The sequence below is a fragment of the Rathayibacter sp. PhB186 genome (assembly GCF_003751825.1).
GTDB lineage: Bacteria > Actinomycetota > Actinomycetes > Actinomycetales > Microbacteriaceae > Rathayibacter > Rathayibacter festucae.
Window position 1 is genome coordinate 336,578 of the sequence record NZ_RJKO01000003.1, and the last position, 55,967, is coordinate 392,544.

The following is a 55,967-nucleotide window of genomic DNA, read 5'->3' on the forward strand; positions in this document are numbered from 1 at the left end:
CGGTGCTGTCGACCCGGCGAGACTGACCACGGTCGCCGGCAGTGCGGGGACCGTGCTGCTCGAACGATCGACTGCTGCGAAGTGGACGGCGATGGTCGCGGCGTGCAGGGCTGCGACGGGAGTCACGATGGTCGTCACCTCTCCGGACGGCGGCTACCGGGACCTCGTCCAGCAGCAGTACCGCTACGAGCACCCCGAGGGCCCGGTGTCCATCGCCCGCCCGGGCTCGTCGACGCACGGCTTCGGGACAGCGGTCGACATCTGGAACAGGCAGCACGACTGGCTCGTCCGTCATGCCCGCGAATTCGACTTCACGCAGACCTTCTCGAGCGAACCCTGGCACTGGCAGTACACAGGCTCGACATCGACCATCGGCCCCGACACAGAGGATGACGAAATGAACATGATCGTGATTTACCAGGACGCCGGAAGCGGTCGCGGCCCGAGCTACGGGAGCACGGCGGTCATCACTCCCCGACGGGGCTTCGTGCAGACCAGCACAGGTCTCGAGAACCGCGACGAGCTCACCGCATGGACCTCCATCGCAGGCGCCCTCGGCATCACGATCATCGAGAAGCACGTCGACGCCAACGGCTTCACCATGGCCGGGCGGTTCTGACCGGGATTCCGACTCGCGCGACGAAGGGCTGCCACCTGCTCCAGAGGTGGCAGCCCTTCTTCGCGCCCGGGAGCATGCGCGGCGAACCGCCCGCTCTCCGCACCGGTGGCTCGTGCTCACTCCGACGCTGTCAGCCCCCGCCCCGGAGCACGTCGCATGATGGCGGGATGTTCATCCCGACCCGAGCCGCCGGTCTCGAGGCGCTCGACGACTTCGTCGCGCGCGCCGGCTCCGCCTACACGCGCGAGCGCAATCACGACCGCGGACCGTCCCGGAGCAACGTCTCCGGGCTCTCCCCGTACCTCCGCCACCGGCTCGTCACCGAGCGGGAGGTCGTCGCCGCGGTCCTCTCCCGCCACACGCTGACCGCCGCGGAGAAGTTCGTCCAGGAGGTGTTCTGGCGCACCTACTGGAAGGGCTGGCTCGAGCAGAACCCGGAGGTGTGGCGCCGCTACCGCCGCGAGGTGAGCGACTTCGAGGGGCACCTCCCGACCGGCTACCGCGACGCGATCGAGGGCCGGAGCGGCATCGACGCGATGGACGCCTGGGTGCAGGAGCTCGTCGAGACCGGCTACCTGCACAATCACACGCGCATGTGGTTCGCGAGCATCTGGATCTTCACGCTCGGCCTGCCCTGGCAGCTCGGCGCCGACTTCTTCTACCGGCACCTGCTCGACGGCGACGCCGCCTCCAACACCCTCTCCTGGCGCTGGGTCGCCGGCCTGCAGACCCCGGGCAAGACCTACCTCGCGACCGCGTCCAACATCGCGAAGTACACCGAAGGCCGCTTCTCGCCGCAGGGGCTCGCCACGTCGGCGCCCGCGCTCAGCGAGGAGCACTTCCCGCCCCGCACGCCGATTGAGCCGGACGACGTCGTCGGCACCCTCGGCACCCGCCCCGGCCTCCTGCTGCACGAGGAGGACCTCGACGCGGCGAGCCTCCTCGCCGAGCAGCCCGGACTGCCGGAGCGGCTGATCGCGACCGCGGTCGTCGCCGACCCGGGGGAGCGCTCGCCGTTCGCGATCTCCGAGGCGGTGCAGGACTTCACCGCCGCGGCGATCGCCGACGCCGCCGAGCACACGGCGGACAAGGGCGGCCGGCCGGCGCGCGTGCTGGCCGATGCGCTGCCCTCGACGGTCGTCGACTGGGCGTCGTCCGAGCGGCTCGACACCGTGGTGGTCCCGTACGCGCCGGTCGGTCCCGTGCAGGAGCGGCTGGACGCGCTCCGCTCCGCCCTCGCTCAGGAGGGCATCGCGCTCGTCACGGTGCGCCGCCGCTGGGACGGCACCGCGTGGCCGTCGGCCGCGCGCGGGTTCTTCGCCTTCAAGAAGCGGATCCCGACGCTGGTCCGCGGGCTGGACGAACCGGAGGACGCGGTCCGGCTGTTCTGAGCGGCGGGGACCTCGGAACGGCTGCTGCTGGACGTCGAGAGCGCAACCGACGAGCAGGTCGCGGACGCAGAGCGACTCCGACGGCCCTGAGAGGGGGGCGCGCCCAGCGCGTACCCTCGTGCCATGTCCGTTCCTCCTGCTCCGGCGACGATCATCGACGTGGCGCGGGTCGCAGGCGTGTCGCGGCAGACGGTTAGCCGTGCTCTCAACGACATGGCGGATGTCCGGGCGACGACGAAGGCGCGTGTGATCGCGGCGGCGCGGGAGCTGAACTACCGTCCGAACCGGGCGGCGCAGAGCATGGTCCGCGGGCGCCGCACGATCATCGGGCTCGTGCTCGAGGACCTGAGCAACCCGTACTTCGCGGAACTCGCCGCGGCGGTGAACCGGGTCGCGGCCGATCGGGACTGGGGCGTGCTGCTCTGCGACGTCGGCACGGACCGGGGGAAGGCGCGCGGGCAGCTCGCGACGATCGTCTCGGGCGTCGACGCGCTGGTGCTCACAGGCTGCCGCACGGACACCCTGTCGCTGCTGCCCGAGGACGTGCTGCGGGGCGGGCAGCGGCGACTGCCGCTGGTGATGATCGACGGGCCCGCCGACGAGCGCTTGAACGGGCGGGTCGTGCTCGAGGTCGAGCAGGGGGTCCGGGCGGCCGTCGATCGTCTCGTCGCGCAGGGCCGGCGCCGGATCGCGTTCCTCGGTTCAGAGGTGGGGACCGACGTCCGCCGCGACGTCTTCCGCGCAGGTCTCGAGGAGCACGACCTGTCCTGGCGGGACCTGCCGGCACTCGTCGCGGAGGAGAGCATGGAGGGCGGGATGCGCGGGGCCGGCGAGCTGCTGGAGCAGTGCCCGGAGCTCGACGCGGTCCTCGTCTACAACGACATCATGGCGCTGGGCGTGCTCAAGACGCTGGCGAGGGCCGGGCGCCGCGTGCCCGAAGAGGTGGCGGTGATCGGCGTGGACGGCCTCGACATCGGCCGACTCGTCACGCCCGAGCTGACGACCCTGGCGATCGACAAGGCTCGGCTCGCGGAGGCGGCCGTCACGCTGCTCGAGCGGGCCTTCTCCGACGGCGGAACGGGGCCGGTGGGGGAGTCCGTCGTCGGGCTCACACTCCTCCTGCGCGACTCCGCCTGACCGCGACTGCACGGGTCGGCGCACCGATGCGCTCGCCCGGGCTCTCTTTCTCTGCAGAAATCGGAACGTTCACGGTTCTGCGCCGACCTCTGCTAGCGTCTGGCCTGTGAACGTTCACGGCACCGCCCTCGCCCCCTCTCGCCACTCGACCGCCGCGTGGCGGAACGCCGTCATGGTGATGTTCGCCCTCGGGGGCGTCACGGTCTCCACCTGGGGTCCGCGACTCCCGAGCATCCGCGATTCCCTGGGGATCGGGGACGCCGTGATCGGCCTCGCCCTGGCAGGCGTGACCGTCGGCTCGATCGCCGGCCTGGGCGTCGCGGCGCTGCTGCTGGCGAGGCTCGGTGCTCGGCGCGCGATCCTCGGTGCTCTCCTGACGACGGCCGCGGGCGTGGCCGTCGTCGGTCTCGGAGCCGGCGTCGCAGGCTCCCTCGGCGTCACGATCGTCGGCTTCGTCGCGGTCGGCCTGGGGGTCGGCTCGCTCGACGTGATGATCAACGTCGAGGGTGCGGCGGTCGAGGCCGCCGTGCAGAAGACGCTGATGCCGCTGCTGCACGCGGCCTGGTCGGCGGGCGCGATCCTCGGCTCCGTGATCGGCGCCGGCGCATCGGCGGCCGGGATCCGCTTCGAGTGGCAGTTCTGCGCCGAGGCGGTGCTGATCGCGATCGCCGGCCTGATCGCGGTCCGCTACCTTCCGGCGGCGGAGGCCGTCGAGGCGAGCGCCGCGGGAGCCCCGGCCTCGAGTGGCTGGCGTCAGCGGCTGCGGGTCCTGGCCGACTGGCGGCTTCTGCTCATCGGCGTGGTCATGTTCGGCGCCGAGCTGGGGGAGGGGACCGCGAACAGCTGGCTGTCGCTCTCGGCCCGGGACGGCCACGGACAGACGGAGACGGTCGCCGCGCTCTTCTTCACGGTCTTCGCCCTGGGTGAGACGATCGCCCGCGTCGTCGGCGGCCCGGTCGTCGACCGCATCGGCCGCGTCGCCACCATCCGGATCACGGCCGCCGTCGGGGTGCTGGGGCTCGTGCTGTTCATCCTCGGCGGGCCCACCTGGCTGATCCTCCTCGGGACGGTGCTCTGGGCGGTCGGCGTCTCGATGGGCTTCCCCCTGGGCATGTCCGCCGCCGCTGACAGCGGTCCGAACCCGGCCGCCCGCGTCAGCATCGTCGCCTCCGTCGGCTACCTCGCGAACCTCGCCGGCCCGCCCGTCATCGGCGGCCTCTCGGAGTCGTTCGGGCTCCTCAACGCCTTCTGGCTCGTCGCCGCACTGCTGGCCGCCGCGTTCCTCGCCGCCGGCGCCTACGGCCGGCGCGGCACCCCGATCCCGTCCGACTGAGCACCGAAGGGCCGATCGCCGATGCCTCGACCTCTCCACCCCACCACCGACTCCGCACGCCGGCTCGGAGCGCACCTGCGCCGAGCCCGGCTGGAGCGGGGGCTCCGCCAGGAGGACCTCGCGCGCGACGCAGGCGTCGGAACCGCGACTCTGCGCCGCATCGAGCGCGGCGACCAGGACAACCCCAGCGTCTTCGTCGTCCTCCGCCTGCTGAACCGGCTCGATCTTCCCGCCGCGACCCTGGACAGGATCATCGGCTAGCGGACGTCGATGTCCGATGCCGCGTGGCGCCTCGTCCCTCAGGACGCCCTCGACTCGCGGGGCCGGGAACCGACGTGTGGATGCATCCGAGCTCGCCGGTCGGCACGGTGTCAGTGCGGGAGCAGATCCTCGATCGCCACGAGTTCGGTCGCCGAGAGGGGCGGCGCGTCGAGGGCCGCCACGTTCTGCTCCAGCTGCTGCACGCTCGAGGCGCCGATGATCGCCGAGGTGACAGCGGAGGAGCGCAGCACCCAGTTCAGGGCGAGCTGGGCGATGCTCTGGCCGCGCCCGTCCGCGACCTCCTTCAGGCCCTGGATCAGCCGCCGGTAGTCGCCCTCGAGGGCCCCGGGCTTGAGGAAGTGCCCGACCGCGGCGCGCGAGTCCGGCGGGATCTCGCCGGAGAGGTAGCGGTCGGTGAGCAGCCCCTGCTCCAGCGGGGAGAAGACGATGGCGCCGATGCCCTCCCGCTCCACGAGATCGAGCAGCCCCGACTCCTCGGGCCGGCGGTCGAGCATCGAGTAGCGGGGCTGGTGGATCGGCAGTGGCACCCCGTGCGCGGCGAGCGCGTCGCGGGCGGCGATCGTCTGCTCCGGCGAGTAGTTCGAGACGCCCGCGTAGAGGGCCTTGCCCTGCTGGATCGCAGTCGCGAGCGCGCCCATGGTCTCCTCGATCGGGGTCTCGGGGTCGGGGCGGTGCGAGTAGAAGACGTCGACGTACTCGACGCCGAGGCGGCCGAGGCTCTGGTCGAGTGAGGAGAGCAGGTACTTGCGGGAGCCGTGATCGCCGTAGGGGCCGGGCCACATGTCGTAGCCGGCCTTCGTGGAGAGAACCAGCTCGTCGCGGTACGGGCGCAGGTCCTCCGCGAGGATCCGGCCGAACGCCGTCTCGGCGGAGCCGTAGGGCGGGCCGTAGTTGTTGGCGAGGTCGAAGTGGGTGATCCCGAGGTCGAAGGCGCGGCGGACGATCGCGCGCTGGGTCTCGATCGGCTTCGTCTCGCCGAAGTTGTGCCACAGGCCCAGCGAGAGGGCGGGCAGCTTCAGGCCGCTGCGGCCCGAGCGGTGGTAGGTCATGCGGTCGTAGCGGGTGTCGGCGGGGTGGTGGGTCATGGCGTGTCTCCAGAGAGCGGTGATGTGGTCGGCGTCGTGTCGTCAGGCCGGAACTGCCGGGGACGGTGGGTCTCGATACGCCCCTGCGGGGCTACTCGACCAGCAAGTGGGGCCTGCGGGGCTGCTCGACCGGCAGGGGAAGCCTGCGGGGCTGCTCGGTCGGCAGGAAGGGCCGGCGGGCGGCGTGGGCGGAGGCGGCGAGTGCGTGCGGTCCGCCCGCGACCTTGGTGACGACACGCGCTCCGGGATCCACCCCGAGGAAGCGCTGCAGGGTGTCGGGATCGAGCAGGCTCGGGACGGTGTCGTCGGTGCGGACGGGGGCGTGACTGTCGCTGAACGCGGGGCCGAGTGGCGTGGCCGTGTCGCTGACTCCCGAGACGCCGAGCATCGCCAGGGTGCCGGCGTCGCACGCGGCCCGCGCGTGCTCGAGCGGACCGTCGAGGCGGCGGGTCTCGAGGTAGGAGCGGCCCCAGTTGATCGCGGTGCCGAAGCCGTGGCGGGCGGCGAGGTCGAGCTCGGTCGGCAGGTCGAGGAAGCCCTTCGCCGGGTCCGGTCCCTCGAAGGAGTCGCAGTGCTCGATCACGAACCGCACGCCGTGTGCGTCCCAGCAGGCGATCTCGGCGAGACTCCGCGAGAACGCCGCCCGGGCCGCCCCTGCGGAGCCGCGGGTCGTCCGCGGCGCCGAGTGGAGCAGCACGGCGTCGACGACCGACCGCTGCTCGCGGTCGTTCGCCGCCGCGGCCGCCCTCATGGCCCGCCGCACCAGGGCGACCGCCGCGCCCCGGCGCTCCTCGACCGGATCCGCCAGCCCGACCCCGCGCTCGAGCACCGCCGGCAGCAGGGTGAGCACGTGCGTCCCCCCGCGGCGCAGCAGCCGCAGCAGCTCCGCCTCGTCGGGCACGAAGGCGCTGCCGAACGGGATCTCGAACCCCGAGCACCCGGTGACGAGCGCGATCCGCTCGTGGAAGGCGTCGAAGGCCGTCGCGTCGCGACGCGCGTGCTCCGGCAGCGATGGGTACGCCCCGACGAGCATCTAGCGGGCGCCGTCGACCCGCGCCGCCCCGGGGAGGCGCAGGTCGCGGATGTAGGCGGCGAGCTCCAGCAGCGGTGCGCCCTCGTGCGCGCCGATGCCCTCGGGCTTCCAGCGGCTGATCGGCTCGATCGCCAGACGCGAGCTGTGCCGGAGGTAGTACTTCGCCGAGGTCGGGTAGCGGGAGTTGATCGTGTGCTCGGCGACCGTCAGCAGGCGCTGCACGGCGACGGCCGTCTCGGCAGGCTCGTCGTCGTAGTGCTCGCAGAGCCAGGCCACGTGCTCCGGGTAGATGTTCGCGGCGTAGCCGCTGAGGCCCGCGGCGCCCGCACGGAGCGAGTCGGTGAGGGAGGAGATCTGCGCGTTGTAGAGCTTCAGGCGGGTGCCCGCGATCGCGGCGAGTCGCTCCTGCATGGTCTCGAGCGAGTGCGAGGTGTCCTTGTAGAACACGAAGCGGCCGGTCCCGGCCATCCAGGCGACGTTCTCGGTCGAGGGCAGGCGCTTGAACGGCACCGGGCACTCGTAGATCCCGAAGTCGACCCCCGGCACGGTGTCGAGGATGTGCTGCACCGTCGCGCGCCACTCCTCCTCGGTGGTGGTGAGCCCGCCGACCAGCGAGGAGATCAGCACGACCGCGTCGACCCCGGTCGCGGCCATCGCTGCGGCGGACGCGGCCTGCTCCTCCGGGGTGCCCGAGGAGACGGAGGAGGCGACCACCGGAACGCGGCCGGCGGAGCGGGCGACGACCCGCGTCGCGAGGGCGAGGCGCTCCTCCTCGGTGAGGTCGTACATCTCGCTGGAGAGCGCGACGGTGAAGATGCCGGCGGCGCCGTTGTCGATCAGCCAGTCCGTGAGGGCGTCGACCTGCTCGAAGTCGAGCGAGCGGTCCTCGCGGAAAGGGGTGAGCATGACGGGCCAGCCGCCGTCGGGGAGGATGCTGCCGGTCGCCGTCGGGGCGGTGGCGGTCTCGGTGGTGGTCATGTCGATCCTTCGGTGTGAGAGAGGTGGTCGGCGCGGAGAAGCGGTCGGACAGGGCGGTCGGCGGGGCGGGGCGGTCAGCCCTTGAGGGATCCGCTGACGAGGTCGAGGCGCCAGTAGCGCTGCAGGAAGAGGAAGAGCGCGATCAGCGGGATGGTCGAGACGAGGCAGCCCATGATCACGACGTTGTAGGTGTTGGGCTGGTCGTTGCCCTGGTTCATCAGCGAGTAGAAGCCGACCGTCAGCGGGAACATGTCGGTGCGCGAGAGCATAATGAAGGGGAGCAGGAAGTTGTTCCAGATGCCGACGAAGTGCAGCAGGAACACGGTGATCAGCCCCGGCACCATCGGGTACACGGCGATCCGCGAGAAGATCCGCCATTCGCTCGCCCCGTCGATCCGCCCGGCCTCGAGCATCTCGGTGGGCACGACCGCGGTGGCGTAGATGCGGCAGAGGTAGATGCTGAACGGGCTGATCATGCACGGCAGCAGCACCGACCAGTAGGTGCCGGCGATCCCGACGGAGGAGAGCAGCAGGTACTGCGGGATCGCGAGGATCACCCCGGGGATGAGCACCCCGATCAGCAGGAAGTTGAAGACCAGCTTCTTCCCGCGGAAGGAGTACTTCGCGAGGCCGTAGCCGGCGAGAGCGGAGACCGCGGTGCCGAGCAGCCCGCCGCCGCCGGCGAAGATCAGGCTGTTCAGGCACCAGGACCAGAACGCGCCGTTGCCGACCCCGAGCAGCAGGCCGAAGTTCTCCTGGAACCCGCCGGTGAAGCTCGGCCAGAGCGAGAACGTGGTGAACAGCTCGCCCGAGCGCTTGGTGGCTGCCGTGAAGAGCCAGAAGACGGGCAGGAGGCAGTAGACGGCTCCGACGAGCAGGGCCGCGGTCGGCCAGAACGCGGCCCGCGGCCGCGTGACCGTGGGTCCCCGCCGACGGGAGCGGACCGACTGCGCGGCCCGGCGCGGATCCTCGAGGACGGGCGGGAGCTTCGTGAGGGTGTCGGTCATGATCAGTCTTCTCCGAAGGCGCGCGACTGCAGGAACCGCAGCAGGCCGAGCGAGGCGATGAGGGTGAGGAGGGTGACCACGACCGAGGTCGCGGACGCCGAGAACAGGTCGTTGGTCACGAAGGCGTCGCGGTAGATCAGCATCATCGGCACCCAGTCCGAGCCGATCACCGTGGTGAGCGTCACGAGCGTGTTCGGCTCTGAGAAGACCTGCAGCGCCCCGATGACGGAGAAGAGCCCGGTCATGATCACTCCCGGCACGATCAGCGGCAGCTTGATGCGCAGCGCGAGCTGGCGCTCGGAGCAGCCGTCGATGCGGGCGGCGTCGTAGATCTCGGACGGCAGACCGCGCAGCGAGGTGTAGAGGATCACCATGTTGAAGCCGACCGAGCCCCAGATCGCGATGTTCGCGACCGAGAGGAACACCGAGTCCGGTCCGAGGAAGACCGGAGCGGGCAGCCCCAGAGCGGTCGCCGCGTCGACGAAGGGGCTGACGCCCGGGAGGTAGAGGAACCCCCACATCAGCGCGGCGATCACGCCCGGCACCGCGTAGGGCACGAAGATCGCGATCCGCGAGAACCGGCCGAAGCGGGTGGAGAGGTTGTCGAGCAGGAGCGCGAACACCAGCGCGAGGATCATCGTGACCGGGACCGAGAGCAGCGCGTAGGTCAGCATCCGGCCGAAGCCGGCCCAGAGCGCGGGGTCGGACAGGGTCCGCGCGTAGTTGTCGAAGCCGACGAACGTCTCCTTCTTCACGCCCAGCCCGCTGCCGCTGACGGTGTTGCCGCGGAAGCTGAGCCAGACCGTGTAGAGCAGCGGGAGGGCGAGGAGCGCGACGGCGAGCAGGACCGCGGGGGCGACGAAGAACCAGGGTGCCGCGCGCGGGGCGAGGGTCGAGGGGCGCCCGGTCCGGGGCGCGGCGGTGGCCGTCACGGGAGCCTCACTGCCCGGCGACGTCGTAGCCGGACTTCTCGAGGTCCGCGACGGTCGCCTCCTGCACGCTCGCGAGGGCCTCCGCGAAGCTGCCCTTCTCGTTGACGGCGGCGCTGAAGGCGTTGTTGAAGGCGTCGTAGGCGACCGAGACGTTCGGCCCCCAGGTCACCGAGGCCGTGATCTGATCGATCTCGTCGGCGGTGGCGTAGAAGTCGGTCTGCTCGGGCAGCAGCGCCGGGGCCTGCTGCAGCTCGGGCAGCTCGCGGCCGGAGAGCGCGGCGGGCCAGATGCTGGCGTACTCGATGTACGCCTCGAGGGCCTCGGTCGAGGTGTTCAGCCAGAGCGCGAACTCGCGCGCCTGCTCCGGGTGGTCGGAGCCGGTGGTCACGATAGTGCCGCTGCCGCCGAGGACTCCGGAGCTCGGGTCGGACGGGGTCCACTGCGGGATCGGCACCGCGGCCCACTTGCCGATCGTGTCGGGAGCGTTGTTCTGCAGCAGCGGGGGAGTCCAGACCGCGCCGAGCCAGCTGGCCAGCGTGCCGTCGGCCAGCGCGGCCTGCCACTCCGGAGTGAAGGTCTTGAAGGTCGCGAGGCTGCCGTCGTCGACCAGGCCCTGCCAGTAGTCGGCGACCTTCTGCGAGGCGGGGTCGTCGATCGCGACCGTCCAGGTGCCGTCCTCCTGGCTCCACCACTCGGCGCCGGCCTGCTGGCTGAGCCCGGCGAACAGCTGCGCGTCGTTCGCGGGGAAGGTGGCGAGGTACTTCGTCGGGTCCGCGGCGTGCAGGGCGCGGGCGGCGTCGGCGTACTCGTCCCAGGTGGTCGGGACGGCCAGGCCGTTGGCCTCGAAGATGTCGGTGCGGTAGTAGAGGAACATCGGCGCGGTGCCCTGCGGGACGGCGTAGTTCACGTCGTCGAACGTCGTCAGCTCCCAGGCGGGGCCGGCCGTCTCGGCCTCCCGGTCGCCCATGATCGAGGTGACGTCGGAGGCGATCTCGCTCGTGATCAGGTTCGGCAGGTTCTCGTAGGTGGTGTTCGAGAGGTCCGGCAGAGTGCCGGCCTGCTTCGCCGCGCTGAGCTTCGCGACGATCTCCGCGCCGCCGGTCGAGGTGTTGACCTCCACCTGGATGTCGGGGTTCGCCTGGTTCCAGACGTCGACGATCTTCTCGATGTTGGGCGCCCACGACCAGTACTCGAGGGTGACGGGGCCGTCGGCGTCGCCTGTCGCGGCGTCGCCGGTCGCGCCGGTGCAGCCCGCCAGGAGGGCGGCGGCGGCGAGGGCGGTCACGGCCGCGAGCGGCCTGCGGAACTTCGTCGTTCTCATCGGTGTCTTCATCCCTGCGTGAATCCTCTGCTGCTCTGCAGAAGGCGCGTCGCGTCGTGGATCCGGATTTCGTTACCGGTAACGAACTGTGCGACAGGATCACCGTAGAGCGCCGTCCGCGACTCCGCAAGGGTGAATCGTTACCGGTCACGATTCGGGGATCGAAGAGTCCGCGGTCGTGGTTCCGTAGGCTCGCGGATCCCTCAGGCGGGAGGGGCGGTCGACGCGCGCACGACGAGCTCCGGCGCCGGGTAGTCGACGGCGCCCGCCCGGTCGGACTCCTCGACCAGGGCGATCAGCGCCAGCGCGGAGGCGCGGCCCATCGCCGTGAAGTCCTGGCGCACAGTCGTCAGCGGCGGGTGGAAGAACTCCGCCTCGGCGATGTCGTCGAAGCCGACGACGCTGACGTCCTCGGGGATCCGCCGGCCGTTGTCGTGCAGCCAGAGCAGCAGCCCGAGCGCCATCCGGTCGTTCGCCGCGACGACCGCCGTGACGCCGGCCTCCGCGAAGAGCTGCGGAGCCGCCGCGTAGCCGGAGCGGGAGGACCAGTCGCCGTGCACGAGCGGACGGGTGGCCAGCGCCGCCTCGGCCATGCACTGCTGGTAGGTGCGCGCGCGGTCCTGCGCGGAGATCCAGCGCTCGGGGCCGGCGAGGTGCGCGATGCGCTGGTGGCCGAGCTCCAGCAGGTGCGAGACGGCGAGCCGCGTGCCGACCACCGACGAGCCGTCCGTCCGCTCGCCGCCGCGGTCGATGTGGATCGGGATCGGCAGATCGAGCGTGCGCAGCGCCGCATCGACCTCGTCGGTGGGCGCCGTGGCGAGGATGCCCTCCAGGTCCCGGCTGCCGAGCGCGTCCAAAGCGTCGGCGAGCTCGACGTCGTCCGAGGTGTCGAGGCTGATGATGTCGAGCGAGTAGCCGGCCCGGCGGGCGGCGTCGCTCGCCCCCTGCATCGTCTTGCCCGGACCGGTCCCGGACAGCTCGTGCACCAGTGCCCCGAGGCGGTGCGTGCGCCGGGTGGCGAGCGAGCGGGCGGTGGCATTGGTCCGGTAGTTCAGCGTCCGCAGCGCCTCCTCGACCCGGACCCGGTTCGCCGGGCGGATGCCGCCGGTCCCCGTCAGGAACCGCGACACCGTCTGATGCGAGACCCCCGCCGCCCGGGCGACGTCGTAGATGGTCGCCGCGCGCTGCTGCCTGTCGGCCATGCTCGTCCCCCGCCGCCTGATCCCGTGTTAGCGGTAACGATAGGGCAGTGGCCGCCCGGAGGCGGGGAGGAGCAGGGGCGGGGCCGAGCCGAGAGCCACTGAAGCAGGGCTCCTCGTGCGTCCGTCGCGGTCCCTGTCGAAAGCGAGTGTGCAGACCAGCCCCACAGACGACGGTGGGACTCCTCTGCTTGAGACGCCCGCAGACGTGCTGGTCGAGCAGCCCCGCAGGGGCGCATCGAGACCCGCCCGCCCCAGCGACTTCGGTCGCGCTCAGGACCCGCTGAGCGCCTCCTCCTCCGCCGCCACGTCCTTCTGCACCGCGAACTGCGTCCGGTGCAGCTCCTCGTAGCGGCCGGCCGCGGCGAGGAGCTCCTCGTGCGTGCCGCGCTCGACGATCGTGCCGTCCTCGATCACCAGGATCAGGTCGGCGCTGCGGATGGTGGAGAGGCGGTGGGCGATCACCATCGCGGTCCGGCCCTCGAGCGCCTCGCTGAGCGCCGCCTGCACCGCGGCCTCCGAGGTGGAGTCGAGCGCCGCCGTCGCCTCGTCGAGGATGACGACGCGCGGCTGGGCGAGCAGGAGCCGCGCGATGGTCAGCCGCTGGCGCTCGCCGCCGGAGAGCCGGTAGCCGCGCTCGCCGACGAGGGTGTCCAGCTGGTCGGGCAGCGAGCGGATGAGCGGCTCGAGCCGCGCGCGGCGGAGGGCGTCCCACACCTCGTCGTCGGTCGACTCCGGCCGGGCGAGGCGCAGGTTGGACAGGATCGTCTCGTGGAAGAGGTGGCCGTCCTGCGTCACCATGCCCAGCGTGTGCCGCATCGAGGCGAAGGTGACGTCGCGGACGTCGGTGCCGGCCAGGCGCACGGCGCCGCTGTCGACGTCGTAGAGGCGCGAGAGCAGCTGCGCGATCGTGGACTTGCCGGCCCCGGACGTGCCGACGAGGGCGACGGTCTGCCCCGGCTCGATCCGGAAGGAGAGGCCGTGCAGCACCTCCTCGCCGCCGCGGGTGTCGAGGACGGCGACCTCCTCCAGGGAGGCGAGCGACACCTTGTCCGCGGACGGGTAGGCGAAGCGGACGTCGTCGAACTCGACGGACACCGGGCCCTCGGGGACGGTGCCCGCGTCGGGCTTCTCCTGGATGAGCGGCTGCAGGTCGAGCACCTCGAAGACGCGCTCGAAGCTGACGACCGCGCTCATGATCTCGACGCGCGCGTTCGCGAGGCTGGTCAGCGGTGCGTAGAGACGGGTGAGCAGGAGCGCCAGGGTGACCACCGCGCCGGTGTCGAGCTGCCCGCCGAGCGCGAGGACGCCGCCGAGCCCGTAGACGAGCGCGAGGGCGAGCGCGGAGACGAGGGTCAGCGCGGTGACGAAGACGAGCTGCAGCATCGCCGTGCGGACCCCGATGTCGCGGACGCGGGCGGCCCGGACGCGGAACTCCTCGGCCTCCTCGTCCGGCCGGCCGAACAGCTTGACGAGGGTGGCGCCGGGCGCCGAGAAGCGCTCGGTCATCTGCGTGCTCATCGCGGAGTTGTGGTCGGCGGCCTCCCGGCGGAGCGCGGCCAGACGGCTGCCCATTCGGCGCGCGGGGATGAGGAAGATCGGGAGCATGATCACCGCGAGGACGGTGACCAGCCAGGACGTGCTGAGCATGACGATCAGCGTGAGGACCAGCGCCACGACGTTCGTGACCACGCCGGAGAGCGTGCCGCTGAAGGCCTGCTGCGCGCCGATGACGTCGTTGTTGAGCCGGCTGACGAGGGCGCCCGTGCGGGTGCGGGTGAAGAACGCGATCGGCATCTTCTGCACGTGGTTGAAGACGGCGGTGCGGAGGTCGAGGATGACGCCCTCGCCGATCCGCGCGGAGTACCAGCGCGTGACGAGCGAGACCCCGGCGTCGGCCACCGCCACGAGGGCGATGACGACGGCGAGCTGGACGATCGTGCCGACGGCGCCGCGGGCGACGATGGTGTCGACCACGCGGCCGGCGAGCACCGGCGTCGCGACGGCGAGGAACGCGCCGACGACGCTGAGGCCGATGAAGAGGAGGAGGCGGGCGCGGTAGGGGACCGCGAAGGTCATGATGCGGCGCACGGACTCGCGGGAGATGCCGTGCTTGCCGCTCTGGGCGGAGGAGATCCGGTAGAGGGAGCTCCAGGCGACGCCTTCCATGCTCATGATGTGGGGTCCTTTGGTGGGGGTGGGGCGGGGTGCTCGAGCTCTAGCTGTCCGATCGGCTGTCGCTGGTGTGCCGCGGACGGCGACACAGGCAGCGAGGCGGCGCAAGTGATGCTGGCGACAGGGAGATCGGGCAACACGCTGTTGCCCGATTGCCGTGGGGCCACATCACCGTGCTGCTCGACAAGCTCACCGATCGGGACAACCGTGAATGGTACGCCGCACACGCGGTCACCAACGGACGAGAAGCACCCTCGAGAACCACATCAAGAGACACGCGCACCAGCGCTTCGGTGCAGCCTCCACGAACTTCGATCGTCTGCTCGAGCCGACAGCCTCAGATCTTGCTCAACAGATGACGAAAGACCCGTACATCTTCGACTTCCTCACCGTTGAGCCCGGCCACGCGGAACGAGAGATCGAGCAAGCACTCGTCGATCGCATCATCGCCACCCTCGGAGAACTCGGACGCGGATTCAGCTTCGTCGGCCGGCAAGTGCCGTTCGACGTCGACGGCGACGGGTTCTTCGTCGACCTCCTCTTCTTCCGCATCGAGCAGCTGCGCTACGTCGTCGTGGAGCTGAAGGTCGGAAATTTCAAGTCTGAGTATGTCGGCCAACTCGGCTTTTAGGTAGAAGTCGTGGAGAACCATCTGCGCCGTGCGGCGCACGCGCCCACTGTCGGTCTGTTGCTCTGCACCGACAAGAACGATCGCGTCGTGCGATACGCGCTGGCGAGTAGTACGCATCCCATCGCGATCGCCACCTACGACCTCCTCCCTCCCGAGGACCAGGCGGCGCTGCCGTCCGAGGCCGACCTGGACCGCGCCATCAGCAAGCGCTGAAGAAGCTTTCGATCGGCAGGCTTGAGCCCTGGGCGAGCGGCGAAGGTGAAAGCGGCAACCGTGCGGCGGTAGCCTGTCAAGCGGTAAGACCGCTTCGTACTGAAGCCTCCCCGGTGCCCCGTTCCAGGGCGCGAACCGCTTCGCGGTGTCCTCCGGAATGAGCGGCGGCAACGCGCTCGCGCACGCCCTCCTCGGGATCGCGCAGCCCTCCGGCTACCACGCCAACGCTCCCGGCGCGCTGGTCGAGGCGAACCCCGCGAAGGCCCGGCTGGTCGCGCTGGCCGTCGTTCTCGCAGGGCAGGAGGCGAACACGAGCAAGGAGTCGTGGAGCCGGGGAGATGAGTGCGCCGCCGCTCACTTCCGCCAGCTCGCGGCCTGGGAATACGCGCTCCCTCCGGTCGAGCAGGTCGTCACCGGCGACACCACCGCAGCGGACGCTGCGGGCCTCAGCTAGTCCGCTCCGCGGGGACCGGCATCCGCCGGTCCCCGCCCCTCCTCCTTCGACTCTGCAGAAGAGCCCACACATGACCACCACCACAACTCACACCGTCGACGTCGACGTGTAGGGATACACGCCGGCGCTGCGCGACGCGCATGCCGCCGTCGAAGCGGCCACCGCCTCCGGCGACCAAGCCACAACTGCCGCGGCCGCGCGTGCGCTGATCGTCGCCGCGGCCGCGCACGGCTAGCCCACCGCGACCGCTCTCGTGTTCAAGTAAGAGACGAACGGCCCCGTAGCCGGAGTCTGGGGACTCTGCGAGTCCTCGACGCCGATCGGACCGTGCTCCGAGCATGGGACGACGACCCCTACCCGATGACCGACGAAGCCGAAGAGGAGCTGGTCGCCCTCGACCTCATCACCAACCACCGAGCGACCCAGGACTACACCGATTTCGGACCGCCATCGGCTCCACCGTGTTCAGGCTCCACACGCTCGCGCTCTGAGCATGCTTGCGGGCCAACTGGAAACGGGCAGGCCCGCACGAGGGGGAGAGCCCCCTCGACCCCCGGTCACGCGCGTGGAACGGCCACCCGCGCTCGAGCGGTGGTTAGCGGCGGGGACGCGGCTTGCACGTCTTCCCCGCGCGTACGTTCCGGTTCTCGATCACACCCACAACCGCCAGCCCCACGGCAACGGCGATGATCAGCGCCCAGCCGAGGACGTTAAACCATTCACCGGTGAACGCCGCATAGGTCTGCTCGCCTGCGATCGCGAAGAACATCACCGACGCCCCGAACCACACCATGCCATTTGCAAACAACGCGGTTCGCGCCAGAGGAGTGCGGGGAGCGGTCATACCGTCAGCGTCGCAGGTTCGGCTGACTTGGGCGAGTTGTTGAGGACGGAGCAGGTCTAGCTGGTGTCGGCGTCGATATCGTCGTCGTCTTCTGCCAAGAGGGCTGAGGGCAACGGAAGCCCGTACTTCTCGCACAAGAACCGCGTCTGGCAGTAGCGCTGGGCGTCAGCGGCGATATTGCCGAGGACCGAGGAGTTCGCTCCGGCGCCGATAAGAATGCCAACGAAGGGAGCGGCTTTGGCGACGGCTTGGACGGAGACTTTGGTGCCTGAGGGTGCTACTTGCCCCATCAGTTTTTCCAGGACCGCGAGTAGCCGATGATCGTGGCGGAGTTTCTCGGACCACCTGACTCGACCGCGGATGGCCTGCGCGGCGCGGGTGGCGTCGCGGACCGGTTTCGCCTTCGCGGCTTGCGTGATGAACGAGCGACGTACCAGCCGTTGAATGAACGCTTGCTCTGCCGGGTCCTTCGCGTCGTAGCCGTAGGAGTACGCGACGCGGGACGCGATCGCCGTACTCAGCACTTGGATGACCAGGATGTCCGCGCCGATCGCGACCGGGATGCCAACAACGGGAACGAGGGCGAGGGCGCCCATGGAGCCGCCTTCGATGGCTCCAGCTGTCCGCCACGTCAACGTGTTCCGTCGGAGCAGGCGATCACAATCCTTCAGGTCGTGTTCGCGTAGATCCGTGAAGCCGCCGACCATCAGGCCGTGTTTGCGAGCGAGCTTCTCGACGGTCGCAGGATTGTTGAGCTCTCGCGCCCAGGCGTTGTACAGCTCGAGGAGTCCGATCGCGGCGTGTAAGGCCGGCTGCGCTGCCCTATCCGCAATGACGTCACCTACGCGCTGAAGTGGAGCGCTGATGGCGTCGGGAAGGGCGTCTGTGACCCGGGCTGTGACCCCTCCGACCACCTTGCCCGTTCGTTCGATTGCGGTGCTCATCCAATTGGGCAGCCCGCGAGCGTTCGCGCGGCGACCCCAGTGGGCGTTGAGCACTTTCCACGTCTCCGCGTCGTAGGCGCTCATCTGCGGCGGTATCAAGACAGGGTCGGGATCCGTATGCGCCATGCCACCATTCTGTACGGGCAGTACCGTGCTGCCGTCCGCCAGCCCGGACCTCATACGATGAGCCGATCGTCAGGAGACCGATGCCCGATCCGAGCACTACCTCCTTCGACCAGTTCCGGGCCGCGCTTCGCAACCGACAAGCTCGACACAGCCTCGGATTCACTCACCTCGACGACTCGACCGCCGAGTGGATGGCGGCCGACGCCGAGGTGTCCCGGTCCGCCTACCAGCAGTGGTTAACGAACGGACCTCCTCGATCGAGCGAACCAGGGTCGGCTTCGTTGCCCGCGCCCGGCTCGTCCGCAGCCGGGCGTCCGGCGCTCGTTGCCGCGTTACTCTCCGCGGGGCTGCTGCTCGTTGCCGTGGTGCCACTGCCTGCCGAGTACTACCAGCTACTTCGCGTAGTCCTCTTTTTCTCCATGGTGTTGCTCAGCATCATCGCGTGGGACGCGGGCAAACGATGGTGGTGTCTTCTGACTGGCCTAGTTCTCGTGACCTGGAATGCGCTGATCCCCTTGGTACTCGGCAAGCCGACGTGGATTGTGCTCGACTTCCTCGCGGCAGCAGCGTTGACTCTGATGGGGCTGCTGGTCACGACGCCCACACCGTCTGTCTCGAAATCCGCTGCGGTGAAACGATGGCACACCGCCTCCTGGATCGTCGTGGGCGGCATCCTGCTGATCGCCGGCACTCAGCTCATGCCCTCGAATGAGGACGGACCATCCTGCAGCGCCAGCGTCGACAACCGAGGTACTTACTGCGACTGAGGTGACGTGGCACCAGTCAACGCCGCACGCGTCCGCTCGCCAGCGATCGTGGAGAACATCATCAACGCCCCGAACCACACCATGCCGTTCGGGAACAACACAGCGCACACCAGAGGAGCGTGGGGCGCCGGCATGGGGTCAGCGTCTTAAATCTGACCAAGTGGTGTCTCGTCTCGCTCATAAGATCTGGGCGTGGTTTCGCCACTCGTCCGCAAGATCGTCAACAAGTACGAGCGCGAAATCCGGGTGATACAACGCACCCTCTTCACCGACGCCGGAGAGCGGATCACCTCGCAGCCCGGCCTCAACGGCGCCCAGCTGCACGAGCTTGCACACGCCCGCACAAGGCAACTTCCCCGCCTGCGCGGACGATCCCTGACCAACCGGCGCGCCGAGGTATCCGTCCTCATGGACCGCGGACCGCCCGCGGAACTCGACCTGGAATCCGGCGCCGACCCGACGCTCTCACTGGTGAGCGTGTCCGTGAAGGGCCTCAACCTCCTCGTTGCCAACTCGGAGATCCTCGAATCCGACGAGTACACCGCCTCGGCACAGGCCGTTGTGGGGGAGCAGTGGTCGACGCGCCTTTAGGCAGCCGGCGCGTTGTCGGGCAGCAACGACAAGCGGCTCTTTACGTTCTACTTGTACGTCTTCACCGACCACAACGGACCTGCCGTCGATAAGCCGGCCGGCTGGTCACTCGAGCTTGAACCAGTCGCCACGTAGAACCGCTTATGGAGGCGGCCACGTGCCCGATCTAGTGGGCGGCGTCGTACGCCTTCTGAACCTCCGCAGAGATGCGGCCTCGGTCGGAGACGTTTCGGCCGTTCTGGGCCGACCACTCCCGGATTGCCTTCAACCGCTCCGGGTCACTCTTCGCCCGAGCGGACGAGGCGGACGCCGTCGTATTGCCGTCGCGACGCGTGCTGCGGCCGGCGGCGATGTGCTTCTCGAACACGCGGCGCAGCTCGTCGGTGTGCTCTTCCGACAGATCAATCTCGTAGTTTGCGCCGTCGACAGAGAAGGCGACAGGGCCACCAGCGCCATCAATAGGGGAGCCGTCCAGGTCATCGATCAGGGTCAGCTTCAAGGCTATCAGGTGTTTCTCCGAACAGAATAAAGACGTTAGTGCTTTGGTATTAACGACCGCCTCCCGCTCGGGCGGGTAATCCTCGATGAGTTTCCGTAATACGTCCCATAACTCAATAATTCGAACGTCGGCGTCACGACGTCGGCCCAATTCTGCGCCAGCTGTACGAAACCGCCGAGTGGTCAGCTCTTAAGTTCGATGTAGGCGCGACGGGTCCGACGGAGACACATGCCGACGACGGCCAGCAAATGAATCGAGAGACCGATGACGACAGCAGACACCCAAGGATCAAGACCGAGGGCGACCGATTGGGCAGAACCAATTCGGGTTGCTTCGCTGGTCGGGTCTGTTGCGGCCGGAATTGCATGAGGCTCCGTGGCCGCAGCGGCAACAGTAACTGTGATTAGTGCGAAGGCAACGAGGACCGCATAGAGAACGTTGGAAAACAGCTGGTCAATCAACGTCGGGAGCAACGTCTTGGTCTGCACGCGGGGATCAGCGCTCATCCCGAGCCGCAGCTGAAACACAAAGATGACCAGACCAAAAAGGAAACCGGCGAGCACAGAAAATCCTGCGATCAGATCGCCGACGATCGTGACACGAAATTCGAACCGCCAAATCGCCACCCCGAAAGCGACGGGCAGAGCGAACTGCGCTGCAATCTGCCACCACAGAGGCGCGCCTCGCACTCCTCGAAGAGTCGCAAGGTGATCAAATATCATGTTCTTGGAGGCATGACCACTACGAGGCTCTCCGGCGCCCACGTGCCGCTCCGCCATGAGTCGTTCCACGACAGCCCCATCCCTTCGTAGTAGTCCCGTACTTCGTCCTGGCATTTGCGGATGAAGGGCGTCGGAGTGAGCGGCGGTGCACCGTCATCACTGACAACTACTCGAACCGACGGTACCCGCTCCTTGTCCAGCGCGTAAGTCTTCTGGCGGCCGTCCCTGCTCACGGTCACGAAGGTGTCGTCGATTTTCTGACCGTCCGAGAAGCCGAGGAAGTCCGACGCCTTGATCGTGCCCTTCTGAAGGGCGCTGAGCATCGCAGCAGGCAGGACCTTCTGGCCCTTCATCGGTTCCAAGCGCTGCTCCATCTGGCCGAGCACCTGAGGTTGCGCGATCACCCCCTTCGCCAGATCGACCGGCACCGAGTACGCAACAGCTGTTACCGCCAGCAGCTCAGCTCCCTGTGCCCACGCAGCAGACTCGACGACGGTCTCGACATCGAAGGAATAACCCGGAAAGTGCGAGACCAAGTCGTGGCGAAACCGCTTCACCAGCGTAGATCCGGCGCCGTTCAGACCTTCACGCTCGGAGGTGAACACACCGATGGTACTGCCAGGCGCAACCGTGAAAAGCAGGCGAGTCATGACAGTCGCTGACTCCTGCGCGGAGCGACTATGAGAGACGGCATGAGTCGCGACGTCGAACGTCTGTCCAGCCGTACCGAAGTAACCAGCTTCGATCTCGACCAACACACTGCGTCCGGTAGGAGTGACCTTCGCAATTTTGGTGTAGCGACCGCGTTGATGATCCACGAGGTCGTCAGGCGGGATCGACGCTGCCCACCCGTGGAAAACGTGAAGAAGCTCGACGCCCTCTAGATCAGACAAGTTTAAGAAGTTCTTCTTCCGGTTGTGCCCCGGCCTGACCTGAATGGTTTCTAATCCGATAGTGCGTTTTGGCAATGCCTAGCTCCCCCGTTTCTTGAAATTTGACCTGATGCAGTAGGTGCTGAGAGGCTCAGCGCTCCTGTCCGCGGTATCACGTGTGAGTACGAGCACCTATGGTCGTCCATGATCAGAGTCTATGGATGTTGACCAGGCGTCGAGCACGGCGGAGGACCCAAGGCGACTTCGGTTCGAGCAAGGCTGCAACGATGCTGCTCAGGTGACCGCTGCTGCACGCTCGGCCTCGCTTCGAGTTCCCTCTAGAGGCCTCATCGCGGCTAACACGCCTGCTACGAGCGCCGTCCCTTCACAGCCATCCATGCGACTAGTCGCACCTCGCCGAGGGTGACCGTCGGCAAAGGCTTGACGGGTGGAGGCGCTTGGATGCCAGCGGTGTCAAGCGCGGCGAGGACGAGCTCGATTTGCTCGCGTGCGGTGCTGCCGTCGCGCATCGCGCGCCGGACGGCCTTGGCAATTTTCGTAGATGGGACCGCTCGGAGGCGGGCGAGTATGCCGCGCTGGTCGCTGAGGAAGCCGCCTTCGGCGCGAACGAGGTCGAAGGCGTCGCGAAACGACTTCGGGGACTCTGGTTGAAGATTGTTTGGGTCAGTTAACTCCTGCCATCGCTCGTGGACGCTCTCTTGTGCCACGGCCCAAGCATCGTAAGCGCGGTCGTAAACGGAGTCTGTCATCCATCGCGGAGTGCGTGCGCCACCGGGGTCGGCCGCAATCAGCGCGCGGAGCGTGTCAGAATTCTGCGGGTCAGCTTGCACGGCGGCGACCCCGTCGATGTAGACCGGTTCCCACTCGGCGGTCGCTGGCACGAGGCGAAACCATGGCTGTTCGTGACCAGCGATCTTCACACAGAAGACGTAGGCGTTGCCGTCATAGCGAGCGTTTTCGTAGCCGCTACCGGACCCGTAGGGCAAGTCCTTCGCCTCGCGCCCGAGCAGTGGATCCTGCTCAAAGGCATTCCAGAGGCGGCGCCGGTACTCCTCGCCAGAGAGTGCCGCAGAGGATCCGCGCGATTCGACGAGGTCACCGATCTGTTCGACGATCTCGTCGGCACCCGCCGCGTCGGCAAGTACGACTTCGCGGCCCTTGCGTCCGGGTAGCACTTCACCCGCTCCGACTGCTGCCTCGGCTTGAGCGAGCTTGCGTTCCAGCGTCTCTTCCAGGCCGAGCAGATCATCGAGCCGGGAGGATGGAAAAAACAAGCCGAGGTCGACGGTGGAGTGCTTGCTGCCAATCCGGTCGACTCGGCCGTGGCGTTGAACGATGCGCATCGGATTCCATGGCAGGTCGTAGTTGACGATCTGCGCGGCCTGCTGGAGGTTGACACCTTCGGCGAGCACGTCGGTGGTAATCAGAATATCGAAGTCGTCTGAGTGCAACGGCTCACCCTCGTCGTTCAGCGCTCCGGCCGTTCGCGGAGCGAAGCCGGCGATGGTAGATGCACGCCCGCCCTGATCAACGCCACCAGACTCCCCACGCTTCTGTGTTGATGCGTATGTGCCTAGGATGGGTGGAGCAAGCCTGTCCTTATAGTCGGTGAGCGGTGATCCCGCTGGTGCCGCCGCAATCGCAGCACTGACGTCGTCGTGGAGTGCGACGACAGTGTCGGAGTATGTGGAGAACACGATTACTTTGCGCCGGTCGCCAGACGAGACCCCACGAGCGTCGACCGCGCGCGACGCGGTGGCAATTGCAACAAGCTCGGCCACGAGGCGTGCTGCTTTGGGTTCCCCCTCGGCGATCGTCTGAGCGGCGAGCGCTCGAAGTCGTTGCAGGAGCTCAAGGTCACTTTCGACGTCGGAGCGAAGTTGATCAACGCGAAACAGAGCGACGGACTGCGCCTGGTCGTGATCGTCAATGTCGAGAGCCTTCACAAATTCGTCCAGGTCGTCCGACTCGGATGAGCCCCACTCGCGAAGCGTCTCTCCGATGAGCACATAACCCTTATCGAGCCCATTTAGGAAGGCTGTGTGCGCGCCGATGAGAGTGCCCAGAGTTGACCGGAGTGCGTGAGGGGAGGACTCAAGTCGCTTGAGCATCGCGGACCGGAGTAGGCCAGCGTTCGATAGTTGATAAGCCTCCATTGCGTTGTCGAAGCGATAAGCGCTTGTGACGTACCGAGCCAGGATGAGCCGGTTTGGGTTGGCGGACTGCTTGCGGTAGAGGTCGTGCGGGTCGTCAAAGTCGGGTAGGTCGAGCGCGTAGATCATCGCGTCGATTAGGGCGATGTCTGAGGCGTCAAGGTCATAGTCGATGCGCCGAACCTGAGGCTCAGGGAAGCGGATGAGCATGGGTCTGCCGTCCGGACCAATTATTTCTTCGTTTGGGTACAGTTCTTTGACGAATTTTCGGGTACGGCGCACGGCAACCTGGTCCATAAGGTCGAAGAGGTGCTCGGGCGTGAGATTTGCAGGATCGATTTCGCGCGCCTTGGCAATGTACTTGCGAATTGACGGAATCCCCTTTGAGGCGAAGTGCGCGTCGTCGCGGACAAAGTACTTGATGAGCGTTTCTAGGTCGTTTAGTGAATTATTTACTGGCGTTGCGGAAAGTAGGACGGTCTTCTTCGGGTATTTGCCTCTCAGTAGCACCCGATCAATGGCTTCGGAGCGGGCGGTGCCCGCATTGCGGAGGTTGTGCGCCTCATCAATGACAATGAGTGCGTACTCCTCGGCCTGATGGACGAAGGTTTCGTCGTAACTGCTCGAGTCCGGGTCGACCCTGTTCCGGACTTCCTCGTATGACATCACGTCGACCCCACGGCTGAAGCGGTGCTTCCTCAGGAACGGTTCCCACATCGAGTTTCTAAGCGCGGCAGGTGCGACAACTAGAACGCGCTGCCGATTCACCTCGGAGGCGCGCTGGATGACCTCAGCGGCCAAGAAGGTCTTACCGAGGCCAACCTCGTCTGCAACGAGCACACCACCGAGTTCATCAAGAAGGCGTTCCATGCGGGCAACACCGTCGGCCTGGAAGCGGGTCAAGTTAAAGGCGGTTTGTTTGGGTTGCGCCTCCTCATCGAGATGCGATCCGTACAGCTCCCACAACATGCGGAGGAATACCGCCCAGGGCGCGTGCGGCGCCCATTGCTGCTCGTAGTAACCCGCAAGATCGTAGGTCTCGCTCGCGGACCAAAGGTCCTCGAACCAGTCGCGGACATTTTTGACGTAGTTCGGATCGCCTGCCGGATACCCGAGGTTCAGTTCGGCGTTCCGTGACAGCCCAGCGAGCGTAAGATTTGACGAGCCGGCGAGCACTGCGGCGAGCATCGAGTCGTCGCTGACATAGGCCTTGCCATGCAAGAAGCCTTCGGTGTACCTGCGCACTTCGACGCGTACCGCATCGTGCTCGTTGCGGCTGCGGAGCCACGCAACCATGCGCTGCGCGTTGGACGACGAAAGCCGCTCGAAGCCCATCGTGTCTCGCTCCGCCTTCATCCAGACATCGTGCTCAGCAAGCGCGCCGGCAACCCGCTCAGCGGTGCCTGCGTCGTCCGCAACGATAGCTCGGACGATGTCCTCTTGCGGCTCGGCACCGAGGAGCAGCCGAACGCGCGGCACTTGATCTAGTTCGTGGGCAAGCAGTGCGAACCCCGCAGGGTTTATGTAAGCGGTAGCGATTGCTGCGGGAGGAGTCACCGCGAACTTGGACCGGATTATCCGATACATCTTGTTAATCTCATCTGCGACCGTCATCGACGAATTATTCGTCGCGAAAGCGGGAAGCTGCTCTTGGGTCATGCCACTGCCTTCCAGTTCCTGTAGTGCTCAAGCACGGCATCGAGCCGCTTCTGATAGTCCCATCCGCGGTGGAATGTGGCAAACACGTGTCGCACTTGACTCTCTGAGAGCCCATAGAGCAATGCCACCAGCGCGTCTAGCTCGGCAATTAGTCTTGACTTCGTCGTGTCATCGTTCACCGACCCTACCTTCACGCCGACCGCGATAGCCCATTCACGGTAACGGCCGTCCACCGCGGCAAGAGATCCAGCGATCTGTACTACACGGTCGACGAGGGGTGTACTGGGTCGATAGGTCGGAATTGGCAAGCCGTTGAAGATGTGTAGGTTCATGCCGAGCTCTACGTACTTGCGTGCATACCAGTCGAGCGGAATCGAACAAAGGACGCCGAGGAGGAAGGCCGTGGCTCGCGCGTCAGCGTCATATGCAAAGACCCAGGGCGCCTTATTTGTGAGAACTGTTTCCGGCGGAATGAGTGCGGCAATGCTCGTTCGGGTGTCGGTAGCTCTCGCGACATCGCGAAAGGCAATTCGCGGGTGGCGGAACGGCAAAGTCCTGCGATCGGTGGCCCAGGCGGCAGGCTTGCCGTAGAACGCCGATGACTTGAGCGCGATCTGCCGCTTCCGTTTCGCTTGTAGCGCCGCCTCGACAATCGCTAGGTCAGCCCAGGCGTAGACCTCATCGGTTTCTGGTTTCCATAATTCGAATCCGGCACCACCTCGTACCGGTAGGCGTCCGGGAGCTTTCGGTCCGGCGTCGAAAGTCGGTCGGTCATTTGTTGCGTGGAATTCAGCAACGGGCCTGAAGTCCCACCCGGGACGCCGACTGTCGAGCCGAGGAGCGTTTCGAAGCCGGGTGAAGACTTCGACGCTTGCGGCATCGGGAAGGTTCGGTAATGCTGCATTTTCGCTTGCTGCCGCGAGCGCCGCAAAATCGAGGGTGCCGAGCGAATCGCGTCCGGCAAGAAAATCAGCTTCACTAAAGAATGGGCCGGCAATCGAGATCTTGCCATCGCCCGCCTTCTCCATTGTTGTCAGGGCAATTGACCACTGGGGATGAATGGGAAACACCCACTGTCGATTGTTCAGCAGAACAATCACTTCTGTCGTCGCTCTTGGCAGGACTTTAAAGCGCCACTCTTTACCGCCCGCAGCATTGAACTGAGATCGCGGGGTGACGATCGCTAGGGTGCCACGGTCGCGGAGCAAAAGCCAATATCTCCAAGCGAAGGCGGAATAGAGATCTACGTCACCCGTACCGAGGCCCGGGTACGGCCCGGAAAGAAGAACCTTACGCAATGCATCGACAGCATCCGTCTCGCGCTTCAATTCAGGTAGCAAGTCGGCCCGCTCAATACGTAGTCGCTCGATCTCAGCTTTAAGTGCCGCAGGCTTCAACGCTAGTAGCCCGGGTCGCACCCGAAGCCAGAACTTCGGCTCTTCGACCATCACTTCCTCCCATGGCGGGTTGCCGAGGAGAACGTCAAAGCCAGCGTTGTCTCGCACGAAGACTTCTGGGAACAGCACCGGCATATGCGCAGGGTTGAGGCTTTCGACGAACTTCGTCGGCTCGGTTGTCTCCACGAGGCGAGTGACGTGCTCCTCCTTCGTGATCGACGTGGACCATGCTCCGATCCGCACAGCAACGGCGGCGTCAAAGATGCGGCTTGCTGGGGCGGCGGCGGCCTTTGCTTTTCCCAGAAGTGCTGCGGCTTCTTGCACTTCGGTTTTGCTCGCTTCGGAGGCGTTCGCTACGTCAGCGAGCAAGGGGAGGGACTGCTTGAGGTAGTCGGTGACGGCGCGGCGGATCATGAGCTGATGCCCGGACTCCTGTCGCCCGCCTTCCACTTCGAAGTCAAAGCCGTCATTGGTCAAAACAACTGTCTTTGAGCCACTCCGCCCTTGAGGCGTGCCGACGAGGGAATCGATCGCCTCGTCGATGGTGCCAATCCCAGTGAGGCTGTTCGCGCAAACGAGGCCGTGGTCCAGGTTTGACATTGGTAGACCGGGAACGAAGGTGTGAATCCATAGGGCGAGCCGAGCGAGCTCGACGGCGAGCGGGTTGATGTCTAGCCCATATATACAGCGGCGGGCGACCTGTCGGCGCAGTAGTCCAATCTCTTCGACATCAGACTTCGCAATCTCGTCGTCGCCGAGCGCCTGCCGAGCAACGCTCGCAATTTTCAATAGTTCGTCGCGCACGTCCGGGACGTCATGTTCCGTGAGGAAGGTCCGCATTAATGCTTCGATCTTGTCTACTGCAGCGACGAGGAAGTGGCCAGAACCCATCGCGAGGTCGGCCACCCGGAAGTCAAAGAACTCAGCGCGGGAAACCTGCCTTTTCTTCTCTAGCTTCACGGCAAGGGCGTTCAGATGCTTGGCGAGTGCTGGGACGATGGAGCGCTCAATGAGGTGGTCGACGACGATCTTCGGCGTGAAGTATGAGCCTGTCGCCTTCCGCTCTCCCGACGCGCCGTGGAAGTAAACGCTGCCCTCTTCTGCCTCGACAATGTCGCCAATGCCGGCAGGTGCCCAAGCACCGTTTTTGTCGGTGGCAAGGTTGGCGCTGGCAATGGAAAGGCTTGACTCTAGTAATCCTTCATAGATAGTGCCGAATTCGCGAACGCTCAAAGCACGGAAGTCGACAGGGCCCGGTTTGCCTTCTGGGGTAAGGTCGACTAGGAGATGCTGGAGCGCGGGTCCGAGTACCGAATCTGGAAGGCTCAGGCGAGCGAGTAGACCGCCTTCGTCGCTGCGGCCTGCATCGGCAGCAAACAATCCGCCGTTGTAGGCGGGTACCTGCCACTGCTTATTTCCTTGATCAATGGCGTCCCAAACCTGCACGAGATCAAGCCAGATCGAGGTGGCCTCGCCGAAGTCCGTATCGTCGACGTTTAGATTGCGCTGGGCGATGGTCTTCAGACTGTGTGAGGTGTATTCATCGTTACGCCCATACGGTAATAGGCCGCGATCTTCAGCGTAAGCCTGAAACAATAGTCGAAACAGAATGCGGAGCGTCAGCTTGTACGCAACTTGAAGCCCGTCGGCGTCGAGTACTTCCCCGATGCTCGGCATGCGCTCGGCAACCGCTTTTGCGATCGGCGGTACAACGTCCTCATAGATACGTTGGCGAAGCCGGTTGCCGAGCCCGATGGCGTATCGCGCGCTGTCACGGAGCAGTTCGTCGGTTGTGCCGTCCTTCGCGAGTGCCGCAGCAGAGAAGACAAGGGTAATTAAAGCGGCCTGGGAGTCGTTGACTGCGGAGAGATCAATCTCAAAGAAGGTCTCGACTTGCCCCTTCTGCCCGACGCCGATGCCGTCCTTGCCGGGATACAACCGAAGGAAATCTTTGTGGAGTCCAATTGCCCATGGCAACTCGCGGCGCTGAGCAACTGCGAGTGCGAAAGCGATCGGTGTGAGCTGGTAGCGTGCGCTTTTCGCGTCGAAATGTTCTGACTCATCAAGTAGCACCGCGACTGCACGGGGCGCGTCAGAGTCGCCCTCTGCTGGTGTGAGGATCTGCGATCCGCCCGGACCGCCCGTCGTGTGGAAGCCGAGCGCCTCGATGAGCCGCTGACCGCGCAGGTCGCGAAGAGGTTGCGCAAGGTCCCCTCTGGCTGTCCAGTCGGGACGCTGAGGGACGTTGTGCTCCAGGTGGTACTTGGCGAAGAGGCCGTTGTTCGTCCAGCCAACACCACCCTGCTCGACCTGGCGGCGAAGGGAGGCAAGATGATTGAAGGCGGCGGTTGAATCTGGCTCGTTGAGAACGGCTTGCAGCTGCCTTGCGGCGCGGTCAAGTGGGATCGCGTCCCACGCAGCAGTGTCGGGGCCTTGCAGCCATACGTTGGTCCCGTCAGTCGTCGCCACGATCAGGGTGATCGCGCGGCTGCCCTTTCGGAGTGCGTGCAGCTTCTGACGGAGGTGCGCAGTTGGCGTGGCAGTCACGGTGGCGACGGCGATCTGGATGCCCCCCAGGCCGTCTGGATCAGGACCGATGTACACCTTCTCGAGCGATGCTCCTGCGGGGGCCGAGCCAGTCCAGTCGATCGTCTGCGCAGCATGCAGCAGCAGCTTCCCCGCCCCTTTGCTCACCCGTGGTCCTCCATCTCCGCTCACCTGTAGCAGTCCATCCTCTCAGTGAACAGGGACACCTCCCCCTGCGCTGAGGCGTAGCGCTCGCGGTGGGGCTTTACGCGGAACGTCGAGCAGCGGCCGACGCTCGACGGCGCAGCAGCATGCAGACCTTCATTACCAGAGGCTATAGCGGCGTCGAGCCGAATGTGCTGCGATGTTGGGCGGTCTGTCTTGTATCGCCGTGAATTCCGACGTCTTGGTGGTCGACGCCGTGTACCTTCCGTCGCGGACGCGGATACGAGACCGTCGGTCCCGCATCGATTCGTGCTACTGCGTCGCGTACCAGTCGCGTCGCAGTCTGTTGTGACACGGTCGTCGTCGCTCGTCAGCATTCCGCCTCGTGAAACATTTGCTGTCTGAGACATAATGATATGGGCTGACTCGTGGTCGGCCGTTCGGTCGGAACGGCGGGGGCCTTGCTGTCTCAACAACTTGTCTCGCTGTACTTCGTCTCAGCGGAGTGCCCGAAGAGACTTTCCGAGTCAGAATGTGCTGGTAAGGCATCTCGGTGATACGCGTGTGAGTACTTCGAGCCAGGACGCGCAGTTGCAGCTAGACGCGCTCGTCGCGGTCGGCGTGCAGAAGCGCGACGTGTTCGCGGACGTAACGTCCGGCAGCAAGACCGCGGCCGAGCGCCGCGGGATGAAGAAGCTGCTCGAGTACGCCGAGGACGGGGACACCGTCGTCGTCTGGCGAGTGGACCGGCTCGGCCGGTCACTGATCGATGTTCTCAACACGGTGAACCTGCTGCGTGAGCGAGGGGTGCAGGTCCGGTCGATCTCGGACGGCATTGACCCGTCGACGTCGACGGGCCAGCTGATGCTGAACATGCTCGCTACGCTCGCGGAGTACGAGCGGGAGCTCATCGTCGAGCGAGTCAACGCAGGCATCGCCGCCGCACGTGCGAGCGGAACGCGTTTCGGCCGTCCTCTGTCGGATCCTTTGGTGGTCGCGGACAAGCTCGCGATCGCCGCGGACGCGCGAGCGCGTGGGCGCACTGCTGAGGATGCTGCTCGTCTCGTCGGGTGGAGTCGTGCGTCGCTCTATCGTCACCAGGCGGACGCTGCTCGCCGTGCAGCCGCGGGAGGGCAGGCAGCGTCCCAGTAGGAGATCGCGTAGCTGCCACCCTCCGCGCAGACTGGGCCGATGACGTCGGTAGAACTACTCAATGCGCGCCCGCGCGACTACGCGCAGATGGAGGCGCTGTTCAGCTCGGGGTGGCCGGCGTTCATCTCCGCCGACCGCCTCGCGGAGGAGCAACTGCCGATCACGAGCTTCTGGAAACCGCTTGAGCGCACCCCGGAACCGCCCGAAGTGCAGGAACCGGAATCGAGCAGCTCGTCGAGTACTTGTGGCCGCGCTCGTTCACCGCCGGACGACCGACGGCGACCAGGCGTGCTCGAGGTAGAGCTCGGGGTCGCCCGCACCGTCGGCCGCGATCGACCAGACGTCCGTATCCCCCGCAGCCCCCTCCCGCGGCAGCCCGTACAGCAGCGTCCCGTCATCCAGCCACACCACCTGATCGTCCACGCTCCGCTCCTCCGGCAGCACCGTCTCGACCCCCGACGCCAGATCGAGCACCGCGATCCGCCAGTCCGGCACCCCGTCCCCGACGTCCTTCTTGTACGCGACCCGCGTCTCGTCCGGCGACAGTGACGGGCACTCCGCCGTGTCGTGGATCGCGGTCATCGTCCGCGCCGACATGCTCCCGCGCACCAGCCATGTCCGCGACCCCGAGGCCGCGGTCGCGTAGAACGTGTCCCCGTCGTCCGCGAAGGTGACCCCCCACAGGTTCCGGTCGGCAGCCGTCAGCGGCGCCCCCGCGACGCTCAGCGCGAAGGACTCCAGATCCCCCGGGTCCGGCACGGCCGGGTCGAGGGAGCGGATCACGGTCTGCGTCGAGAAGGTGGTCGGCGCGTACGAGTGCCCGGTGACGAACGCGGTGGTGCTCAGCATCCCGTCGCCGATGCGGGCGCGGCTGGGGATGCCGGGCAGCGGCCACTTCTGCAGGGTCTCGCCGTCGGCGCCGGTCAGGACGGCCTCGAAGGTGGTCAGCACGCCGCGGTCGGTGCGCAGGCAGAGCTCCATCGACTCGGTCGCGGCGACGCGGTCGCAAGCGCGGTCGGTGAGGGTGCGTGCGGCACCCGGGTCGGCCAGCGGTACGGAGGCGACCAGCCCGTAGCCCTGGCCGCTCGCGGTGTTGCGGAAGACGATCCGGTCGCCGTCCGTGGGGGCGTCGGTCGAGACGGCGACGGCCGAGTCGGCGGAGGCGCGCGCCTGGTACCGCGCCCAGGCGCCGGCCCCGTACACAGCCGCGCCGCCGAGGAGGGCGACGGCGGCCACCACCGCGATGATCCAGCGCGCGCGGTCCGAGAGGCGGCCCGCCTGACCGGCCGTCATCCCTTCTTCTCCGCGAAGCGCTCGCGCAGCAGCAGCGCCGCCAGGGGGAGTGCCGCCGCAAGACCCACGGCGACCGCGATCATCGCGCCCTCCCGGCCGAGCCACAGCCACAGCGCTCCGAAGCCGACCGAGGCGAACAGCCGCGCGACCGCGACGACCGTCTGCGCCGCAGCGATCCCGCTCGCCCGGATCTCGGCGGGCACGCTCGCCCCGGCGACGGCCGCGAGCACTCCGTCGGTCGCGGCGTAGAAGGCGCCGAGCAGCAGCAGGCAGGCGATGGTCACCGCGAGCCCGGAGGCGGGCGACGCCGCGAGCACGTAGACGGCGAGCAGCAGCACGTGGCCGGCGGCGAACATCCGCGCGCGCCCCCAGCGGTCGGCGAGGCGCCCGAAGGGGATCGCGAGGGCGAGGTAGGCGGCGTTCGTCCCGACGTACAGCAGCGGGAACCACTGCGCCGCGAAGCCGCTGCGGCTCTGCAGCACGAGGTACACGAAGCCGTCGCCGACCGTGAGCAGCCCGAGCAGGCCGGCGGCGAGCAGGAGGCGGCGGGGGCGCCGGTCCCAGAGGCGGCGCCACGGCAGCTTCGTTCGCGCCGCGCCGCCGGCGATGCGCGTCCGCACGTCCGGCACGAACAGCAGCAGCACCACCACGCCGAGCGTCGCGAACGCGGCCGACAGCACGAAGACCGTGGAGTAGCCGTCCGGCACGAGCAGCAGCACGACGAAGGCCAGGAGCGGCCCGATCGTCGCGCCGACGGTGTCGAGCATCCGGTGCACGCCGAAGGAGCGCGCGAGCGACGCGGGCTCGGACGAGGCGGAGATCATCGCGTCGCGGGGCGCGGTGCGGATGCCCTTGCCGAGGCGGTCGACGGTGACGACCGCCGTGAGCGCGGCCGGGCCGCTGCCGGCCAGCAGGCCCAGGCGCGCGATCGCAGACAACCCGTAGCCGGCGAGGGCGACGAGCTTGGGGCGGTCGGTGCGGTCGGCGGTCCAGCCGGCGCCGATCCGGACGAAGGCGCTGACGCCCTGGTAGAGGCCGTCGAGCAAGCCGTACGCGAGCGTCGACATGCCGAGCGCGGCGGTGATGTAGAAGGGGAGGATCGCGGCGGTCGACTCCGAGGAGATGTCGGTGAAGAGGCTGACGATGCCGAGGGCGATGACGGCGGGGGCGATGCGCGACGGGCCGGTGCTGCGCGCGGGCTGCTCCGCGGCGCCCTCGGGTCGGTCGGACAGGGAGATGTACACGTCTAGCCGCCGTTCGGGTGCAGGACGGCGATCAGCGAATAGCTCATCCGCGGGGTGCCGGTCGGCGTGACGGAGAGGCTCACGCTGTCCTCGCCCGCGGTGAAGACCATCGCGGCGCCGTCGGCGGGCGCGTCGACGGCGGCGGAGGTGAAGCCCTGCGCGGCCAGCGAGCGGCGGTAGCTCTCGACGATCTGCTCGGCGTCGAGGGCGACGGTCGCCGTGAGGCCCGAGCGCAGCGCGTCGCCGGCGGGCTCGACCGAGCTCGAGGCGACGACCGAGTCGGGCAGCGGGGCGACGACGGCGGAGGGGTAGCCGGCGACCAGCGCGCGGGTGGCGCTCGCGGCGGCCGGCAGCGGGAGGGAGACGAGGGCGGCGTGCGGGGTCGAGTCGGGCAGGCCGGTGTCGACGGGGGCGGGGCCGGAGACCTCGAGCGGGGCCGAGGGGTCGGCGACGGCGGCGGGGTTCGAGGGGTCGGGCGGGGTGACGGTGGCGGCGGAGGTCGCGCCGGGGGACGCGGGGGTGCCGGGGGAGGAGGTGGTGCTGGAGGAGGGTGCGCCGGGGGAGGAGGTGCCCGCGGAGCCGGTCGCTCCCGCGCTGATCGGGCTGCCGTCGCCGGGGCCGCCGGCGGTCGCGTCGAGCACGAGGGCCCCCGCGACCAGCAGCAGGGCGACCGCTCCGGCCCCCACCAGCAGGCGTCGTCGAGCGTCCAAGGGGTCTCCGGATCCGGGCGCACCGACGATCGTGGCCGGCCAGGATCCGTCCATCCGCGTCGGGTCGCGTCTCGCGGATCTTAGCCCTCGCGGGGCCCGACTGCACCTGTCGATACGGTGGGCGGATGAGATCGAGGCGGGCGACGGTCGCGGGCGTCGTGCTGCTCGGCCTGCTGACCGGCTGCGCGACGGGGCCGACGGCGGGCGTCGACGAGCAGATCCTCGCCGCGGAGGAGCTCGGCGACAGTGCGGTGGGTGCCGCGGAGTCGCTGCATCCGGTGCTGATCGGTGCGGACCTCCGGGTGTCGGTGCGCGGTGGCAAGCCCTCGGCTCGGCACGACGACGAGCGCTGGGTGGAGCTGTTCCTCCGCCTGGTGCCGCAGGAGGCGGGGCCCGAGGCGAGCCGGGAGATCCAGGAGGCGATCGGCGGCGAGCTGCTCGCCGACGGCTGGGTCGCGGACGAGCTGACGCAGGACGCCGCGGAGACCGGCGAGGGCGCCGAGCTGTGGTTCACCCGGCCGGGCGCCGAGGGCACCGCGACCTGGGACGGCGACTCCCCGGGCGACTGGCACGTCTCCGTCTGGGACCGCCTCGACTACGTGCAGATCGACGTCCAGAGCCCGTTCGCCCTGACGACGGACACCCAGTACGCCACCACCGACGCCGTCGAGGCCCGCCACCCGGAGTGGCGGAGCCCGGACGGCGTCCTGCCCTGACCCAGTGCTGATCGAGGAGCCCGCAGCGCCGTCCCCTGCTGATCGAGCAGCCCGCAGCGCCGTCTCCTGCTGATCGAGTAGCCCGCGCAGCGGGCGTATCGAGATCCGCCAGCGTCAGAAGTCGAGTCTGCAGACCCGCCCTGCTGACGGCGGCGGGTCTCGATACGCCCCTCCGGGGCTACTCGACCAGCATGGAAGGGTGGCTGCTCGCCGGGCGGGGAGTGCATGCTGATCGAGTAGCCCGCACCGCGGGCGTATCGAGATCCACCGTTCTCCCGCGGTCCGGCCGTCAGGTCAGGCGCTCCGTCAGGTGGACGGCGACGTCGTCGCCGAGGTCCTTGCCGAGCTTCTTGCGGAGCTTGGCGCTGATCGAGAGCATGTGGCCGCCGGCGCCGGTGGGCATCAGGCCGGCGGTGAGCGGCTCGCCGTCGACGGTCGCGACGACCTTCACGGACTTGCCGGTGCCGAACAGCGCGGCGGAGTCCGGCACCTCCACGCACGACCAGAGGTCGCCCTTCACGGTGACGCCGATCGGCGCGGTGAAGGCGACGTCGATCGGGCCGACGCCGTTCATGCCGGGACCGCCGCTGCTCGGCTCCGGAGTTCGGCTGCGCAGGTCTCGTCGTGGTCGGGCATCGTCGTCCTCCAGGTGTGGTCGGTGCGGCAACCCAACCACAGGACGCGTCAGCTCGTCAGCAGGCCGATCCGCTCCGCCGAGAGCGGGCGGTCGGCGTACAGGACGACTCGGGCCGTCGGGTCCGGGCTGTGCGCGTCGGGGCCCGTCCACGCCCGCACGAGGCCGAGGCGCTCGACGGCGCGGTGGGAGCGCCGGTTCTGCTCCGCGACGACCGCGGTGATCGGCAGCTCCGGGCGGAGGAGTCGGGCCCGGTCGATGCCCGCGCTGGCGATCTCCTGCGCGTAGCCCTTGCCCCAGTGGTCCGGGTGGAGGGTGAACGCCACGTTCCACGCCGTGCCCGCGAGGAGCGAGCAGCCGCCGATGCCGATCAGTCCGGGTCCGCCGCGCGGGCTCCGCTCGCGGACCACCCAGCTGCTGAGGCCGTCGCGCGCCCACTGCTCCCGCCGCCGGTCGAGCACCGCCCGGGTGTGCGCGCGGGAGGGGTGCAGGAGGAGGGGATCGCCCTCGGCCAGCCGGGGATCCGAATAGAGGGCGAAGAGCTCGTCCAGGTCCGTTTCGGCGGGTCGGTGGAGCAGGAGCCGCTCGGTCGTCTCGACCGGGCTCGGCTCCGCGCCGTCGCGCCGATCGTCCCCGCCGTCCACCGGGCGAGCCTCTCACGGGGCGTCGACCGGGTCGAGGAGCTCGCAGGGCGCAGCGTGCCGGTCGAGGAGGCTGCAGGGCGCTGCCTGCCGTTCGAGGAGGCGGCGGGGCGCTGCCTGCTGGTCGAGGAGGCGGCGGGGCGCTGCCTGCCGTTCGAGGAGGCGGCGGGGCGCTGCCTGCTGGTCGAGGAGGCGGCGGGGCGCTGCCTGCTGGTCGAGTAGCCCGAAGGGCGTATCGAGACCCACCCGCCGACGCAGTGCCTCCTCCACAGCCCCGGTTCAGCCCCCGATCGTCCCGCTGCCCCCACGAGCCGGCCCCAGTGTCGGTGGTCCCTGATTCAATACTCGTATGACGGAGTTCGGATCGACGGAAGAGGCGCTCGAGCACATGCGCGTGCTCAGCGCCCGCGCCGCCGTGAACGCCCGCGCCGCGGCGCAGCGCCGCCTCACCGAGGCCGAGGACCTCTACGACTTCCACCGAACGGCCCTCGCCCACCAGGACGTCTTCGCCCGCGGTGCGACCCCCGGTGAGACCCGCGACCTCGTCGAGCGCTCCATCCGCGCCGAGCTCGCCGTCGCCGAGGGCTTGCCGGAGCAGGTGATCGCGCGCCGTCTCGAGAACGCGCAGCTGCTGATGGAGCACCTGCCGCTCACGCGGGCGCTGCTCGCGCAGGCGCGCCTGCACTGGGAGGAAGGTGAGGCGATCTGCGCGACCGCCGGCAGTCTCCCCGAGGCCTCCCGCGCCGCTCTCGACGAGCGTGCCGCCGAAGCGGCGCCGTCGATGACGCTCACGCAGCTGCGCCGCGCCCTGCGCCGCTGGCGGGAGGAGCTGCACGAGGATCCCCTCGCCCAGCGGCACGCCCGCGCCCGCGAGGACCGCGCCGCCTGGGTCACCCCCGACATCGACGGAATGGCCACGCTCTGCATCCACGGCCCGGCACCCGCGGTGGTGGGCGCGCACGACCGGCTGCGCCGCATCGCCCGCACGCTCCGCGACGAGGGCGACCCCCGCACCCTGCAGCAGCTCAGCGCCGACGCCGCGATCGACCTGCTCTGCGACGGCGACATCGCCGGGACCACGCCGAACGCCGAGCACCGGCCGGATCCGACCTTCGTCCCCGGCGTCCGCGCCGAGGTGCGGCTGACGCTCGCCGCATCCACAGCGGTCGGCCTCGACGAGGCGCCCGCGGACCTCGACGGCTACGGACCCGTCCCCGCCCCGATCGCCCGTGAGCTCATCCGCACCGCGGCCTCCTTCACCCGGGTCCTCACTGATTCGGACACCGGTGTCGTCGTCTCGGTCGGACGCACCCAGCGCCTCCCACCCGCCCGCATGCGCCTCCACCTGCAGCTGCGGGATCAGACCTGCCGCTTCCCCGGCTGCACCCGCTCCGCCAGTACCAGCGAGGCCGACCACACCCTCGAGTGGCGCAACGGCGGCGAGACCTGCCTCGAGAACCTCGTCATGCTCTGCACCTCCCACCACCACGTCCGGCACGGAGAGCAGTGGAGCTACGACCCGGTCGACTCCAGCGGAACGATCGTCTGGACGAGCCCCACCGGCCGGCGGATCAGCAACCGGCCGCCGCCTCTGCCCGGGCGCCCGCCCGACCCGCCACCCGAGCCCCGCTTCGTCGACGTGCCCGCACCGTTCTGACGACGGTGGATCTCGATACGCCCGCGATGCGGGCTACTCGATCAGCATGCAGTGCCCGCTCCGGCGACTGCGCGGTCAGCATGCGGTGCTTGCTTCATGGCTGCGCAGGCGGCATGCAGTGCCCGCTTCGTGGGCTGCGCGGTCAGCACGGAGCGCCGATCCTCTCCCGGGCGCCTGTTCATGCTGGTCGAGTAGCGCGCAGCGCGTATCGAGACCCGGGTGAGCAGGCGCGCCTCCACCGAGGTACTGAAATCGGTGGATCTCGAGACGCCCGCGAGGCGGGCTGCTCGATCAGCATGCAGTGCCCGCTCCGCGGGCTACTCGGTCAGCGACGAGCGCGCGTTCCGGCGGTCCAACCGGTGGACCGCTCCCGTCCGCTCCCTGCGGGTCGCGACCGCACGCTGGGCGAGCGCCGCCGGCCGCTGCTTGCTCACGACGGCCCCCTCGGTCGGGCTGCTCGCCCTGCGCGCCGGCCGACCGCTTCCGGTGGAACGACCACGGACTCCTCCCGCTCGCGCGCCTCGTCCTCCCGGCGGCTCAGCCAGCCGGGTCCGTCGCGGCGCAGCTGCTCGACCTCCGGGCTCGGCGACACGGGCGCGCGCCGCCGCCGCACGAGCTGCACCTGCTTGACGACTCCCACGACGACTCCGATGCCGAAGAACGGCAGTCCGATCCCCGCCACCAGCCACAGCGGAGCGTGCCGGCGGCCCCCGCCGACGACCGCGGCCGGGTCCCAGCCCACGTCCGCGGCGAGCACGACGATCATCGCCACGAACACGCCGCTGAGCACCGCCAGCGTCCAGGGGTGGCGGAGGAGGAGCGCCTGCGCGCGCTCCGACACCCTCCGCCTCGCCATTCCGCGAGCCTAGGGGCCGGGTGGTCGCGCCCGCGATGCCGTCGGGCTGCCCCTCTGGACACGACCGCGGCCGTGCGGAAAACTGGGGGCGATCGTGAGACCCGGCCCCCGTCTCCTTCGACTCTCGAGCACACGCGCGCACGCGCCGCTCGAGAGGTGGAATCCGCCCTCCGGTCTCACGACCCGCCACAGACCGGTTGCGTCGCCTGGATTCCACGGGGGTGGGGTCGGGCCCGGTCTCGCCCCCTTCTCCGTGCGCCGACTACGACCCCGGACTCGCGGATCACGACGGGATCGCGCCCTACGAGCCTGAGGGGAGCGGGTCGAGGTACAGGCTCGAGGTGCCGGCCAGGTCGGCGCTCGTGCGTTCGATTTTCACGGTCCGCGTCGGGTCGATCCCGGGTGGCGTGTCGATGACGTAGCTCGCGAGGACGTGACTCTCCCTGCAGCCGATCCCCTCCGGATCCGACTGCAGCCTCGTCTCGACGCGCAAGCTGTCCGGAGCGAGCACCTCGAGCAGGACCGGCTCGTTCAGGCACTGCCCGCTCCCTCCCGTGGTGATCACGAACGAGCGGCCGTCGTCCCGCCACTGGATCGGCAGCGCCGACGTCGGATCCTCGATGGGGCCCCAGTAGCCGTGGCGGTAGACCGCGCCGTCCGGCGAGAACGTCGGCTCGACGGCGGGAGCGGCCGGGGCCGTCTCAGGCGGCACCTCGGCGTAGTCCACGAGCACCCACAGGCCGACGCCGAACGCGACGATCGACGCCACGATGCGGAGGGCCTTCGTCTTTCCGCGACGAGAAAGCGGACGTCGTGTCGGGTGCGAAAGAGGAGTCACCGATTTAGTGTCGTCCGGCGCCCCACGACACTCCACCTCGATCGGCGATCACTTCTCCGCACGGCGTCGTTCGCGTTCGGCCTCCTCGGACCTTTCTCGGATCCGTCGCCAGAACTCGGCCTCCCAGGCGGCGGGGTTCTGGTCGTAGTCGTCCGCGGCCGCCCGGTACCGGTCGTACGCACGGCGCGCGCGTGCTTCGTCCCACTCCCGGATCGCGACGTCGTTGAGGAGCTGCCCGCCGAAGTGCACGATCTCGTCGCGGTATCCGCCCATCGCCTCCAGCATCCAGTCGCTGTGGTCGTCGGCCTGCGCTCGGGTGCGCAGGTAGTCGGCCCATCGTGCGTCGAGCTGGGCTCGATGCGGATCCACTGGGCGGTCGGGGGAGGGGGTCTGCTCCATGACCGGAACCCTACGACTCGTCCCGGAGTCGCCCCGAAGGCTGTCGCATTCCGGTGAGACGAAAGCGGCGCTGCGGACGTTACCGAGTGAGAGTGTTCAGAGGGGGGACTGATGACGGCATCGACTCGGGACGACGAGGTGCTCGCGCGCGTCGAGGAGCGCCTCGAGGTGCGGATCACCAGGGCGACGCGAGTCGCCCGGCAGCGGCGCACCGCCGGCGTGCTCGTGGGGCTCGGCGTCGTGGCCGCGGGCGTGGCGGCCGGGATCACCACCTTCGAGGCCGCCACCTCCCGGACCGTCCGCGACGGCGCCGCCTGCTACGCGACAGCCGACCTGAACGAGCCCGATCTCGCGGTGGCGATCATGGTCGAGGGACTGCCCGACGAGATCACGCAGCGCGTCGCACTCGCGACCTCGATGTGCGGCTCGGACGAGTCGGTCAGCGCCGTCTGCGTCCGCCCCGACGGTCTCGCCGCCGTCTTCCCGACGGCGCGCGACGAGCCCGACGCCGAGTGGTGTGCCCGTCTGGGCCTCGACAGTCTCGAGTCGCGATGACCGGCGAGAGCGCCGCCGCGGACGACGTCGCCCTGTTGAGCGAGCTGGCGGGAGGGTCCCGCGACGCGTTCGGCGTGCTCTACCGCCGTCACGCGCTGGCCGTCTACCGCTACGCCGTCGCGCGGCTGCGCAGCGAGGAGGACGCGGAGGACGTGCTGCAGAGCGTCTTCTTCGCGCTCTGGCGGAAGCGCGCGAGCACGCACTTCGTCGGCACCTCGGCCCTGCCGTGGATGCTCGTCGCCACGCGGCTGGAGTGCAACAACGTCCTGCGCGCCGCGATCCGCCAGGTCGCCCGCGAGCAGCCCGACGCCTACGTCGGCACCGCGTTCTCCGCCGAGCGCCTCGTCGAGGCCCGTCTCGTGCTCGAGGACGTCACCCGGGCCGTCTCGCGGCTGCCCGAGATCGACCAGCAGATCTTCCGCCTCTGCCTGGTCGAGGACCTCTCCTACGCCGACGCGGCCGCGCAGCTCGACGTGCAGGTCGGCTCGGTCCGCAACCGGCTGTCCCGGCTGCGCCGCCTCCTCGGCAGCCGCGTCGAGGTCGGCTGACTCCGGAGGGGGGCGAGCAGGCACTGCTGGGAAGGGCGGTCGCACCCCCCGCCCCGCGGTCGTGATGCAACCGAGATCGGCGCCCCCCGGACGACGGATGTGCACCCGGGCACCGCGCTGATAGACATCGGTCGGATGTGCGGCGAGCCCGCGGACCGCGCTCGATCGCCCGTCTCTCACCACTCACCACCAGCCGAAAGAGCATCGCGATGACGCCTTCCCTCTCCCGTCCCCTCGTCTCCGGACTCGCCGCCCTGGCGCTGACCGGCGGCCTGTTCGCCGGCGCGGCTCCGGCCCTCGCCGCGAGCGCGCCGCTGTCGATCGCCGCCGCAGCCGTCACCGCCGCCGACGGATCGGTCCTCGGCAGCGGGCAGCAGCTCGCCAAGGGGCAGTCGATCGTCTCCCCGAACGGCACCGTCCGTCTGGCCTTCCAGGACGACGGCAACGCGGTCGTCTACAACGCCTTCGGCGTCGTCTGGCAGTCCGCCACCCAGGGCCGCGGCGACCGCCTGATCATGCAGGCCGACGGCAACGTCGTCATCTACGACGCCACCGGCCGTCCCGTCTGGTTCACCGGGACGAACGACCCCGGCTCCACCCTCACGATCCAGGACGACGGCAACCTCGTCGTCTACCGCGCCACCGGCACCCCCGCCTGGGCGAGCTTCGTCAACAACCGCATCGCCGCGCCCGACGTCCTCACGCTCGAGTCCGGGCAGACCCTCGCCGCGGACCAGCAGCTGACCGCCGGGCCGAGCCGCGCGATCATGCAGGCCGACGGCAACTTCGTCGTCTACACCGGCAGCACCCCGCTGTGGTTCACCGGCACCAGCGGCGCCGGCAACCGCCTCGTCATGCAGACCGACGGCAACGCCGTGATCTACGGCGCCGACGGCTCTGTGAAGTGGTCCTCCGGAACCGCCGGCAACCCGGGCGCCACCATGTCCCTCGGCGGCGACGGGAACCTCGTCATCGGTGCCAGCGATCGGGGTCCGCTCTGGAGCAGCTCCGGACAGCTCCGCCGCGACACGCTGCAGAACAACTACCTCCTGCTGAGCAACGAGCAGCTGACCTCGGCGAACGGCGCCTGGCGGGCCGTGATGCAGCGCGACGGCAACTTCGTCGTCTACGGTGCCCGCGGCGCCGACTGGTCGACCGGCACCTCGATCCCCGGCAGCATCGTCGGCCTGGACATCGGCTACCTCGTCGTCTACGCCCCCGGCTCCGGCGAGGGCCAGGGCTACTGGGAGAACACGCCGAAGCCGAGTGAGACCGGCGAGCCCTATCGCCTCGTCATGCAGAACGACGGCAACCTCGTCGAGTACGACGGACTCGGCGTCGCCGTCTGGGCCAGCCGCGGCGTGTAGCTTCCCGGGACGATCCCGAGCACGAAGGCCCGCCCCCGGATCCGGGAGCGGGCCTTCGCGCTGCCCGGGACCTCGCCGGTCAGCCCGCGGACCCGATCAGCTCTTGGACCCGATCAGCTCTTGGACCCCGTCAGCGCCAGCGTGCCGCCGAGGCCGATCATCATCACGCCGCCGGTGCCGGTGAGGGTCGACATCCGCTTCGGCGACGACGCGAACCACGAGCGCGCGGTACCCGCGGCCAGCGCCCAGACGCTGTCGCAGACCAGCGCGAGGGCCTGGAAGGTGAAGCCGAGCAGCAGCAGCTGCGCCCAGACGGGGCCGGCGGCCGGGTCCACGAACTGGGGGAGGACAGCGACGAAGAAGGCGACGGTCTTCGGGTTCGTGAGGCCGACGACGAAACCCTGGCGCAGGAGGGTCCACGACGACGCCGGGGCAGTGGTCGAGGCGCCGACGTGAGCGTGGCGGTGGCGGATCGCCTGCACGCCGAGCCACACCAGGTAGACGGCTCCCGCGAGCTTGAGGACGGTGAAGGCGACGACCGACGCCGCGACGACGGCGCCCACACCGAAGGCCACGGCGAAGATGGCCGGCATGATCCCGAGCGCGTTCCCGAGCAGGCTCAGCACCCCCGCCCGGCGTCCGTAGGCGATCGACCGGCTGATCGTGAAGAGGACGCTCGGCCCGGGGATCACGATCAGGGCCACCGACGCGAGGGCGAACGCCAGGAAGTGCTCGGGGGAGATCATGCCCGAACAGTAGCGCCGCGCGGTCCCGAACGGGGACCGGGCATGTCAGTGCTCGCCGAGGTCGTCGCCCGGCTCGACGTCCGCCAGTCGGAAGGGGCCCTCGTGGAGAGGGCCGCGGCTCCACATCGCGACGGTGGCCCAGCCGAGGTCGGAGTGGGCGACGCTCCCCTCGGGGATGCCGCGGGTGAACAGGGCGTAGTCGACGCCGTCGAGGGGGAGCGCGGTGACGTTCCACCCGTCCCGGTCGCGGGCGAGAGCCTGAGCTCGTTCCTCCGTCGCCCTCATCGCGGCGCGCGCCTCCTGCGTCGGCAGGTCGGTGGGCAGCACGTCCAGGAGCAGGCAGCCGACGGCCAGGCTCGCGGTCGCGACCGAGTCCGTCACCGTCCCGTGGACGGAGCCTCGAGGTCCCAGCCGGGTGCCGGTGCGCCGCATCGTGCGGATCGTGACGCGGTGCTCCGGCGTCGCCCGGTCGACGGCGATCAGCACCTCGTCGAGCGGGCCGTCGTCGGTGCGGCCCAGGCCCGTGACCGTCCAGGGCTCCGAGATCGGCGGGAGGAGGGTCAGCATCCTGCCATCCAACTCGGCGGCCGTGGTCCTGCCAAGGCCATGGCGCGCATCGAGGACCCGTTGCGGAGAGTGCAGGTCCGCAGGTCCCTGTGGGGGCGTACTCCGGCTCGTGGAATTCGCTCGGGCTCGTGGGATTCGCGCGGATCGACGTGCCGAAGGGCGGATCGCGTGCCCGAGGTGGTGGCGGGTGCGCTCCGGCTCGCGGAATGCGCTCGGGCTCGCTGGAAACGCGCGGATCGACGTGCCGGAGGGGGTTCCGCGAGCCGGAGGTGCGGCGCCGGACGCGCCGTCGCGTCAGCCCTCCCGCTCGACGAGCGTCCGCAGCGCGTCGCGGACGAAGCGGGCGCCGGCCACTCCGCCGTAGTGCGCAGCGAAGCGCTCGTCGGCGACGTACATCTCGCCGAGGCCGAGCAGGTACTCGTCGCTCGGAGCGCCGGACGCGTCGCGGGGCGTGCCCGGCACGTCGGCGAGCCACGCCCGCTGCCGCTCGGCGAGCGCGAGCGCCTCCTCGCCGGCCGGGTCCGCGCCGCTCGCCGCCGCGGCGGTCCAGGCGCCGGCGAGGTCCGCCTGCCGCCGGAGCCACTGCTCCCGCTCCTCCGCGGTCATCGAGCGCCACCAGCGATCGCCGTCGGCGTAGGCCGGCGCGCCCCAGCGGCGCTCCACCTCCTCGCGGTGCTCCGCGTGGTCGAACCCGTCGAACATCTCCTCGGCCATCGGCCCGGTCCCTTCTCTCATCGCCGCGACGGTCGCGGCGACCGCGCGGATGCGGCGGTCGAGCCGCCGCCGCTCCTCCCGCAGCACGTCGAGGTGCCGCTCGAGGGCGGCCGCCGGCTCGGTGTCGCGGTGCAGGATCCGCCCGATCTCGGACAGCCCGACACCGAGGTCGCGCAGCAGCAGGATCCGCTGCAGCGTCACCAGCGCTGCCGCGTCGTAGTAGCGGTACCCGTTCGCGCCCAGCCGGCTCGGCGGCAGCAGCCCCTCGGCGCCGTAGTGCCGCAGCGTCCGGCTGGTCGTGCCGGCCAGCCGCGCCACCTCGTGCGCGGACCACTCCTGCGCGGACCACTCCTGCGCCGGCCCTTCGTGCTCCACCGCGTCCTCCGTTCCCGCCTGCCGGGCGGATCCCGGGGCGATGGAAGTGACGCTACGGGTTGACGCAGCGTCAGAGTCAAGCGCGTTCCGGGTCGGCCGCAGCGCCGTCCGGCCAGGACCCTCAGGCGCGGGCGAAGGCGGCGAGCTCGTCGCGGAGCCGGTACCAGCGGCGGAGCTCGTCCTCGGTCAGCCGCTCGTCGAGCGGAGGCCCGGCCTCCGCGGGCGGCTCACCGCTCGGCGGGAGGGAGTCGTGCTCGATGCTCACACCAGGACCCTGGGCCGGGCGCCGTCCCGGTGTAGGATCGGACGGGAGGCCCGGCCGGAAGTTCCGCCTCCTCCGGTCGGCGACCCCCGGCACCGTCACCGGCAGGGGCGAGGCCGCCCGGTCGGTGCTGTGCGGACCGCTTCCGGTGGGGTTCGGGCGGGCGCCGTCAGCCCCGCGACCGGCTCGCGTGCGCGCGGGCCTTCATCCGGTTGCCGCAGGTGGCCATCGAGCACCACTTCGCGGTGCCGGGTCGGCTGCGGTCGAGGAGGAAGAGGTTGCACTCGTCGTTCGCGCAGGCGCGGAGCCGCCCCGGGAACCGGGCGCTGACGGTCGACCAGGCGAGGACCGCCTCCACCGCGAGGCGATCGGCCTCGGGAGCGCTCAGCTCCCACTCGACGCCCTCGGCGGTGACGCGCGGGGTGCGCACGGCGTCGGCGATCACGCCCGAGAGCTCCGCCACGGCCGCGGGTGCGCCCGAGCGCACGACGGCCTGGAGCGCGTCGCGGGCACCGCGCAGCCGCTCGAGCTCGTGCTCGGTGCCGACGCCGCCCCACCGTCGCGCGAGCTCCGGCCCGGACGCGTCACCGAGGTCGTCCGTCGGCCGGCCGTCGACCACGGGCGAGCTGTTCAGCACCGCCAGGAGCAGCTCCTCGTCCCGGTCCATCGCTCCCCGCTCTCCCGCGCCGAGTGGCCCGTCCCTCCATGCTAGCGTCCTGCTAACCAGTAAATCTAGTTGAAAGGGTTAGTCATGGATACCGTCCATCACCGCACCGTCTCCGTGGGAGGGCTCGACGTCTTCTGGCGGGAGGCCGGGCCCGTCGACGCCCCCGTCCTCCTGCTGCTCCACGGCTACCCGAGCAGCTCGCACATGTTCCGCCACCTGATCCCCGCCCTCGCGGGGCGCTACCGCGTCATCGCCCCGGACCTCATCGGCTTCGGACGCTCGTCCGCGCCCTCCGTCGACGACTTCGACTACACCTTCGCGGCTCTGGCCGAGACGACCGGCCGCTTCCTCGAGACCATCGGGGTGTCCCGGTACACGATCTACGTCCAGGACTACGGCGCCCCCGTCGGCTGGCGCCTCGCCCTCGCCGACCCCGCCGCGGTCGTCGGCGTGATCTCGCAGAACGGCAACGCCTACGAGGAGGGTTTCGTCTCCGGCTTCTGGGATCCGATCTGGGCCGACGCCGACGAGCGGACCGACGCGACGCGCGACGCCCTCCGGCCGGCCCTCGGCCGCGAGGCCGTCGAGTGGCAGTACACCCACGGGGTCCCCGACCCCGGCACCGTCGACCCGGACGCCTGGGAGCACGACCTCGCGCTCCTCGCCCGCCCCGGGCAGGACGACGTGCAGCTGGCCCTCTTCCGCGACTACGCCACCAACCGCGAGCTGTACCCCGCCGTGCAGGCCTGGCTCCGCACGTCCCGGGTCCCCGTCCTCGCCGTCTGGGGGCGCAACGACGAGATCTTCGCCGCGGCCGGTGCTCGGGCCTTCACGCGCGACGCGCCCCACGCGCAGGTCGAGCTCGTCGACGGCGGGCACTTCCTGCTCGAGTCCGATCTCGACCGCGTGGTCGGCGCTATCACCGGCTGGCTCGAGTGAGGGAGCCGTCGCGCCTCCGCCTCGCCCTCGTGCGGGTCCGAGCCAGTGGACAGCGAGGGTCGCTTCGTACAGTGGAGGCATGAGTGTGATGAAGGAGACGGGCACCGCACGGCGGACCGGACGCGGGTGGACGCGGGCCTCGCTCGTGCTGGGCGTTCTCGCCGTCGCGTCGTACGCGATCGGATACCTGGCGGTGGCTCACCTGTGGCGGGGCGATCCCCTGGTGATCGGGATCGCGACGACGCTGCAGTACGTCCTCCCGCTGGCCGGCGTCGTCGTCGGCCACGTGGCGCGACGACGCGAGGGTCCTCGCCGCGAGTCGACGGTGGGGCTCGTGCTGTCCTACCTCCTGCTGGCCGTCGCGGTGGTGCCGGTCGTCATCGGGTCGTTCGGGCTGCTGGCGCGCTGAGGCGACCCTGCCCACTTCGGTCGACGTCGGGTCTGCGGCGTCCGACCTCCCCGGGCGCCCGCAGCCGACGCGCGGCCCTGCATGCTGGTCGAGTAGCCGCGCAGCGGCGTCTCGAGACCCACCCCTCTCGGTGACGCCGGATCTCGATGCGCGCCCTGCGGTCGCTCCTCGGTCAGCAGGGGGCGGCGCAGCGCCCGGGGGACGCGGCAGGCCACGAAGGCCCGCCCCCGGGTCGGGAGGCGGGCCTTCGCGCTCGCGCGGAGCGCCGGGGTCAGCGGCGGCTGGCCCAGATGACGCGGTCGGTCGCGTCGTACTCGACGAGGTTGCCGTCGTTCTGCATGACGAGGCGGAACGGGCCGGTGCTGAAGAGCACGTCGGGGACGTTGCCCCAGTGGCCCTCGCCCTCCTGGGTGCCCGGCGCGTTCATCACGAGGAAGCCGTCGCCGGCCAGAGTGAGGAAGCTGCCGCGGATCGACGTGCCCGTGGACCAGTCGGCGCCGCGGGGTCCGTAGACCACGAAGTTGCCGTCGGCCTGCATCACGGCGCGCCAGGCGCCGCTCGTCGAGGTCAGCTGGTCGCCGCTGACGAGGACGCTGCCGTCCCGCAGCGTGTCGCGGCGGGTCTGGCTGAGGCTCGTCCAGACGGGTCCGCGCGGGCCGTCGATGACGAGGCCGTCGCCGCCGAGGTACAGCTCGGCCCCCGGGTTCCCCGCGGTGCCCGACGCCCACTTCACCGATTCGCCGTCGCCGTAGACCACGGCGTTGCCGTCGGTCTGCATGACGAGGCGGTTGCCGACGCCGCTGGTGCCGGTGGACCAGCGCGCTCCCTGCGGGCCGTAGAGGACGAAGTTGCCGTCGGCCTGCATCACCGCCATCTCGGGTCCGGCGGTCAGCTGCTGGTCGGCGAAGAGGGTCTGCCCGGACTCGAGGATCGGGTCGTCCGGGGCGGCGATGCGTCCGTTGACGCTGCTGGCCCAGGCGGGGGAGCCGCTGTAGCGGTAGACGACGAGGTTGCCGTCGTCCTGGATCCACAGCGTGGAACCGAAGTCGCTGGTGCCGGTGAACCAGACGGGACGGCCGGCGGCGTCGTAGATGACGAGGTTGCCGTCGGTCTGCATGACGAGGCGCTCGCCGCGGCCCTGGGTGCCGGAGCTCCAGGTCGCCCGGCCCGCGTTGTAGACGACCGCGTTGCCGTCGTCCTGGAGCACGAAGCGGACGGCGCCGTTCGCGGAGAGGAGTCCCTGTCCCTTGACGAGCTGCGATCCGGGGCTGAGGTTCGCGGGCTCGTAGACGGCGGCCTCGGAGGCGGTCGTCATCGCCGGCGGCGCGCTCGCGGCGAAGGCCGGAGCCGCGCCGGCGAGCAGGCCGCCGGTCAGCGCCAGAGCGGCGAGGCCGGAGGCGAGGGGACGGGAGAGGGAAGGCGTCATCGCAGTGCTCTTTCGATCGGTGGTGGCGGGCGCGATGCGGGTCGTCGAGCCGCCGTCCGCCGCCTGTCCCCGTCCCGAGAAGCGGGAGGAGAGGCATCGACTGCGGGCTCGCAGGGCATCTGGCTGATGTCTATCAGCGCCGGGGGCTGTTCCACATCCGCCGTTCAGCTGTCGCCCGTCTCGGTTGCATCACGCCCGCCGGCCCGCCCTTCCCTGAGCGGGTGACCGAATCGACGCGGACGGTCCCTTCCTCGCCGTGCTGTCGTCCGAATCGACCGCCGGGCAGGGCGGTGCTCGGAAAGAGGCCGTCTTGGACCAGCCGGAGGCGCCCGGTACCGTCGGCCCTCCTGACCGTGGTCGTCGGAACAGGAGTGGTGTCCTCGTGACGACGACGAGCATCGGGCTCGCGCCGACTCCGCAGTCGGGCACCGGGTCGTCCGTGCCTGTCGCGCCCCCTGCGGGGTCGCGCTCCGGCGGGAGGGCCGGCGCCTCGCTCCGCCGGAGTGGGGAGTCGTGCGGGAGCGGCTGTCGTCGCCGGAGGGCCGGTGCAGCCGTTCGGATACGATCGACCACCGTGCCTCGCCGTTCTCCTGCCGCCCTCAGCGCGAGCATCCGCGCGGCGGGGGAGCGGCTGTTCCGGGAGCGCGGCTACTCGCGGGTCACCGTCCGCGAGATCGCGGCGGAGGCGCAGGTGGATCCCGCCGTCGTCGTCCGCCGGTTCGGGTCGAAGGAGGCGCTGTTCCTCGACGTGATGCAGGTGAGCATCCAGGACCGCCCGGAGCTGGACGTGCCGCTGCGGGACTTCGGGCGCAGCTTCGTCGCCTCCCTGCTCGCGGACGAGCGCGACACGCAGGCCGTGTTCCTCGCGCTGGTGCGCGGGGGGAGCGAGCCCGCGATCGGCGCCCGGCTGCACGCCGTGCACGAGGAGGCGTTCGTGGCTCCGCTGCGGGCCCGCATGACGGGGCCGGACGCGGACCTGCGTGCACGCCTGGCGGCGGCGCTCGTCGGCGGACTGCTGCACTCGATGTGGGTGGTCGGCGACGAGGTGCTCCTCGCCACCGACCACGAGCAGATCGTCGAGCGCTACGGCGACGCGCTGCAGGGCCTGCTCACTCCCGCGGACCGGTCCGGCCCGCCGGCATCCGCCTGACTACTGCACGGACCAGCCGCCGTCGCTGGGCAGGATCGCCCCGTTGATGTTCACGCCGTCGTCGCTGAGCAGGAAGGTGATCGACGCCGCCAGCTGCTCCGCCGACGCGACGGAGGGGATCGCGCTCTGGAACGGGGCGAGCCGGGCGCTGCCGGCCTCGGAGACGTTCGGCGGGAAGGGGATGCCGGTGGCGACACCGCCGGGCGCGACGGCGTTCACGCGGATCCCGCTGCCCGCGTACATGAACGCGGCGCTCCTGGTGAGACCGACGACGCCGTGCTTGGAGACCGTGTAGGCGTTGCCGGACGCGTTGCCGCGCAGTCCCGCCTCGGAGGCGACGTTGACGATCGATCCGGCCGCGGCCGCGAGCATCGCGGGGAGCGCGGCTCGGGAGAGCTTGAAGCTGCCGGTGAGGTTGATGGCGATCACCCGGTCCCACACCGCGTCCGAGGTCTCGTGGGCGGGGGAGAAGTCGTCGTTGATCCCGGCGATGTTGGCGAGGCCGTCGATCCGCTCGCCGGCCGCCGCGACGATCGCGTCGATGTCGTCCTGCTTCGTGATGTCGCCGGCGACGGGCACGATCTCGGCGTCCGGCAGCGAGGCCGCGAACTCCTGGAGCCGCTCGGCCGAGATGTCCACGGCGACGACCCGGCCGCCCTCGCGGGCGATGCGGGAGGCGGTGGCGCGGCCGATCCCGGACGCCGCGCCGGTGACGATCACGGTCCTCCCCGCGAAGCGCCCGGGGGTGACGCTCTCGCGCCAGCCCGTGCTCTCCACGGCCTCGGGCACGACGCCGCCGTTCGCCCGCAGCACCAGATCGTCGACGACGCTCTGCGGGAGCTGCCCCTGACTCAGCGCGACCAGCTGCTGCAGCGGCAGCGAGCGCACCGGCGCCAGCTTCGCCTCGTCGAAGCCGCCGGCGGCGCCGCCGAGCACGTCGCGGATGAGTGCGGAGCCCTCGGGGTGGTTCAGCCATTCCCCGATCGAGCTCTGGGCGGTGAGTGGGGCGGTCGTGGACATACGTCCTCCTTCTAGGCGGTCGAGCAGTGAAGTCAACTTAGTTGACTTCGTGCGCCCGTGCCACGTCTCTGAGGAGACGGAGAAAGGCGAGTGCGCTCCAGTCGGGCGTCATGTCGGGTGCTCGCCCGACGGGCTGCGCGCCACAGCTAGGCGCTGATCCCCCAGGGAACCGCTAAAGGTTCTAATCTGGTGGCGAAATTAGTAGGTTTAGCGGATTTCTGGAGCTTGATGAGATCGTTCGAGGACCTCGACACCTTCATCGGCTCGGTGCCCTTCGACATCGTCACCTCGCTGCGGGTGGTCGACACCGGCCGGGGAAGCGAGGCGCTGTTCCGCGACAAGCTTCCCGCGCTGCTCACGTCGCTCGCCGCGAGAGCCAGAGTCGCCAGCATCGAAGCGTCTTCCGCCATCGAAGGCGTCGTCGTGGCGGACAAGGCTCGAGCTGCCGCCATCCTCTCCGGAGACGTCCACGGTCTGCGGGACCGCAGCGAGCAAGAGCTCGCCGGCTACCGCGAAGCGCTCGACTACCTGTACCAGGAGTCGTGGCGCCCGCTGAACATCGGCCTGCTGCTGCACCTGCACCGCCTGCTGTTCCGTTACACCGACGTACCCGGCGGCGGATTCAAGTCCTCCGCGAACCTCGTCGTCGATCGCCACCCCGACGGCAGCACGACGACACGTTTCACGCCTGTCGCTCCGTCCGAGACGCCGTACTACCTCGACGAGCTCATCGCCCGCTACAGCGGGGCGATCGCTGCTGATCGGCACCACCCCGTCCTGTTGATCGGCCTGTTCGTCCTCGACCTGCTCACCATCCACCCCTTCCTCGACGGCAACGGCCGCATCAGCAGGGCCGTCACGAACGCCCTGCTGCAGGACGTCGGCTACGACGTCACTCGGTACGTCTCGTTCGAGGACCGGATCGCTCAGACCGCCGACGCCTACTACGCCGGTCTCCTGTCCTCGACCCACGACTGGCACGCGGGTCGGCACGACCCCTGGCCGTGGCTGCGCTACTTCGTCGCCGTCCTGAACGACTCCTACGACCGGTTCGGCGAGATCACTGCCGCGAACCGGTCCACGGGGAGCAAGCAGGACCGCGTCCGCGACTACGTGACGAATCACGCCGCCGCCACGTTCCGAATCGCCGACATCCGCACCGCCCTCCCCGGCGTCAGTGATCAGACCATCCGCCTCACCCTCGACCAGCTCCGCGTCGCCGGCGTCGTCAGGTCTGACGGGGCCGGACGCACCGCCACCTGGACCCGACTCCACGGTGCCGCGACCTGATCGGAGGAGCATGACCGCGCCGGGCCCCACCGTGCGCCCGCATCTGGTTCCATGGACGTGCGCGTGCGTCCGTCCGGTCGCACTGCTCCTCCCGTGAAAGGTCGTCGGATCCGTGGTCTCCCAGGTCGTGCTCGTGGACGATCTCACCGGTGCGCCCATCGCCGCCGGGCGCGGCGGGACGGTGTCCTTCTCCGTCGGGGACGACGCGTACGAGATCGACCTGTCGGCGGCGAACATCGGGCACCTGCACCGCGCGCTCGCTCCGTTCGTGGACGCGGCCCGGCCGCTGTCCGAGGCGCCGGCCCGCTCCCGGGTGACGTCGATCGCCGCGAGCGCCGGGCGGAAGAGCCCCGAGATGCTCGCCGCCATCCGGCACTGGGCGCGGCGGCACGGCTACGAGGTCCCGCGCTCCGGCCGGGTGCCCTCGGACGTGCAGGCCGCGTACGACGCGGCGCACTGATCCGGACGACCCCGGTCGCCTTCGCGGCCGCGAGGGGCCGTCTCGTGCTGATCGAGTGGCCCGCACCGCAGGCGTATCGAGATCCCCCCGGTGTCGGAACAGAGGTCTGCAGGCCTGCCGTGCTGGCGACAGTGGGTCTCGATACGCACCTGCGGGGCTACTCGACCAGCATGGGGCCGGCCGGCTGCGCTTCATGCTGATCGAGTAGCCCGCACCGCGGGCGTATGAAGATCCGCCCGCGGGAGGACCGGGCCCTCAGCGCTCGCGGCCGTCGATCTCCTGATCGCCGAGGTGGGCGCCGTAGAACTCCGACTGCTGCCGCATGAGCTCGCGCATCGACACTCCGGGGCCGACGCCGTAGACGGTCCCGACGAAGTCGAGCCCGCGCTGGATCGCCCAGATCTCGTCGTGGCGCTCCGGCGGGAGGATCGTCGCCGGCGTCCCCACCGCGACCCAGCCGATCGGGACCACGGCGCCCGGCTCGAGGACGGTGTTCACCTGCACGACCGCGTTGATCCGGACCTCGGCGCCGGCGCCGATGCGGCTGCCGGGGAAGAGGGAGGCGCCCGTGGCGATGAACGCCTCGTCCTCGACGGTGCTGCCGTTCACGTGCGCGTGCGGGCCGATCATGACGGCCGCCCCGATGCTCACCGGGTGGCCCGCCCGGGCGCGGATCAGAGCGTTCTCCATCACGATCGTGTCCTCGCCGACGACGATCTCGCCGTCCTCCGCCGAGAGCACCGCTCCGTGGAGGACGCGAGCGCCCGGCCCGAGGCGGACGGCGCCGGCGATCACGGCGGACGACGCGACGGACGCGGTCGGATGGATCACGGGCTCGCGGTCCCGATGTCTGGTGAGCATGCGCTCGCTCCTCGTCTCGCCGAGCGCCACCCGCTCGGCCCGCTCACGACGGTATCCCCGCCCGGGCGCCTTCCGGTCCTCAGCAGAAGGTGCCGCGGGGCGCTCGTCGCGCGCACCCCCGTGTCGGGTGTACGGTCGTCGCATCTGAGGTAAAACGCAGGCCGCGCCGGTCTGCACGCGCACGCGGCATCGAGAGATCCGCCACTTCTTCCCTGTGAAGGAGTGCGCCCATGGTGCTCGACACCCCCCGATTCGCCCCGCGAGACACGGCTCCCCGCCGCCTGCGCGACGCCTGGATCGCCCTCGCCGGACTCTCGGCCGTCTTCCTGTTCGAGATGCTCGACAACTCGGTCCTGAACGTCGCCCTGCCGACGCTCGGTCGCGAGCTGCACGCGTCGACCGCGGGCCTGCAGTGGGTGACGGGTGCCTACTCGGTCGCGTTCGGCGGCCTCATGCTCCTCTTCGGCGCGATCGCCGACCGCTTCGGACGCCGCAGGGTGATGCTCGCCGGCCTGGTGCTGCTCGCCGCCGCGAGCCTGGCGACCGCGGCCGTGACGACGACGGAGCAGCTCATCGCCGTCCGGGCCGTGATGGGGGTCGCGGCGGCGATGACCACGCCCGGGTCGATGGCGCTCGCCTTCCGCCTGTTCGGGACCGACGACCTCCGGGTCCGGGCGCTGACCGTCGTCTCGACCGCCGGACTCGTCGGACTCGCGGTCGGTCCCACCGCCGGTGGTCTCGTGCTGGCGGTCGCGCCGTGGCAGGTACTCCTGCTCGTGAACGTGCCGATCGCGGTGCTCGCGCTGATCGGCATCCGCCTGGGCGTGCCGGCCGACGCCCAGGCCGACCTGCACCGCGACCCGGTGGACGTCGTCGGCGCGCTGCTCGGCACGGTGACGATCGCGGCCGCCCTCGTCGCGCCGACGCTGTTCGTCGGCACCGGATCCACGGGCACCGACGCCGACGGGACCGGGACCGGGATCGGACCGTGGGCGCCGTGGGCGGCCGTGGCGACGGCGGTCCTCGCGGGGACCGGCTTCGTGCTCCGCCAGCGCACCGCCCGGCATCCGCTGCTGGACCTGCGCCTCGTGGCCCTGCCGCTCGTCTCCAGCGGACTGGCGTTCAAGGCCGCGACCGGTCTCGCCGTCGGCGGGCTCTCCTACCTGGTCACGCTCCAGCTGCAGCTCGCCTGGGGCTGGAGCCCGGCCGCCGCGGCGCTCGGCCTGCTCCCGCAGGTCGTCGTCCTCCTCGCCGGCGGTCGCTTCGTCGGCCCCTTCGTCGCGCGCGTCGGCCTCGAGCGCGCCGCCGCGCTGAGCGCGGGCGCCGTGGTCGCCGGGCTCGCCGTCTTCGGGCTGCTCGGCCGCTTCGGCTACGGCGGGGTGCTGGTCGCCCTCGTGCTCGTCGCGGCGGGGATGCGCGTGGTCGGCGTCGTCGCCGGGACGAACGTGCTCCGCGGGCTCCCGGCCGAGCGCACCTCCGTCGGCGCGGCCCTCGTGGACACGGCGAGCGAGCTCGCGACCGCGGTCGGCATCGCCGCCGGCGGCACGATCCTCAGCGCGCTCGTCGCCGGCAGCATCACGAGCGCCCGGGCGACGGCGGCCGGGGCCGAGCAGCTCTCCGGCGCGGTCGGCGTCGCCGGGCTCGTCCTGGCCGGCCTCGCCGCCGCGCTCGTCGCCCTCGGCGTCCTCCGGGCGCGCACCGCCCCCTCGGAGCAGTGACGTCGATGCCGAGCAGGACGCCGGCCGGCACTCCCCGCGGAGCGCCGGCCGGCGTCGGTGCCGTGCCTGACCGGTCGGGTCAGCGCTGGACGAGCGGGATCGCGATGTCGGTGACGTCCGCGCCGATCGTGCCGAGGCGGGTGGCCGTGCCGTTGAGCACGCCCACCTCGTAGAGCGAGCCGTTGACCGCGGCCAGGCCGATCGAGCCGATCGAGCCGCCGTTGCGGAGGACGGAGTAGATGTCGAAGCCGGTGACACCGGCGGCGTCGACGCCGAGCTTCCCGGTCGGCGCCAGCGTGCCGGCGTTGGCGGGGGACTGGATCGCGATCTGGTCGAGCGCCGTGTCGAGGACGAAGAGGGTCGTCGCCGTGTTCGGGTCGAGATCGTTGTTCGTGTACGCGGCTCCGTTGACGCCGGTGGCGACGGCGGGCGCGGCGTAGCTGAGCGCGCCGTCGGCCACGGTCGCGGCACCCGGAGTCGCGAACGGCTGGCGGAGGTTCTGGCCGGTGTCGCTGATCACGCGGAGGGCGTTGGCGGCGGGGTTGAAGTCGACGCCGAAGGTGGTGCCGCTGAGCGCCACGGTGAGGCGGGTGACCGGGGTGGCCACGCCGGTGGTCGCGTCGATGGAGTAGACGCCGGCGCTCGCCGCGGTGTTCCCGACGCCGTAGAGCTCGCCGTCCTGGACGCGGTAGTCGATGCCGACGAGCGCGGTGTCGCCGCCGGTCAGACCGGTGACGGCGACGCTGCCGGAGACCGTGCCGGGCTTGAGGGGGTTGAACTGCACGAGCGCCGTGCCCTCGTCGGCGAGACCGACGACGCGCAGCTTGGCGGCCACCGAGCGGGCGGCGCTGACCAGAGCGCTGCTGGCATCGCTGGTCGCGGCGGCGGGAGCGACAGTGCTCGCGCCGGCCAGCACGGGGGCGACGGCCATCACGCTCGCGACGGCGACAGCGGTGATGCCGACTTTCAAGGTCCTGCTCATCATGAACTCCTCGAGACTTCCGGTCGCCGCAGATCGGCGACTCGAAGAGGGGTACTGCCCGGCCCCCGCGAGCGTTCATCCGCGCCGCAAGATTCTTCTGAGCTCGGTACGCCGGGGGTCGGTTCGCGTACCGGAGGGTGAGCTCGGGCTCGCGGAACGGGCTCGGGCTCGCTGGATTCGCGTGAGATGGCGAGCCGGGGTTCGGATCGCGTGCCGGAGGTGGTGGCAGGCGCGCTTGGGCTCGCGGAACGGGCCCGGGCTCGCTGGATTCGCGTGGGATGGCGAGCCGGGGTTCGGATCGCGTGCCGGGGGTGGTGGCGGGCGCCGTCCGGCTCGCGGAACGGGCCTGGAGTCGCCGGGATCGCTCGGATGAAGGCATGCTGATCGAGTAGCCCGCGGAGCGGGCGTATCGAGATCCACCAGCGTCAGAAGGGGAGTCTGCAGACCTGCCCTGCTGATCACGGCGGGTCTCGATACGCCCCTGCGGGGCTGCTCGACCAACATGACGCCGATTCGCCTCGCGGACAGCGGCGGGACAAGCGAGCCGCTGCTCGCGATCCCGGATGCTGTGGGGTGGGCGTGGGCTCGCGGTGGCGACTGGCGGCGACGCGCTCAGCCGATGATCGGCGAGGTGATCGACCTCAGGTCCTGAAAGCGCGAAACCCGAGCGCCGCGTCCATTCCGGACGGGTCTCG

54 protein-coding genes and 1 pseudogene (1 of these 55 cut by a window edge) are annotated in these 55,967 nt (G+C 69.7%); 23 read left to right on the top strand and 32 right to left on the bottom strand.

Going from position 1 to position 55,967, the window contains the following annotated elements; all coding sequences use genetic code 11:
• From EDF45_RS11575 to EDF45_RS11595, 5 genes are all read left to right on the top strand, one after another.
• On the top strand, nt 1-619 hold the 3' portion of the coding sequence (locus EDF45_RS11575; protein ID WP_260312175.1) for a M15 family metallopeptidase. Its footprint begins 302 nt before the window's first position; 619 of the gene's 921 nt are visible here — the last part of the coding sequence; the start codon falls outside the window, past its left edge; its stop codon occupies nt 617-619.
• A gap of 167 nt (nt 620-786) precedes the next feature.
• A complete protein-coding gene (locus tag EDF45_RS11580; RefSeq protein WP_123736068.1) occupies nt 787-2,010 on the top strand; it encodes an FAD-binding domain-containing protein in 1,224 nt (407 codons plus the stop codon).
• A 123-nt stretch (nt 2,011-2,133) separates the two neighbouring features.
• Nucleotides 2,134-3,147: a LacI family DNA-binding transcriptional regulator gene (locus EDF45_RS11585; RefSeq protein ID WP_123736067.1), complete on the top strand. Its 1,014-nt coding sequence runs from the start codon at nt 2,134-2,136 to the stop codon at nt 3,145-3,147.
• A gap of 106 nt (nt 3,148-3,253) precedes the next feature.
• Nucleotides 3,254-4,480 (top strand): MFS transporter, encoded by a 1,227-nt coding sequence (locus EDF45_RS11590; protein ID WP_260312162.1) that lies wholly within the window; start codon nt 3,254-3,256, stop codon nt 4,478-4,480.
• A gap of 21 nt (nt 4,481-4,501) precedes the next feature.
• The gene (locus EDF45_RS11595; protein WP_123736065.1) at nt 4,502-4,741 is read left to right on the top strand and encodes a helix-turn-helix domain-containing protein; all 240 of its coding nucleotides are present in this window, start codon (nt 4,502-4,504) and stop codon (nt 4,739-4,741) included.
• A 110-nt stretch (nt 4,742-4,851) separates the two neighbouring features.
• On the opposite strand, the gene EDF45_RS11600 is transcribed toward EDF45_RS11595, so the two are convergent.
• From EDF45_RS11600 to EDF45_RS11635, 8 genes are all read right to left on the bottom strand, one after another.
• Nucleotides 4,852-5,847, bottom strand: a complete 996-nt coding sequence (locus tag EDF45_RS11600) for an aldo/keto reductase (protein ID WP_123736064.1) — start codon at nt 5,845-5,847, stop codon at nt 4,852-4,854.
• A gap of 91 nt (nt 5,848-5,938) precedes the next feature.
• On the bottom strand, nt 5,939-6,880 hold the full coding sequence (locus EDF45_RS11605; RefSeq protein ID WP_123736063.1) for a DUF4862 family protein: 942 nt from the start codon (nt 6,878-6,880) through the stop codon (nt 5,939-5,941).
• Nucleotides 6,881-7,858: a dihydrodipicolinate synthase family protein gene (locus tag EDF45_RS11610; RefSeq protein WP_123736062.1), complete on the bottom strand. Its 978-nt coding sequence runs from the start codon at nt 7,856-7,858 to the stop codon at nt 6,881-6,883.
• A gap of 74 nt (nt 7,859-7,932) precedes the next feature.
• Nucleotides 7,933-8,865, bottom strand: coding sequence for a carbohydrate ABC transporter permease (locus EDF45_RS11615; RefSeq protein WP_123736061.1), 933 nt, complete (start codon nt 8,863-8,865; stop codon nt 7,933-7,935).
• A 2-nt stretch (nt 8,866-8,867) separates the two neighbouring features.
• Nucleotides 8,868-9,797, bottom strand: a complete 930-nt coding sequence (locus tag EDF45_RS11620) for a carbohydrate ABC transporter permease (protein WP_123736060.1) — start codon at nt 9,795-9,797, stop codon at nt 8,868-8,870.
• Between the two features lie 7 nt (nt 9,798-9,804).
• The gene (locus EDF45_RS11625) at nt 9,805-11,118 is read right to left on the bottom strand and encodes an ABC transporter substrate-binding protein (protein ID WP_185020154.1); all 1,314 of its coding nucleotides are present in this window, start codon (nt 11,116-11,118) and stop codon (nt 9,805-9,807) included.
• Nucleotides 11,119-11,321: 203 nt separating this feature from the next.
• Nucleotides 11,322-12,320, bottom strand: a complete 999-nt coding sequence (locus tag EDF45_RS11630) for a LacI family DNA-binding transcriptional regulator (protein ID WP_123736058.1) — start codon at nt 12,318-12,320, stop codon at nt 11,322-11,324.
• 270 nt (nt 12,321-12,590) lie between these two features.
• Complete coding sequence (locus EDF45_RS11635) at nt 12,591-14,492, bottom strand: ABC transporter ATP-binding protein (RefSeq protein ID WP_123736057.1); 1,902 nt, start codon at nt 14,490-14,492, stop codon at nt 12,591-12,593.
• Nucleotides 14,493-14,847: 355 nt separating this feature from the next.
• Here EDF45_RS11635 and EDF45_RS21755 point away from each other — a divergent pair.
• The 3 genes and pseudogenes from EDF45_RS21755 to EDF45_RS11645 all read left to right on the top strand — a co-directional run.
• Nucleotides 14,848-15,210 (top strand): annotated as a pseudogene (locus tag EDF45_RS21755) (PDDEXK nuclease domain-containing protein); the annotation flags it as partial.
• The gene (locus EDF45_RS21960) at nt 15,211-15,336 is read left to right on the top strand and encodes a hypothetical protein (RefSeq protein WP_397460049.1); all 126 of its coding nucleotides are present in this window, start codon (nt 15,211-15,213) and stop codon (nt 15,334-15,336) included. It begins immediately after the preceding pseudogene.
• 145 nt (nt 15,337-15,481) lie between these two features.
• A complete protein-coding gene (locus EDF45_RS11645; protein ID WP_148060262.1) occupies nt 15,482-15,790 on the top strand; it encodes a hypothetical protein in 309 nt (102 codons plus the stop codon).
• 595 nt (nt 15,791-16,385) lie between these two features.
• Here EDF45_RS11645 and EDF45_RS11655 read toward each other — a convergent pair.
• Together EDF45_RS11655 and EDF45_RS11660 are read right to left on the bottom strand one after the other, a co-directional pair.
• Nucleotides 16,386-16,634: a hypothetical protein gene (locus EDF45_RS11655; protein WP_148060261.1), complete on the bottom strand. Its 249-nt coding sequence runs from the start codon at nt 16,632-16,634 to the stop codon at nt 16,386-16,388.
• 56 nt (nt 16,635-16,690) lie between these two features.
• Nucleotides 16,691-17,704: an EcsC family protein gene (locus tag EDF45_RS11660; protein WP_123736298.1), complete on the bottom strand. Its 1,014-nt coding sequence runs from the start codon at nt 17,702-17,704 to the stop codon at nt 16,691-16,693.
• An 80-nt stretch (nt 17,705-17,784) separates the two neighbouring features.
• On the opposite strand from EDF45_RS11660, the gene EDF45_RS11665 reads away from it, so the two are divergent.
• Nucleotides 17,785-18,471: a DUF6804 family protein gene (locus EDF45_RS11665; protein WP_123736053.1), complete on the top strand. Its 687-nt coding sequence runs from the start codon at nt 17,785-17,787 to the stop codon at nt 18,469-18,471.
• A 192-nt stretch (nt 18,472-18,663) separates the two neighbouring features.
• Nucleotides 18,664-19,062 (top strand): hypothetical protein, encoded by a 399-nt coding sequence (locus EDF45_RS11670; protein WP_123736052.1) that lies wholly within the window; start codon nt 18,664-18,666, stop codon nt 19,060-19,062.
• Nucleotides 19,063-19,228: 166 nt separating this feature from the next.
• Here the strand turns inward: EDF45_RS11670 and EDF45_RS11675 are convergent, their stop codons facing one another.
• From EDF45_RS11675 to EDF45_RS11695, 5 genes are all read right to left on the bottom strand, one after another.
• On the bottom strand, nt 19,229-19,561 hold the full coding sequence (locus EDF45_RS11675) for an Lsr2 family protein (protein WP_311316338.1): 333 nt from the start codon (nt 19,559-19,561) through the stop codon (nt 19,229-19,231).
• Between the two features lie 182 nt (nt 19,562-19,743).
• Nucleotides 19,744-20,187 carry a hypothetical protein gene (locus EDF45_RS11680; RefSeq protein WP_148060260.1) on the bottom strand — a complete coding sequence of 148 codons (444 nt, stop codon included), beginning with the start codon at nt 20,185-20,187 and terminating at the stop codon, nt 19,744-19,746.
• 92 nt (nt 20,188-20,279) lie between these two features.
• Complete coding sequence (locus tag EDF45_RS11685) at nt 20,280-21,251, bottom strand: hypothetical protein (RefSeq protein ID WP_148060259.1); 972 nt, start codon at nt 21,249-21,251, stop codon at nt 20,280-20,282.
• A gap of 272 nt (nt 21,252-21,523) precedes the next feature.
• Nucleotides 21,524-24,988 (bottom strand): SNF2-related protein, encoded by a 3,465-nt coding sequence (locus EDF45_RS11690; RefSeq protein ID WP_123736049.1) that lies wholly within the window; start codon nt 24,986-24,988, stop codon nt 21,524-21,526.
• Complete coding sequence (locus EDF45_RS11695) at nt 24,985-29,079, bottom strand: Eco57I restriction-modification methylase domain-containing protein (protein ID WP_260312161.1); 4,095 nt, start codon at nt 29,077-29,079, stop codon at nt 24,985-24,987. The genes EDF45_RS11690 and EDF45_RS11695 overlap by 4 nt, the downstream gene beginning before the upstream one ends.
• A 561-nt stretch (nt 29,080-29,640) precedes the next feature.
• Between EDF45_RS11695 and EDF45_RS11700 the strand changes: the two genes are divergently transcribed.
• On the top strand, nt 29,641-30,228 hold the full coding sequence (locus tag EDF45_RS11700) for a recombinase family protein (RefSeq protein WP_260312160.1): 588 nt from the start codon (nt 29,641-29,643) through the stop codon (nt 30,226-30,228).
• Nucleotides 30,229-30,486: 258 nt separating this feature from the next.
• Here the strand turns inward: EDF45_RS11700 and EDF45_RS11705 are convergent, their stop codons facing one another.
• From EDF45_RS11705 to EDF45_RS21905, 3 genes are read right to left on the bottom strand one after another with little or no spacing between them, the layout of a single operon-like run.
• Nucleotides 30,487-31,521 (bottom strand): hypothetical protein, encoded by a 1,035-nt coding sequence (locus EDF45_RS11705; RefSeq protein ID WP_123736048.1) that lies wholly within the window; start codon nt 31,519-31,521, stop codon nt 30,487-30,489.
• On the bottom strand, nt 31,518-32,765 hold the full coding sequence (locus EDF45_RS11710; protein WP_123736047.1) for an MFS transporter: 1,248 nt from the start codon (nt 32,763-32,765) through the stop codon (nt 31,518-31,520). Before EDF45_RS11710 ends, EDF45_RS11705 begins: the two co-directional genes overlap by 4 nt.
• Nucleotides 32,766-32,767: 2 nt before the next feature.
• Complete coding sequence (locus EDF45_RS21905) at nt 32,768-33,475, bottom strand: hypothetical protein (protein WP_148060258.1); 708 nt, start codon at nt 33,473-33,475, stop codon at nt 32,768-32,770.
• 125 nt (nt 33,476-33,600) lie between these two features.
• On the opposite strand from EDF45_RS21905, the gene EDF45_RS11720 reads away from it, so the two are divergent.
• Entirely contained in the window at nt 33,601-34,191 is a 591-nt protein-coding gene (locus EDF45_RS11720) for a hypothetical protein (RefSeq protein WP_123736045.1), read from the top strand.
• Between the two features lie 289 nt (nt 34,192-34,480).
• Here EDF45_RS11720 and EDF45_RS11725 read toward each other — a convergent pair whose 3' ends face one another.
• Both EDF45_RS11725 and EDF45_RS11730 read right to left on the bottom strand, forming a co-directional pair.
• The gene (locus EDF45_RS11725; RefSeq protein ID WP_123736044.1) at nt 34,481-34,765 is read right to left on the bottom strand and encodes a DUF1905 domain-containing protein; all 285 of its coding nucleotides are present in this window, start codon (nt 34,763-34,765) and stop codon (nt 34,481-34,483) included.
• A gap of 110 nt (nt 34,766-34,875) precedes the next feature.
• Nucleotides 34,876-35,469, bottom strand: a complete 594-nt coding sequence (locus tag EDF45_RS11730) for a GNAT family N-acetyltransferase (RefSeq protein ID WP_123736043.1) — start codon at nt 35,467-35,469, stop codon at nt 34,876-34,878.
• A 54-nt stretch (nt 35,470-35,523) separates the two neighbouring features.
• Here EDF45_RS11730 and EDF45_RS21255 point away from each other — a divergent pair, with 54 nt between their 5' ends.
• Both EDF45_RS21255 and EDF45_RS11740 read left to right on the top strand, forming a co-directional pair.
• The gene (locus EDF45_RS21255; RefSeq protein WP_185020155.1) at nt 35,524-35,688 is read left to right on the top strand and encodes a hypothetical protein; all 165 of its coding nucleotides are present in this window, start codon (nt 35,524-35,526) and stop codon (nt 35,686-35,688) included.
• 127 nt (nt 35,689-35,815) lie between these two features.
• The gene (locus EDF45_RS11740) at nt 35,816-37,123 is read left to right on the top strand and encodes an HNH endonuclease signature motif containing protein (RefSeq protein ID WP_123736042.1); all 1,308 of its coding nucleotides are present in this window, start codon (nt 35,816-35,818) and stop codon (nt 37,121-37,123) included.
• A gap of 430 nt (nt 37,124-37,553) precedes the next feature.
• Here EDF45_RS11740 and EDF45_RS11745 read toward each other — a convergent pair whose 3' ends face one another.
• The 3 genes from EDF45_RS11745 to EDF45_RS11755 all read right to left on the bottom strand — a co-directional run bounded on the left by EDF45_RS11745 (nt 37,554) and on the right by EDF45_RS11755 (nt 39,216).
• Nucleotides 37,554-37,979 carry a hypothetical protein gene (locus EDF45_RS11745; protein WP_148060257.1) on the bottom strand — a complete coding sequence of 142 codons (426 nt, stop codon included), beginning with the start codon at nt 37,977-37,979 and terminating at the stop codon, nt 37,554-37,556.
• 301 nt (nt 37,980-38,280) lie between these two features.
• The gene (locus EDF45_RS11750; RefSeq protein ID WP_123736040.1) at nt 38,281-38,748 is read right to left on the bottom strand and encodes a hypothetical protein; all 468 of its coding nucleotides are present in this window, start codon (nt 38,746-38,748) and stop codon (nt 38,281-38,283) included.
• 117 nt (nt 38,749-38,865) lie between these two features.
• Nucleotides 38,866-39,216 (bottom strand): hypothetical protein, encoded by a 351-nt coding sequence (locus tag EDF45_RS11755; RefSeq protein WP_123736039.1) that lies wholly within the window; start codon nt 39,214-39,216, stop codon nt 38,866-38,868.
• Between the two features lie 111 nt (nt 39,217-39,327).
• On the opposite strand from EDF45_RS11755, the gene EDF45_RS11760 reads away from it, so the two are divergent.
• The 3 genes from EDF45_RS11760 (at nt 39,328) to EDF45_RS11770 (ending at nt 41,686) form a co-directional block, all read left to right on the top strand.
• Nucleotides 39,328-39,771, top strand: a complete 444-nt coding sequence (locus EDF45_RS11760) for a hypothetical protein (protein ID WP_123736038.1) — start codon at nt 39,328-39,330, stop codon at nt 39,769-39,771.
• Entirely contained in the window at nt 39,768-40,319 is a 552-nt protein-coding gene (locus tag EDF45_RS11765) for an RNA polymerase sigma factor (protein WP_123736037.1), read from the top strand. Before EDF45_RS11760 ends, EDF45_RS11765 begins: the two co-directional genes overlap by 4 nt.
• A gap of 209 nt (nt 40,320-40,528) precedes the next feature.
• A complete protein-coding gene (locus EDF45_RS11770) occupies nt 40,529-41,686 on the top strand; it encodes a hypothetical protein (protein WP_123736036.1) in 1,158 nt (385 codons plus the stop codon).
• A 113-nt stretch (nt 41,687-41,799) separates the two neighbouring features.
• On the opposite strand, the gene EDF45_RS11775 is transcribed toward EDF45_RS11770, so the two are convergent.
• From EDF45_RS11775 to EDF45_RS11790, 5 genes are all read right to left on the bottom strand, one after another.
• Nucleotides 41,800-42,432 (bottom strand): LysE family translocator, encoded by a 633-nt coding sequence (locus EDF45_RS11775; protein WP_123736035.1) that lies wholly within the window; start codon nt 42,430-42,432, stop codon nt 41,800-41,802.
• 45 nt (nt 42,433-42,477) lie between these two features.
• On the bottom strand, nt 42,478-42,999 hold the full coding sequence (locus EDF45_RS11780; protein WP_123736034.1) for a hypothetical protein: 522 nt from the start codon (nt 42,997-42,999) through the stop codon (nt 42,478-42,480).
• Between the two features lie 294 nt (nt 43,000-43,293).
• The gene (locus EDF45_RS11785) at nt 43,294-44,088 is read right to left on the bottom strand and encodes a MerR family transcriptional regulator (protein WP_123736033.1); all 795 of its coding nucleotides are present in this window, start codon (nt 44,086-44,088) and stop codon (nt 43,294-43,296) included.
• A 121-nt stretch (nt 44,089-44,209) separates the two neighbouring features.
• Nucleotides 44,210-44,353: a hypothetical protein gene (locus EDF45_RS21260; RefSeq protein ID WP_185020156.1), complete on the bottom strand. Its 144-nt coding sequence runs from the start codon at nt 44,351-44,353 to the stop codon at nt 44,210-44,212.
• Between the two features lie 166 nt (nt 44,354-44,519).
• Nucleotides 44,520-45,017, bottom strand: coding sequence for a CGNR zinc finger domain-containing protein (locus tag EDF45_RS11790; protein ID WP_123736032.1), 498 nt, complete (start codon nt 45,015-45,017; stop codon nt 44,520-44,522).
• Between the two features lie 84 nt (nt 45,018-45,101).
• Here EDF45_RS11790 and EDF45_RS11795 point away from each other — a divergent pair, with 84 nt between their 5' ends.
• A complete protein-coding gene (locus EDF45_RS11795; RefSeq protein ID WP_123736031.1) occupies nt 45,102-45,956 on the top strand; it encodes an alpha/beta fold hydrolase in 855 nt (284 codons plus the stop codon).
• A 79-nt stretch (nt 45,957-46,035) separates the two neighbouring features.
• On the top strand, nt 46,036-46,365 hold the full coding sequence (locus EDF45_RS11800) for a hypothetical protein (protein ID WP_132435514.1): 330 nt from the start codon (nt 46,036-46,038) through the stop codon (nt 46,363-46,365).
• Nucleotides 46,366-46,636: 271 nt separating this feature from the next.
• Here the strand turns inward: EDF45_RS11800 and EDF45_RS11805 are convergent, their stop codons facing one another.
• Nucleotides 46,637-47,791, bottom strand: a complete 1,155-nt coding sequence (locus EDF45_RS11805) for a hypothetical protein (protein ID WP_123736029.1) — start codon at nt 47,789-47,791, stop codon at nt 46,637-46,639.
• A 574-nt stretch (nt 47,792-48,365) separates the two neighbouring features.
• Between EDF45_RS11805 and EDF45_RS11810 the strand changes: the two genes are divergently transcribed.
• The gene (locus tag EDF45_RS11810; RefSeq protein WP_123736028.1) at nt 48,366-48,941 is read left to right on the top strand and encodes a TetR/AcrR family transcriptional regulator; all 576 of its coding nucleotides are present in this window, start codon (nt 48,366-48,368) and stop codon (nt 48,939-48,941) included.
• Here the strand turns inward: EDF45_RS11810 and EDF45_RS11815 are convergent, their stop codons facing one another.
• The gene (locus EDF45_RS11815) at nt 48,942-49,961 is read right to left on the bottom strand and encodes an SDR family NAD(P)-dependent oxidoreductase (RefSeq protein ID WP_123736027.1); all 1,020 of its coding nucleotides are present in this window, start codon (nt 49,959-49,961) and stop codon (nt 48,942-48,944) included.
• 228 nt (nt 49,962-50,189) lie between these two features.
• Here EDF45_RS11815 and EDF45_RS11820 point away from each other — a divergent pair, with 228 nt between their 5' ends.
• A complete protein-coding gene (locus EDF45_RS11820) occupies nt 50,190-51,251 on the top strand; it encodes a Fic family protein (protein WP_123736026.1) in 1,062 nt (353 codons plus the stop codon).
• Between the two features lie 112 nt (nt 51,252-51,363).
• On the top strand, nt 51,364-51,711 hold the full coding sequence (locus EDF45_RS11825) for an Lsr2 family protein (protein WP_123736025.1): 348 nt from the start codon (nt 51,364-51,366) through the stop codon (nt 51,709-51,711).
• Nucleotides 51,712-51,966: 255 nt separating this feature from the next.
• On the opposite strand, the gene EDF45_RS11830 is transcribed toward EDF45_RS11825, so the two are convergent.
• Nucleotides 51,967-52,572 carry a gamma carbonic anhydrase family protein gene (locus EDF45_RS11830; protein ID WP_123736294.1) on the bottom strand — a complete coding sequence of 202 codons (606 nt, stop codon included), beginning with the start codon at nt 52,570-52,572 and terminating at the stop codon, nt 51,967-51,969.
• 230 nt (nt 52,573-52,802) lie between these two features.
• On the opposite strand from EDF45_RS11830, the gene EDF45_RS11835 reads away from it, so the two are divergent.
• Complete coding sequence (locus EDF45_RS11835) at nt 52,803-54,290, top strand: MFS transporter (protein ID WP_123736024.1); 1,488 nt, start codon at nt 52,803-52,805, stop codon at nt 54,288-54,290.
• A 79-nt stretch (nt 54,291-54,369) separates the two neighbouring features.
• On the opposite strand, the gene EDF45_RS11840 is transcribed toward EDF45_RS11835, so the two are convergent.
• On the bottom strand, nt 54,370-55,272 hold the full coding sequence (locus EDF45_RS11840) for a DUF4394 domain-containing protein (RefSeq protein ID WP_207901615.1): 903 nt from the start codon (nt 55,270-55,272) through the stop codon (nt 54,370-54,372).
• Between the last annotated feature and the right edge of the window lie 695 nt (nt 55,273-55,967).

What these genes read in the sequence shown, in the direction of transcription:
- EDF45_RS11580 (WP_123736068.1), top strand. Translation starts at nt 787, where the DNA reads ATGTTCATCCCGACCCGAGCCGCCGGTCTCGAGGCGCTCGACGACTTC.
- EDF45_RS11585 (WP_123736067.1), top strand. Translation starts at nt 2,134, where the DNA reads ATGTCCGTTCCTCCTGCTCCGGCGACGATCATCGACGTGGCGCGGGTC.
- EDF45_RS11595 (WP_123736065.1), top strand. Translation starts at nt 4,502, where the DNA reads ATGCCTCGACCTCTCCACCCCACCACCGACTCCGCACGCCGGCTCGGA.
- EDF45_RS11600 (WP_123736064.1), bottom strand. Translation starts at nt 5,847, where the DNA reads ATGACCCACCACCCCGCCGACACCCGCTACGACCGCATGACCTACCAC.
- EDF45_RS11605 (WP_123736063.1), bottom strand. Translation starts at nt 6,880, where the DNA reads ATGCTCGTCGGGGCGTACCCATCGCTGCCGGAGCACGCGCGTCGCGAC.
- EDF45_RS11610 (WP_123736062.1), bottom strand. Translation starts at nt 7,858, where the DNA reads ATGACCACCACCGAGACCGCCACCGCCCCGACGGCGACCGGCAGCATC.
- EDF45_RS11615 (WP_123736061.1), bottom strand. Translation starts at nt 8,865, where the DNA reads ATGACCGACACCCTCACGAAGCTCCCGCCCGTCCTCGAGGATCCGCGC.
- EDF45_RS11625 (WP_185020154.1), bottom strand. Translation starts at nt 11,118, where the DNA reads ATGAGAACGACGAAGTTCCGCAGGCCGCTCGCGGCCGTGACCGCCCTC.
- EDF45_RS11630 (WP_123736058.1), bottom strand. Translation starts at nt 12,320, where the DNA reads ATGGCCGACAGGCAGCAGCGCGCGGCGACCATCTACGACGTCGCCCGG.
- EDF45_RS11635 (WP_123736057.1), bottom strand. Translation starts at nt 14,492, where the DNA reads ATGAGCATGGAAGGCGTCGCCTGGAGCTCCCTCTACCGGATCTCCTCC.
- EDF45_RS11655 (WP_148060261.1), bottom strand. Translation starts at nt 16,634, where the DNA reads ATGACCGCTCCCCGCACTCCTCTGGCGCGAACCGCGTTGTTTGCAAAT.
- EDF45_RS11660 (WP_123736298.1), bottom strand. Translation starts at nt 17,704, where the DNA reads ATGGCGCATACGGATCCCGACCCTGTCTTGATACCGCCGCAGATGAGC.
- EDF45_RS11665 (WP_123736053.1), top strand. Translation starts at nt 17,785, where the DNA reads ATGCCCGATCCGAGCACTACCTCCTTCGACCAGTTCCGGGCCGCGCTT.
- EDF45_RS11690 (WP_123736049.1), bottom strand. Translation starts at nt 24,988, where the DNA reads ATGACCCAAGAGCAGCTTCCCGCTTTCGCGACGAATAATTCGTCGATG.
- EDF45_RS11705 (WP_123736048.1), bottom strand. Translation starts at nt 31,521, where the DNA reads ATGACGGCCGGTCAGGCGGGCCGCCTCTCGGACCGCGCGCGCTGGATC.
- EDF45_RS11720 (WP_123736045.1), top strand. Translation starts at nt 33,601, where the DNA reads ATGAGATCGAGGCGGGCGACGGTCGCGGGCGTCGTGCTGCTCGGCCTG.
- EDF45_RS11725 (WP_123736044.1), bottom strand. Translation starts at nt 34,765, where the DNA reads ATGAACGGCGTCGGCCCGATCGACGTCGCCTTCACCGCGCCGATCGGC.
- EDF45_RS11740 (WP_123736042.1), top strand. Translation starts at nt 35,816, where the DNA reads ATGACGGAGTTCGGATCGACGGAAGAGGCGCTCGAGCACATGCGCGTG.
- EDF45_RS11745 (WP_148060257.1), bottom strand. Translation starts at nt 37,979, where the DNA reads ATGGCGAGGCGGAGGGTGTCGGAGCGCGCGCAGGCGCTCCTCCTCCGC.
- EDF45_RS11755 (WP_123736039.1), bottom strand. Translation starts at nt 39,216, where the DNA reads ATGGAGCAGACCCCCTCCCCCGACCGCCCAGTGGATCCGCATCGAGCC.
- EDF45_RS11760 (WP_123736038.1), top strand. Translation starts at nt 39,328, where the DNA reads ATGACGGCATCGACTCGGGACGACGAGGTGCTCGCGCGCGTCGAGGAG.
- EDF45_RS11765 (WP_123736037.1), top strand. Translation starts at nt 39,768, where the DNA reads ATGACCGGCGAGAGCGCCGCCGCGGACGACGTCGCCCTGTTGAGCGAG.
- EDF45_RS11770 (WP_123736036.1), top strand. Translation starts at nt 40,529, where the DNA reads ATGACGCCTTCCCTCTCCCGTCCCCTCGTCTCCGGACTCGCCGCCCTG.
- EDF45_RS11775 (WP_123736035.1), bottom strand. Translation starts at nt 42,432, where the DNA reads ATGATCTCCCCCGAGCACTTCCTGGCGTTCGCCCTCGCGTCGGTGGCC.
- EDF45_RS11780 (WP_123736034.1), bottom strand. Translation starts at nt 42,999, where the DNA reads ATGCTGACCCTCCTCCCGCCGATCTCGGAGCCCTGGACGGTCACGGGC.
- EDF45_RS11790 (WP_123736032.1), bottom strand. Translation starts at nt 45,017, where the DNA reads ATGGACCGGGACGAGGAGCTGCTCCTGGCGGTGCTGAACAGCTCGCCC.
- EDF45_RS11795 (WP_123736031.1), top strand. Translation starts at nt 45,102, where the DNA reads ATGGATACCGTCCATCACCGCACCGTCTCCGTGGGAGGGCTCGACGTC.
- EDF45_RS11800 (WP_132435514.1), top strand. Translation starts at nt 46,036, where the DNA reads ATGAGTGTGATGAAGGAGACGGGCACCGCACGGCGGACCGGACGCGGG.
- EDF45_RS11805 (WP_123736029.1), bottom strand. Translation starts at nt 47,791, where the DNA reads ATGACGCCTTCCCTCTCCCGTCCCCTCGCCTCCGGCCTCGCCGCTCTG.
- EDF45_RS11815 (WP_123736027.1), bottom strand. Translation starts at nt 49,961, where the DNA reads ATGTCCACGACCGCCCCACTCACCGCCCAGAGCTCGATCGGGGAATGG.
- EDF45_RS11820 (WP_123736026.1), top strand. Translation starts at nt 50,190, where the DNA reads ATGAGATCGTTCGAGGACCTCGACACCTTCATCGGCTCGGTGCCCTTC.
- EDF45_RS11830 (WP_123736294.1), bottom strand. Translation starts at nt 52,572, where the DNA reads ATGCTCACCAGACATCGGGACCGCGAGCCCGTGATCCATCCGACCGCG.
- EDF45_RS11835 (WP_123736024.1), top strand. Translation starts at nt 52,803, where the DNA reads ATGGTGCTCGACACCCCCCGATTCGCCCCGCGAGACACGGCTCCCCGC.
- EDF45_RS11840 (WP_207901615.1), bottom strand. Translation starts at nt 55,272, where the DNA reads ATGAGCAGGACCTTGAAAGTCGGCATCACCGCTGTCGCCGTCGCGAGC.